This window comes from Roseburia sp. TF10-5 (genome assembly GCF_003462365.1).
Classification (GTDB): Bacteria; Bacillota; Clostridia; order Lachnospirales; family Lachnospiraceae; genus Roseburia; species Roseburia faecis.
The window spans coordinates 325,497-383,167 of the sequence record NZ_QTYW01000001.1 but is presented as its reverse complement, the minus strand read 5'-3'; the positions used below and the strand labels follow the sequence as shown (position 1 = coordinate 383,167).

Below are 57,671 nucleotides of genomic sequence, written 5' to 3'. Positions count from 1 at the left end.
GCTGCTTGAGGCAAAAATGCCGGAGGGCTGGGTGATTGTACAGTCACTGGCAACCGTAGATTCCACGACGTATGATCTGTATATGAACAATATGCGTGCAATGATGCAGGAACAGGTTTTTTCCAGTGATGTGGTTATTTTTAACCGTACAGATGATGATACCGATCGCGGACATCTGCGCCGTACCATTAAGAACATCAACCGGAAAGCGCAGATCGTCTATGAGCGCAAGGACGGAACGATTGATGAGCGTCCGGAGGAATTACCGTTTGATATCAATCAGGATGTGATTGAGCTGACCGATGCGGATTATGCGATCTGGTACATGGATGCCATGGAAAATTACAAGAAATACGATCGCAAGAAAGTAAAATTTCTGGCTCTGGTATATAATCCGGATAAACTCAAGAAAGGCGTGTTTGTTCCGGGACGGTTTGCGATGACCTGCTGCATTGAGGATGTGACATTTATCGGTTTCAAATGTAAATATGACCGGGAAGAGGAACTTCCGCACAAGTCATGGATTACAATTACGGCAGAGATTCGTGTCGAATTTGCACGGGAATATAAGGGAAAAGGACCGGTTCTTTACCCGGTTTCCATCGAAAAAGCCCAGAAACCGGAAGATGAGCTTGTATATTTTTCGTAAAAAGTCGTTGCGAAAAGTGAAGAAGTCATATACAATAAAGAGGTGTGTTATGCACCTCTTTTTGTATTCAGCAGAAAAAGAGAACAGGGATTAGATTAAATTTATTACATACAGGAGGCAGTTTATGTACCCGATTGTTCGAAAAGAAACATTGGCAGATAACATTATCCTGATGGACATCAAGGCACCGCGTGTGGCCAATGAGTGTCTGCCGGGACAGTTTATCATTGCAAAGACAGATGAAGTAGGAGAGCGTATTCCGCTTACGATCTGTGACTATGACAGAGAGAAGGAGACTGTCACCATCGTGGTACAGACGATTGGCGCAGGAACCGAGCGTATGATGGCCTTAAATGAGGGCGATGCTCTCGAAGATTTCGTTGGACCTTTGGGATGTCCGTCCGAACTCTGTGAGGAGGAGAACCTTGAGGAGACCAGAAAAAAGAAAATTGTATTTATCGCAGGAGGTCTGGGAACCGCACCGGTATACCCCCAGGTAAAATGGCTGCATGAGCACGGAATTGATGCAGACGTGATCATGGGTTCCCGTACCAAGGATCTGCTTTTTTATATGGATGAGATGAAGGCAGTAGCGGGAAATGTATATGTATGTACGGATGACGGTACTTATGGATTTCACGGAAATGGCTGCCAGCAGTTACAGGCATTGATCGATGAGGGAAAACATTATGATGTATGTGTCGCAATCGGACCGATGATCATGATGAAATTCGTTACCATCCTTACCAAGAAGCTTGAGATTCCTACCGTTGTATCCATGAACCCGATCATGGTAGACGGAACCGGTATGTGTGGAGCATGCCGTCTGATGGTTGGCGGAGAAGTAAAATTCGCATGTGTTGACGGACCGGAGTTCGACGGACATCTCGTTGACTTTGATCAGGCAATGAAGCGTCAGCAGCAGTATAAGACAGAAGAAGGCAGAGCAAAGCTCGCATATGAAGAGGGCGCTACCCATCACGGTGGATGCGGCCATTGCGGAGGTGACAAGTAATGGAAGGATTAGTCAGAGTACCGGTTCGTGAGCAGGAACCAAAGGTTCGTGCTACGAATTTTGAGGAAGTATGTTATGGATACAACGAGGAAGAGGCAGTTGCAGAGGCTTCCCGTTGCTTAAATTGTAAAAACGCACAGTGTATGAAGGGATGTCCGGTTTCTATCAATATTCCGGCATTTATCGCACAGGTCAAGGAGCGCAATTTTGAGGAGGCTTATCATATTATCTCCGAGTCTTCCGCACTTCCGGCTGTCTGTGGACGTGTCTGCCCACAGGAGAGCCAGTGTGAAGGTAAATGTATCCGCGGTTTCAAGGGTGATCCGGTTGCCATCGGTAAATTAGAGCGTTTCGTTGCAGACTGGGCACGCGAGCACGGTATCAAGCCAAAGAAAGCAGAGAAGTTAAACGGACACAAAGTAGCTGTGATCGGTTCCGGCCCTGCAGGTCTGACCTGTGCCGGAGATCTGGCAAAGCTTGGCTACGATGTGACCATTTTTGAAGCACTGCATCGTGCCGGTGGTGTGTTAAGCTACGGTATTCCGGAGTTTCGTCTTCCAAAGGACAAGGTTGTAGCAGCCGAGGTAGAAAACGTAAAAGCACTCGGTGTGGATATCGAGACCAACGTTGTCATCGGTAAATCCGTAAAGATCGATGAGCTGATGGAAAAGGAAGGCTTTGAGGCTGTATTTATCGGTTCCGGAGCAGGACTTCCACGTTTCATGGGAATCCCTGGCGAGCAGGCAAACGGAGTATTCTCTGCAAACGAATTCCTGACAAGAAACAACCTCATGAAAGCATTTGAGGAAGGATATGAAACCCCGATTTCCCATGGAAAGAAAGTTGTCGTTGTCGGTGGTGGTAATGTAGCCATGGATGCTGCAAGAACCGCACTCCGTCTCGGCGCAGAGGTACATATTGTATACCGTCGTGGTGAGGAAGAACTTCCAGCGCGTAAGGAAGAAGTACATCACGCAAAAGAAGAGGGAATCATTTTTGATCTGTTGCAGAATCCGACGGAAATTCTTGTCGATGAGAATGGCTGGGTAAAGGGTGTGCGCATCATCAAGATGGAACTCGGTGAGCCGGATGCGTCCGGAAGAAGAAGTCCGGTGGAGATTCCTGGTTCTGAGTATGAGATGGATTGTGATACCGTGATCATGTCACTCGGTACCTCTCCAAACCCACTCATTTCTTCCACCACCAAGGGGCTTGAGACAAACCGCCGCAAGTGTATCGTTGCAACCGAAGATACCGGTGCAACAAGCAAAGACGGTGTTTATGCAGGTGGAGATGCCGTAACAGGTGCCGCTACCGTTATCCTTGCAATGGGAGCAGGTAAGGCAGCTGCAAAGGGTATTGATGAGTACCTTTCCGGAAAGAACAATTAGACAATAACGGATAGAACTGATAAAAGTGGAGACGGCTGCCGCGTAATGTGGCAGCCGTTTTTGTATGAAGAAAAATGTCAGATACGAAGAAGCGTTTGACTTTTTCCTCTATGATGTATACAATAATCTGTAGTAAAAAAAGAGGAGAACCCTAGGATGAAGACATTAATAGATCTGATCACCGAGCAGGTGACAAATGCATTTACCGGTCAGGGATATGATGCAAAATACGGGAAAGTTACACTTTCCAATCGTCCGGACCTGTGTGAATACCAGTGTAACGGAGCAATGGCTGCGGCAAAGGAGTACAAGTGTGCACCATTCATGATTTCGGATAAGATTGCGCAGGCGCTGGCAGAAAACGAACTGTTTGAGAGCGTAGAGTCTGTAAAACCGGGATTTATCAATATGAAAGTAAGTCCTGCCTATCTGGCGAAATATGTCAGCGATATGAAAGCAGATGAGGGAAGATTTGGCTGTGACAAAGCGGCACATCCGAAGACCATTATTGTAGATTACGGCGGGGCCAATGTTGCCAAGCCATTGCATGTCGGACATCTGCGCTCTGCTGTCATTGGAGAGAGTATCAAGCGGATCGGCAAATTTATGGGACATCACATGATCGGTGATGTGCATCTGGGAGACTGGGGTCTGCAGATGGGACTGATCATTGTAGAATTAAAAGAGCGTAAGCCGGATCTGGTATACTATGATGAAAGCTATACCGGAGAATATCCGAAAGAGGCGCCGTTTACCATTTCCGAACTGGAGGATATCTATCCGACTGCCAGCAAAAAGAGTAAGGAAGACGAAGCGTTCCGTGAGGCTGCCATGGAGGCAACCAGCCAGCTGCAGGCCGGCAGACGGGGATACCGTGCACTTCTTGCACACATTCTGGATGTTTCCGTGACAGATTTAAAGAAGAACTATGATAATCTGAATGTCTCCTTTGAGCTCTGGAAGGGAGAGTCGGATGCACAGCCGTATATTCCGGATATGGTACAGATGATGAAGGACAAGGGCTTTGCCTACATGAGCGAAGGGGCCCTGGTTGTGGATGTCAAAGAGGATACGGATACAAAAGAGATTCCGCCATGTATCATTTTAAAGTCAGACGGAGCTTCCTTATACAGTACGACAGATCTTGCTACGATTGTGATGCGTATGCAGGATTACAACCCGGATGCCATTATTTACCTGACGGATCAGCGTCAGAGCATGCATTTCGTACAGGTATTCCGCTGTGCAAGAAAGACCGGACTCGTCGGACCGGATGTGGAACTGACCCATATCGGATTCGGTACCATGAACGGAAAAGACGGCAAACCGTTTAAGACAAGAGATGGCGGCGTTATGCGTCTGGAATATCTGCTTGATGAGATCAATGAGGAGATGCTCAAAAAGATTACAGAGAACCAGAAAGAAAAGGAAAACCTCGATATTTCCGAGGAAGAGGCAAAGCAGACTGCAAAAACGGTTGCTCTGGCAGCAGTCAAATACGGAGATCTGTCCAATCAGGCAAGCAAGGACTACTGTTTTGATATTGAGCGTTTTACTTCTTTTGAAGGGAATACAGGACCGTATATTTTATATACGATTGTGCGTATTAAATCCATTTTAAAGAAATACACTGCAAAAAATTCGCTGCCGGATGCACCGATTCTTGGGGCACATTCTGCAAGTGAGAAGAACCTGATGCTTGTATTGTCACGTTTCAATGCCATGATGGAAAATGCATATGAGGAGAAAGCACCGCACAAGATCTGTGCATATATTTATGAACTGGCCAATGCATTCAACGGATTTTATCATGAGACAAAGATTCTTTCCGAGGAAGATTTTAAGGTACAGGCTTCTTATATCGGTCTTTTGGTACTGACCAAAAATATTCTTGAGACCTGTATCAATGTGCTTGGTTTTTCCGCACCGGACCGTATGTAAATCGGATGTTCTAAAATCACATATAAAACATATAAATGAGTCATAGGGATTTGTCCTTATGGCTCATTTTTTATGGAAAGAAACATGGAGGAAGTGACAGAATGGAGATTACAGAATATCTTCCGGTAGATTTTCGAACGCAGATGGAAGCAGAAACGTTGTGCGGGGCAGAAGAAATCCGGCTTCGGGTCGGACAACCGCTGGAAATTTTATATGCGGATGAGAAAGAAAAAGAGATTGGGCTGCTCACGGAAGCACATATGCGGGAGGTACTGAATTATCTGAGTGGATATTCCGTGTATGCACTGGAAGAAGAACTGCGACAGGGGTATTTTACGCTGGAAGGCGGGCACAGGATCGGGGTTTCCGGGCGGGCAAGCTATGAGAAACACGGAACCTCAAGCTGTATGAAGCTGTTAAGCTGTATCAGCGGTTTAAATATCCGTCTGGCTCACGAAAAAAAGGGGTGTGCATCGGTACTGATTCCATGGCTGTATTGCGGAGAGAACGTATATCATACGTTTTTCTTTGCACCGCCGGGGGTCGGAAAAACAACATATTTAAGGGATTGTATCCGGCTGCTTTCGAAAGGAAATCACCTGCGTGCCGGGAAAAAGGTCGGGGTAGTCGATGAACGGTCGGAAATTGCCGCGTGTTACCGGGGAATTCCGCAAAACGATCTGGGCCCCCGCACGGATGTGCTGGACAATTGTCCGAAGGAACATGGAATCCATATGCTGCTTCGTTCCATGTCCCCGCAGATCATTGCAGTGGACGAACTGGGACTTCCGGAGGACTTTGCTGCGGTGGCAGACTGTGCCCGGTGCGGGGTATCGATCCTTGGAACCATACATGCCGGCAGTGTCTTAGAGGTTTTGCACCGCCTGCAGATGGGCGGACTGGATCTGATCCGCTCACAGATGCGGCTCATTGGTCTGCAGAGAAAACCGGACGGGCGCCGGATTCTCACTGTATATGAGGGAGGAGGAAATCCATTGTGGCAAGGATTTTCGGAACCGTCCTGATACTGGCAGGGTGTGCCGGATTTTTGTACAAATGGGCAGAGGGGGAAAAAGCAAGACAGCGGATGGCGGGGGAATGGATACGCCTGTTTGTGCGCTGGGGATATGCACTGGAACAGGAACACGTGCGGTTGTACGATTTTTTGTCTTTTTATGAAACGGCAGATGCGTCCATGCAGGCATTTCTGGATGAGGTCTGTGTATGTATGCGCAACCATCAGAATCCAAGCGGGCAGAAAATCTGGCAGGATTGTCTGCAGAAGCACAAAAGAGAACTGCAGATCGGGCAGGAGGGCTGGGAAATCCTTACGTCTGCCGCGGGAGCATTTTATGGCGAAGGCCGTGCAGAGAATCTGCGATGCAATGAAATCTGCAGAAAACGGATGGAAAAATTTCTGGCAGAGTCACGATTGGAATTTTTTAAAAAACAGCGGGTGTATCTGCCTGTTGGAATGCTGACCGGCGTGGTTATGATCATTCTTCTGGTGTAAAGGCGTAGGAAGGGAACCTTGAGTGTATGAGTGTAACAATTATTTTTAAAATTGCAGCGCTTGGAATTGTTGTGGCAGTACTCAGCCAGATTCTCAAGCATAGTGGAAGGGAGGAACAGGCATTTCTGCTGAGCCTGGCAGGTCTGATAATAGTGTTGTTCTGGATCGTGCCTTGTATCAGTGAACTGTTTACAACGATGGAAACCCTGTTTCGTATGTGATGTCTATGATAAAGATAGGAATGATCGGAATTGCTGCGGTTTTTCTGGCTCTTTTGCTGAAAAAAGAAAAGGGAGAGCTGGCGTTGCTTGTGGGAATTGCAGCATCGGTTTTGATTTTCGGATACACACTGTCAAGAATTTCGTTTATCCTGGATTTTTTACGGGAACTGATGGACACGCTTCCGGTAGATCCGGCACTTTTGAAAGCACTGTTAAAGATGCTTGGAATTACATATGTTGCCGATTTTTCTGCATCGGTCTGCCGGGAAGCGGGATATGGATCTGTCGCAGGACAGATTGAACTGTTTGCAAAATTATCGATCGTTGCTTTGTCCATTCCGGAATTGTGGGTTTTGTTGCGGCTGATCGAACAGATGACTGGGGGGTAGAAATGAAAAAAATTGCTAAAATTTTGTTCTGGTCTGTTTTGTTCGTATGGATGATTTTTTTACAGCCGCAAAATGTGATGGCGGCCGAGGCGGATGAGATCATAAAAGAACTTGATTTTACGGATATCAATGCACAGACGCAGGATCTGCCGGAAAAGATGGATTTTGAAAAAATGGTGAATAAACTGGTGACGGAAGGAACCAACGGACTGGATGCGGGAATGATCTGTGAATATATTGCAGATTTATTTTTTTATGAAATCACGGCTGCAAAGCCAATGTTTTTGCAGATGTTTGCCATAGGACTTTTATTTGCGCTGTACGGAAAAGTGATGATGACGCGACAGGGGTATGTTTCGCAGATGAGCTTTTTTATTGTTTATCTTGGGGTGGTTCTGTTGTTGCTGCAATCATTTGCCCTGATCTCAGAGGTGGTAGATCAGGGGATTGACCGTCTGGTGGCATTTATGACCGCATTTGTGCCTTTGTATGCGGCAACGCTGTTTTGCTCCGGCAATGCGGCATCTGCGGGTTCCTTTTATCAGCTGGCATTCGGACTGATGTATCTGCTGGAACTGGGAATGAAATTTATTTTTCTGCCGGGGGTTCATGTGTTTGTGCTGCTTCTTCTGATGGATAACCTGTTTGAGGAAACAAAACTTGGAAAGATGGCGCAGCTGTTCGAAGACGGAATACGACTGGTCTTAAAAGGTGGGCTGACTGCCGTTATGGGAATCGGTGTTGTACAGTCTCTGATTGTACCTGCAAGAGACAGGCTTTCCACAAACAGTATTTTTAACAGTATATCCGCGGTTCCCGGAGTAGGAAATACCTTCGGTTCCGCAGCAGAGATCCTGCTCGGAAGCGGAATCCTCATAAAAAACAGCATTGGCGCGGCTTCCCTTATCCTTCTTCTTGTAATCGGGATGACACCGCTGCTGAAATCTTTCTGTTTTTCTGTGATGTACCGCCTGACCGCTGCATTTTTGGCACCGGTCGCAGACAGCCGGATTGCGCAGTGTGTGCAGGCCGCTGCCAGGGGATGCGCGCTTTTTTGTACCATACAGCTGGATGCGCTGCTTTTATTTTTTATTACCATATCCATGATCAGTGTTTCCACCAGTTTCATCTATTGAGAAGGGAGGAGAACATGGAAGTTGTACTTACATTTGTGAAAAATTATTTCGTGCTGATGCTGATTTTTTATCTGTTGTCATATCTGACACCAAAGGAAACCTATCAGAAATATTTTCATTTTTTTGTCAGCGTGCTCGTGATCACCGTGCTGGCACAGCCGTTTTTGGTCTATGTGGGAGGAATGAAAAAAGAAGAGGCAAGGCAGCAGCTGCATGAGATTGTCGAGCAGATGGAAAGCATAGAATATCAGGAGAAGGGAGAGAATATTTTTGAACAGTATCTTGGGAAAGTGGATCAAAAAGAGAAATAAATCGGATTTCGTTGTACTGATTCTGCTTGGGGTGATGGTAATGATCGTTGCGATGCCGACGGGGGCAAAACAAAGCCAGAAAGAAACACAGACGCAGGAACAAAAGGAGCAGCAGCTGCAGACGGAAGATTCCTATAAAGAGCAGCTGCAGCAGCAGCTGAAGGAGCTGCTTGAACACATGGATGGGGTGGGAAAAACCCGTGTAATGCTGACATTTTCCGATGAGGGAACCGACCAGCTGGATAAAAATGTGACAAAAGATGGAAACAAAAAGGAAGAGACAACGGTGGTGTACGATACCGGTGATACCAGACAGCCCTATGTGATCTGCAGGCAGATGCCGAAAATTGAAGGGGTTGTGGTTGTGGCACAGGGTGGAGGAAATGCAAAGACCGTTACAGAAATTTCCAACGCGGTAATGTCATTATTTCCGGTGGAAGCGCATAAGGTAGTAGTAGTTAAAATGTCGGTACAGGAGGAATAGACGTGAAAAAAAGAGTGCATAAAAATCAGATTGTTATTACAACGCTGGCGGTGCTGATTGCGGTGGCCGGTTATGTTACTTATGACAAAAAGGGCGCTGATATCAAAGATGCCGAGACGGTAGCTAATATGAATCAGGGTGCCGTAAGTGACCAGGCGGATAAAGATTATGAAACCGGGGAGGATCTGGATATCACAAGCAGCAAGGAAGATCTGGCGGATGCATCGACGGAAGATGTGGAAAATCCGGGAGAGACGGTACTTACCTCTGTGACAAGCGGGGATTCCGACTATGCGGCAAAAGTGAAACTTAACCGGGAACAGGTGCGTTCCAAAAATAAAGAAACCCTGCAGGCAATCATTGACAATGATTCTTTGGATGAGTCCAAAAAGAAAGATGCGGTCAATGAAATGATTACACTGACGGATATTGCGGAGAAAGAGTCCAATGCAGAAATGATGCTGGAGGCAAAAGGGTTTACGGATGTGGTTGTCAGTATGAATGATGACGGCTGTGATGTGGTTCTTAATATGGGGGAGGCAACCGATGCCAAGCGGGCGCAGGTCGAAGATATTGTAAAGCGTAAGACCGGAGTATCCGCAGATAAGATCGTGATCACTCCCATCCAGTAGCACTTGCAAATACATAGTTTTTAGTATAAAATGAGGTACAGTGTGCAATTGGTTTGGAGGATATACTGTGAGTGACTTAAGAAAAGAAATAGAAAAACGGCGTACATTCGCTATCATTTCCCATCCGGATGCAGGTAAGACGACTCTGACGGAGAAGTTCCTGCTTTACGGAGGAGCCATCAATCTTGCCGGTTCCGTAAAAGGAAAGGCAACAGCAAGACATGCGGTGTCTGATTGGATGGAGATCGAGAAGCAGAGAGGTATTTCGGTCACCTCGTCGGTGCTGCAGTTTAACTATGACGGATACTGTATCAATATTCTGGATACCCCGGGACATCAGGATTTCTCGGAGGATACTTACCGTACACTTATGGCGGCGGATTCCGCAGTCATGGTGATTGATGCAAGCAAAGGAGTAGAGGCGCAGACACGTAAGCTGTTTAAGGTATGCGTAATGCGCCATATTCCGATTTTTACATTTATCAATAAGATGGACCGTGATGCAAATGATACGTTTGAGCTTCTTGATGATATTGAAAATGAACTGGGAATCGCAACGTATCCGGTCAACTGGCCGATCGGTTCCGGAAAAGAATTCAAAGGTGTATATGACCGTCATACCAGAAAAGTTATGACATTTGCCGATACATTAAAGGGAACAAAAGAAGGTTCCGAAAAGATTATTGATATCGATGATCCGGCACTGATCGACGAGATTGGTGAGGAGAAAAAATCAATTTTGGATGACGAAATCGAACTTCTTGACGGTGCCAGTGCGGAATTTGATATGGAACTTGTGACAAAGGGAGAACTTTCCCCGGTATTTTTCGGTTCTGCCCTGACCAATTTTGGTGTGGAAACTTTTCTGCAGCATTTCCTGAAGATGACTTATGCGCCAATGGCCCGGAAATCAGACATCGGAATGATTGATCCGTTTCAGGAAGATTTTTCTGCGTTTGTCTTTAAGATTCAGGCAAATATGAATAAAAATCACCGGGACCGTATTGCGTTTATGCGTATCTGTTCCGGTAAGTTTACGGCGGGCATGGAAGTATTCCATGTGCAGGGAAACAAACAGATCAAGCTTTCCCAGCCGCAGCAGATGATGGCAGACGAGCGTAAAATGGTAGAAGAAGCATATGCGGGAGATATTATTGGTATCTTTGATCCCGGCATTTTCTCTATCGGGGACACCCTCACGACGGCAAAGGACAAGTTTCAGTTTGAGGGAATCCCGACATTTGCGCCGGAACATTTTGCACGTGTACGTCTGATCGACTCCATGAAGCGCAAGCAGTTTGTAAAAGGAGTAACACAGATTGCACAGGAAGGTGCCATCCAGATTTTCCAGGAATACAAAGGCGGTATGGAGGAAATCATAGTAGGAGTAGTTGGTGTGCTGCAGTTTGATGTACTCCGGTTCCGTCTGGAAAACGAGTATAATGTGGAGATCCGTCTGGAGAATCTTCCATATGAACATATCCGCTGGATCGAGAACAAGGATGAAGTGGATGTGGACGCGCTGACTGGTACTTCAGATATGAAGAAAGTTATTGATATGAAGGGAAATCCGCTTCTTTTATTTGTCAATGCATGGAGTGTCGGCATGACACTTGACCGAAACGAAGGACTCGTATTATCCGAGTTCAGTAAGAATTAATCAAAGGAGGACAAGTCATGGGAGTTGTAACAATTACAAAAGAAAACTTTGAAGCAGAAGTAGTCGGTGCAAAGGTGCCGGTCGTGATTGATTTCTGGGCATCCTGGTGTGGCCCTTGTCAGATGCAGTCACCGGTTGTGGATGCAGTTGCAGAATCGATGGGAGATCAGGTGAAAGTATGCAAAGTAAATGTGGACGAGCAGCCACAGCTTGCATTAAATTACCAGATTGTGAGTATTCCTACGCTGGTATTCATGAAAGATGGAATGTTTCAAAAGAAGATGGTAGGGTTACAGACGCAGGATGCGATTGAGGATTACCTGAAAACACTTCTTGACGCGTAGCAGGATACAACGTATAATAAAAGGCAGTTGCAGGGCGACTGTCTTTTTTTATTTCCCCATTTAAAATTTTGCATTGACAATACAAACAAAATATACTACTATTAGAACATAGATACGAACATAAGTTCGATAAGAAGGAGAATATTATGGCAAAGGACGATAAATTAAAAGCACTGGACGCGGCAATCGCACAGATCGAGAGACAGTATGGCAAAGGATCTGTGATGAAGCTGGGGGACAATTCCGCAAATATGAACGTGGAAACGGTTCCTACAGGATCCCTCAGTCTGGATATTGCATTGGGACTCGGAGGACTTCCGAAAGGACGTATCATTGAGATTTACGGACCGGAGTCCAGTGGTAAGACTACCGTTGCACTGCACTGTGTGGCAGAGGTGCAGAAGCAGGGTGGGATTGCCGGATTCATTGACGCAGAGCATGCGCTTGATCCTGTCTATGCAAAGAATATCGGTGTTGATATTGACAATCTCTATATTTCCCAGCCGGACTGCGGAGAGCAGGCGCTCGAGATCACCGAGACCATGGTGCGTTCCGGAGCCGTCGATATTGTAATTGTCGATTCGGTAGCAGCTCTTGTGCCAAAGGCGGAAATTGACGGAGATATGGGAGATTCCCATGTGGGCCTGCAGGCACGTCTGATGAGTCAGGCGCTTCGTAAGCTGACCGGTGTGATCAGCAAGTCAAACTGTATTGTAATCTTTATCAACCAGCTCCGTGAAAAAGTTGGTGTTATGTTTGGAAATCCGGAGACGACAACCGGTGGCCGTGCACTTAAGTTTTATTCTTCTGTCCGTCTGGACGTGCGCCGTGTAGAACAGCTGAAGCAGGCAGGAGAAGTCATTGGTAACCATACCCGTGTCAAAGTCGTAAAAAATAAAGTAGCACCGCCATTCCGTGAAGCAGAGTTTGATATCATGTTTGGAAAGGGCATTTCCAAAGAGGGAGATATTCTGGATCTGGCAGCAAATGTCGGAATTATCAGCAAATCCGGTGCATGGTATGCTTATGAAGGAGACAAGATCGGACAGGGACGTGAAAATGCAAAAACGTATCTGCGTGAAAATCCGGAATTCTGTAAGATGATTGAGGAAATGGTGCGTGAACATTATTTTGCACAGGAGGATGAGACCCCGGAAGGCGAAAAAGAGACTCCGGTATCTGCAGATGCGGAAAGCAAGAATGAATAAGATATGGTTACAGTGACAGAGTGTACGACTCTGGGAAAGGGCAGGCTTCGTTTCCATCTGGATAATGGAACGGAGCTTGTTCTTTACCGGGGAGAGGCAAAACAGTTTCGGATGCGGGAAGGAAGCACACTTTCGGATGAAGAGGAGCATCAGCTGATTTATGAAGTGGTGGGAAAGCGTGCAAAGAGAAGAACCATGCATCTGCTGGAACAGATGGACCGTACAGAGCAGCAGCTGCGGGAGAAACTGAAACAGGGCGGATATCCGCAGGCGTGTATTGATCTTGCACTTGAATATGTGAAATCTTTTCATTATGTCGATGATTACCGCTATGCATGTACCTATATCAATTATCGTCAGGATCGTATGAGCCGCTATCAGCTGAAAGTAAAACTGTATGGAAAGGGAGTTCCTGGAGAAGTGATTGATCGTGCCCTTGAGGAATGTTATGAGGGGGACGAACAGGAGCAGATCATACGTCTGCTGGAAAAGAAAAAGTTTGACGCGCAAAATTCTGACCAAAAAGAATTTACACGTGTTTACCAGTATCTGATGCGCAGGGGCTTTCGGAGCAATGATGTGCTGCATGCTATGAAAAGTAAACAATGAAAGCACGTATTGCTTGACATATTTAAGCAAAAAGGATAAAATTATAATGTTGTAGAAGTATGACATGGAAGACTAATATTTCTTTTTGTTATATGTACAATGAAAACTTAATAAAGGAGGTGCTCCTGTGCCACAAGTAATTATTGCTGTTGTTATCACACTTATAATTACTGCGGTTGCTGTATGGTTTATCTCGACTGAATATCACAAGAAGGTAGCAAATACCAAGATTGGAAATGCAGAAGAGCAGGCCAGAGGCATCATCGACGAGGCCGTGAAAAATGCCGAAGACAAGAAGCGCGAAGCTATGCTTGAGATCAAAGAAGAAACCATTCGTTCCAAGAATGAGATCGACAAGGAGATCAAAGAGCGTAGAAATGAAATTCAGCGTAACGAGCGTCGTATTGTGCAGAAGGAAGAAAATCTGGACAAGAAACTCGAAGCGATTGAAAAGCGTGAGGCAAGTTTCCGTGCCAAAGAAGAAGATTTAAAGAAGCAGAAAGTTGAGATAGCAAAGCTCAACGAACAGCGCGTACAGGAACTGGAAAGAATTTCAGGATTAACCTCTGAACAGGCAAAAGAATACCTCTTAAAGACCGTGGAAGAAGATGTGAAGATTGACACTGCGAAGATGATCAAGGAAATGGAAGCGCAGGCGAAGGAAGAAGTCAACAAGAAGGCAAAGGACTATGTAGTTACTGCAATTCAGAAATGTGCTGCGGATCACGTTGCTGAAACCACAATCTCTGTTGTACAGCTTCCGAATGATGAGATGAAAGGCCGTATCATCGGTAGGGAAGGACGAAATATTCGTACACTTGAAACGATGACAGGAGTAGATCTGATCATTGATGATACGCCGGAAGCAGTTATCCTTTCCAGCTTTGATCCGATTCGAAGAGAAGTTGCAAGAATTGCACTTGAAAAGTTGATCGTGGATGGACGAATTCATCCGGCACGTATCGAGGAAATGGTTGAAAAAGCGCAAAAAGAAGTAGAGACAATGATTCGTGAAGAAGGCGAGGCTGCTGTACTAGAAGTCGGCATCCACGGCATTCATCCGGAGCTTGTCCGGCTTTTAGGCAAAATGAAGTATCGTACCAGTTATGGACAGAATGCATTGAAACATTCGATTGAGGTCGCACAGCTGACAGGTTTGCTTGCCGCAGAAATCGGTGAGGATGTCCGTATGGCAAAACGTGCGGGATTATTACATGATATTGGTAAGGCTGTAGATCATGATATGGAAGGTTCCCATATCCAGCTGGGTGTGGAACTGTGTAGAAAGTACAAGGAATCACCTCTTGTCATCAATGCAGTGGAAGCACATCACGGTGATGTGGAGCCGGAGAGTCTGATTGCATGTCTGGTACAGGCAGCCGACACCATCAGTGCTGCACGTCCGGGTGCGAGAAAAGAGACTTTGGAAACATACTCAAACCGCTTACAGCAGCTTGAGGATATTACAAATAGCTATAAGGGTGTAGAAAAATCTTTTGCAGTTCAGGCAGGTAGAGAGGTTCGTATCTTAGTTGTTCCTGAGCAGATCAGCGATGCGGATATGGTTCTTTTAGCCAGAGATATTTCAAAACAGATTGAGACTGAGTTGGAATATCCGGGTCAGATCAAGGTAAATGTGATCAGGGAATCGCGTGTTGTTGACTACGCTAAGTAATTGTGAAAATGAACTTAAAAAGGCTTAAGACCGCGGAAAGCGGGATTAAGCCTTTTTTTATATTATAATGTGTTGTAAAATAAATACATTGGGATTTTACGGGACGTATAGAATAAAAAGGAGGGACCAGTACAGCACGGCTGCACTGGCCAGATTATGAAAAAAATGATCGAAAGGTTTTGGTTCCTTTTGATGATTTCACTATACCGGAAAAGTGTGAAATGGATATGTTACAAATTTGAAGAAACTGTGAACGATGAAAAATATCCGGGGATGATGTCCGGACAGGAAAGAGAGGTTTGAAATATGGTAGAGCATGTAAAACGATTGAAGAGAGAACTGGTATACAAGGGAGCAATTCTGGATATCTACAAAGATACGATGGAACTTCCGGATGGAAACGAAGCAGAGTGGGATTTTGTATCCCATCGTATGGGCGCAGCCGCCATTCTTCCGGTTATGAAGGATGGAAGAATTGTGATGGTGCGTCAGTACCGCAATGCGCTGGAGAGAGAAACACTTGAAATTCCGGCCGGCTGTCGGGACAGTAAGACGGAAGATACGGCGTATTGTGCGGCACGGGAGATGGAAGAGGAAACGGGATACCGCAGCACGAATGTGAAACATTTATTATCCCTGCGTACGACGGTGGCATTTTGTGATGAGGCGGTTGATATTTTTGTAGCTACCGATCTGGAAGTGGGAACCCGGCATTTGGATGAAGCGGAATCCATTGATGTGGAAATTTACACACTGGAAGAGTTGTGCGATATGATCTATGAAGGAAAAATTCAGGATGGAAAAACCATTGCTGCAATTATGGCATATGCGGCAGCAAAAAAAGGCGGAATGGGAAAACATCTGGATTTATAAAAATGGAATAAAGAAAACGGACAGGGCATAGGCTGAAAAGAAAAGAGTTTTAGGAATTTTTATGAAAAAGGAACTGGCGATTGGAATCTGTTTTGGTCTTGCGGGAATTTTATGTACCTGTCTGTTTGGATATGAATATTTTACGACTTATGGATTTTTAAATGCGTATCATATGAAAGCATTTGCGGCATCGGATACCGGGTATTTGCCGCTTTTGGCAAATATTTTATGGGAAAGGGGAAAAGTGTTTGTGATTATTACAATCCTTTCCCTTACTGCTTTAAAAGCAATTCTGCCATTATTATTGCGCTGCCTGATTTATTTTACCGGCGGGGTATTTTTTGCTGCCTGTGTGATGAATATGGGGATTCTTGGAATTGTTTTTTTTCTGGTATCGTGGCTGCCGCATGGAATTTTGTATCTTGCAGCGCTTGCGCTTTTACTGCTGGTAGAACCGCACAGGTTTTATAACCGGAAAAATCCATGGCTGCTGCGGCTGGCATGGGGGATGGGAGTTGCGGTACTGGTACTTCTTGGATGTGTATTGGAGGCATCTGTTGGAATCCGGCTGTTACGTTTTGTTGTAGAAAAATTATAAAAAAATGGAGTGCAAAAGGAACACTTTTTACACTCCATTTTTGTTTTCAGACAAAAACTGTTTACTTTGCGTTCATCTCCGCAATGTCATAGATCAGCTGTTTGGAATCTTCCCATCCGAGACAAGGATCGGTAATGGATTTTCCGTAAATATGATCTCCGATAGACTGATTTCCCTCTTCGATGTAACTTTCAATCATCAGACCCTTTACCAGAGAACGGATATCGGAAGAAAGCTGGCGGTTATGCATCACTTCTTTTGCGATACGGATCTGTTCCTTAAACTTCTTTCCGGAGTTGGAATGGTTGGTATCAATGATGGCTGCCGGATGGATGACATCCATTTTTTCGTACATCTCATGAAGACGGATCAGATCTTCATAGTGATAATTCTGGGTGGTATTGCCGTGCTTGCTGACTGCACCGCGAAGAACCACGTGAGTCAGAGGATTTCCGGTTGTCTCCACCTCGTATCCGCGATAAACGAAATGATGCGGATGCTGTGCCGCGTATACAGAATTGAGCATAACAGAAAAATCACCACTGGTAGGATTTTTCATTCCGGAAGCGACATCAAAACCACTGACCGTCAGACGATGCTGCTGATCTTCTACCGAACGTGCTCCGATGGCAACGTAGGAGAGAAGATCCTCGACATATCCCCAGTTTTCCGGGTAAAGCATTTCATCGGCACAGGTAAGACCGCTTTCTTCGATTGCACGGATGTGCATTTTACGCATGGCGATCAGACCCTCGATCATATCCGGAGCTTTTTCCGGATCTGGCTGGGAAGCAATACCTTTGTAGCCTTCGCCGGTTGTACGTGGTTTGTTGGTGTAAATACGCGGAACTAAGATGACCTGATCCTTGACATCTTCCTGGATTTTGGTCAGACGGCTCACATAATCACATACAGAATCTTCGTTATCTGCAGAACACGGTCCAATGATTACGAGGACACGTGAATCTTTACCTGTAATTACATCAGAGATCATGAGGTCTCTGTGTTTTTTTAATTCACGAAGCTCCGGGGAAAGCGGATAATCGCGCTTAATGTCTGCCGGAGTCGGTAATTGGTTTAAAAATTCAAAACTCATTTTTTTCTCCTATCTCTTAAGTTCGGATATCACATACCGTGACTATCTTAATGGAAAACGGGAAAATTGTCAAATAACAGGAATCGGTTGTTTCTTTCGGGCTTTTAGAATATAATAACAGAGAATTACAACACAGCAGGAGGTGCAGAGATGGAAAATCTGCTTTGTATAAAAGGAAAGATTATAGGAAAAGGGAAACCGCTCGTGTGTGTGCCGGTCATGGAGTCTTCGAAAGAAGAAATTTTAAGAGAAACCAGAAGGCTGGAAGAAGCACACACGGAAATGATTGAGTGGCGTGTGGATGCGTTTGAAAACGTGGAAAGTCCGAATGCGATCCGCGAAATATTAAACGAAATGAAACATATCATAAAGGAAAGTATTCTGGTGTATACCTTCCGTTCTAAAAATCAGGGAGGGTGCAAAGCACTTTCCGCGGCGGATATTTATGATATTCATCAGGTGGCGGCAGAATCAGAGGTCGTGGATTTTATTGATGTGGAATATTTTGAAGCAAAAAATCCGCAGAAAGAAATAGCGATGTTGCGGGAGATGGGAGCATATGTGATTGCTTCCCATCATGATTTTGAACAGACGCCGGACCCGGAGGTGATCCGCATGCTGTTGGAACAGATCCGTGAGAGTGGCGCAGATGTCGTGAAACTGGCAGTTATGCCGCAGAATATGTGGGATGTATTGCATTTGCTGGAGGAGACCAACCGCTTTCATGAAAACCATCCGGATCATCCGCTGATTACCATGTCTATGGGTGCAAAAGGGGGGATTTCCCGCGTGGCCGGAGAGTTTTTCGGATCGTGTGTGACATTTGGCGCAGGCGGGCAGGCGAGCGCACCGGGGCAGCTTCCGGTAAAGCAGCTGGAAGAAATACTTCATATTTTACATCAAAGTGTGGATTGACTCTAAATTTGAAGTGTGATATAGTAAAAAGGCGCTTGTGAAATAAGAGTGCTATGCAGCCGTAGTATAATGGATAGAACGCAGGACTCCGACTCCTGAGATGCGGGTTCGATTCCCGCCGGGTGCAGTTTATGCTATGTGGCAAGGAAACAACTTACCCATGGAACAACAGGAAAAGCGGTGCGTCATGCACCGCTTTTTTACTGGACGAATAGTATGAGGTGTGGTATCATAAATGGAAAGATGCATTTTTATGGAGGGTTCATATGCAGAATGAAAAATTAAAAAAGTTTACAGACTTTTTTGTGAAATATAGACGATATTTTTGCGCAGCTGTTTTATTTGTGATTCTTGTTGTGATTCTGGTAAAGTGTACCGGTCCGCAGAAAGATCAGAAAGAGACACAAAACGGTACACAGGGAGTGACACAGACTACAGAATATCAGGAAATTGGTAAGCTGCAGAAAGATGCAGATCCGGAACTTGTGACACTGATGGAAAATTATTATGCGGCATATGCCGGTGGAGATACGGATTCGCTGGAGATGATTGCACAGCCGCTCAGTGACAATGAAAAGAGTTATATCACGACGTTTTCTGAGTATTATGAGGATTATCAGAACATCACCTGTTATTCCACAAAGGGGGCAACCGATGATTCTTATCTGGTATCTGTATGCTATGATCTGAAATTCAAAGGTGTGGATACTCCGGCACCGGGAATGGATTTCTTCTATGTGGAGAGAGACGGAAAGGGAAATCTGATCATCAATAACATATACTCTGCATACAATTTCAATTTCCTGGATCAGGATCTGGATGCAAATCTGTATTCCCTGATTCTGGCATATGAGAAGAGTGATGAAGTGGTTGCTCTGCAGAAAGAGGTGCAGACAAGCTATAATGAAGCTGTAAAGAGTGATGAAAAACTTGCCAATATGGTGGGTGGAACACTTCGAAATGCCATGGCAAAATGGAGAGAAACGATTGTAAGCAATACCGAAACTCAGACGACAGAGACGGAAAGCCAGACGCAGGAAACCCAGACCACAGAGACAAAGAAACAGGAAGAAACTCAAAAGACCGAGGAAACCCAGACAACGGAGTCTACGGAAAAGAAGGAAGATACCCCAAAGAGCGATTCCAAGAAATCTACCGGTACGGTCAAGACAAAAGATATCTGTAATGTCAGAAAGAGCCCGAGTACGGATGGTGAGCTCCTCGGAAAAGTGGATATTGGTGTGGAACTGAAGAAACTTGGAACGGAAGGTGACTGGACCAAGGTAAAATTTCAGGGAGAAACCGGATATGTAAAGAGCGAATTTGTAAAGGAAGTGTCTTCCAAGTCAGGTTCCGGCAAGGGAACCGTAAAAACGAAGGATATCTGCAATGTGCGTAAAACCGCCAGTACAGATGGAGAACTTCTTGGAAAAGTGGATGCGGGCGTAAAATTAAAGAAACTTGGCACCAAGGGAGAATGGACGAAGGTGAAGTTCCAGGGAAAAACCGGATACATCAAGAGCGATTTATTAAAAACGGTAAAATAATAAAGACATCATAAAGAAGCGGAGGCTGTGAGGTCTCCGCGATTTTTGTCAGACAGGGAAGAAACGTGGAAGTCAGAATTAATAAATTTTTAAGTGAAGCAGGGGTATGCTCCAGAAGAGAAGCAGATCGCCAGATTGAAGCAGGAAATGTAACCATCGGCGGAAAAACCGCGCGGATGGGGGATCAGGTATCGGATGGACAGGAGGTCTGTTTCTGTGGAAGACCGGTACAAAAAGAAAAAGAAATGATACTGATCGCGCTTAACAAGCCGGCGGGTATTGTCTGCACGGCGGAAAAAAGGGAAAAAAATAATGTGATTGATTTCCTGCATTATCCGAAACGGATCTATCCGGTCGGGCGTCTGGATAAAGAGTCGGAAGGACTGTTGCTGTTGACGAATAACGGTGGGATTGTCAACAAAATTATGCGGTCGGGAAATATGCATGAAAAAGAATATCTTGTTACCGTGAACCGTCCGGTGACGGATGCATTTCTGCATGGTATGGCAAACGGTGTTCCGCTTGTGGAACTTGGCACGACAACGCGCAAATGCAGGGTAGAACGGACAGGAAAAAAACAGTTCCGGATCATTCTGACACAGGGATTAAACCGACAGATCCGACGCATGTGTGAATATTTTGGGTACCGTGTACAGAAACTGGTACGTGTACGGATCATGAATATTGAACTGGGAGATCTCGAATCAGGAAAGTACCGGGATGTTACACCGGAGGAATTTAAAAAGTTAAAACAGTTGATCGCACATTCGAGCAATCAGCCCGTGCGACCAATGGAAAAATCACAAAAATCAAAACGAAAACCACGCAATTCTGCCATACATGGCACGTATACGGTGGTAAATCATCATATAGATAGAGAGAACAAAAATGGAAACAGAAAAGCAACGGATTGAAGAACTGGTAAAACAGTTGAATGCAGCATCAGCTGCGTATTATAACGGACAGGATGAAATCATGCCAAATTATGAGTGGGATGCTTTGTTTGATGAGCTTACCACGCTGGAAGAAAAAACCGGATATATTATAAAGGACAGCCCGACGCAGAATGCCGGATATGAAGAATCCGGAAGCGGACAAAAAGAACCGCATGAGTATCCGGCACTTTCTCTGGCGAAGACCAAACAGGTGGAAGAACTGCAGCAATGGGCGGGAGTTTATCCGATCTGGCTGTCATGGAAACTGGACGGACTTACGCTGGTTCTGACGTATGATAACGGAAATCTTGTAAAAATTCTTACCAGAGGAAATGGAAACCTGGGTACCAACATTACATTTTTAAAGGGTGCGATCGGAGGATTCCCGCAAAAAATTTCGTATCAGGGGCATCTGGTTGTGCGAGGAGAAGCTGCCATATCCTATACAGATTTTGCACAGATCAACGACATGATTGAGGATGACGATGAAAAATATGCAAATCCGCGAAATCTGGCATCCGGAACGCTGAATCTGGAAGATCCGGCAGAAGTGAAGGCACGCCATGTCAGGTTTCATGCATTTACACTGGTGCATCTGGATGAGCCGATGGTATCGTGGGGAGAGCGGATGCACTTTCTGGAAGAACTGGGATTTGATGTGGTAGACAGGGAAGCGACAACCGCCCAAAAACTTCCGGAAGCCATTGACCGATGGACGAAACTTGTAGAGAGCGGAAAAATGGATATTCCGGTAGATGGTCTGGTGATCTGTTATGATGATACGGATTATGCGGCATCGGGAAGCGTGACCGGGCATCATGCGACACGCGCCGGTTTTGCGTTCAAATGGCAGGATGAGGCCGTGGATACAAAACTAAAATATATCGAATGGTCGTGTGCGGTGTCTACGATTTCCCCGGTTGCCGTGTTTGAACCGGTGCAGATTGAGGGAACAACGGTATCGAGAGCATCTCTATGCAATATCAGCGAGATCGAGCGTCTGGGAATCGGAAAAGAGTGTACACTTTCCGTGATCAAAGCCAATAAGATCATTCCGAAATGTATTGCGGTAAAAGATGCTGTAGGTGCTCCGGAGATTCCATCCCAGTGTCCGGTGTGCCATGCACCGACAAAAGTTCATGTGAGTGAAAACAGTGGCACAAAGACCCTGCATTGTACCAATCCGGACTGTACAGCCAAAAATGTCAAGAAATTTACCCGTTTTGTCAGCAAGTGGGGGATGGATATCGACGGTCTTTCCATTCAGACGATGCTCCGTTTTATGAATGCGGGATTTATCCATGAATTTGCGGATATTTTCCGTTTGAAAGAGCATTTCGGGGAGATCAGCCAGATGGAGGGCTTTGGTGAAAAATCTGTGGCAAATATGGAACAGTCCATTGAAAAAAGCCGGCAGGTACATCCGGTGAACTTTATATTTGCCCTGTGCATACCGCTGATCGGTGTGGATGCCGGGAAAAAAATTGTTGCCGCCATTGGTTTTGAAGGCTTTTTGCAACGTCTGCATCAGGGGGACGGGTTTGAGGATATTGAGGGGATCGGAGCGGAACGTTCCCGATCAATTGTAACCTGGTATCAGAATGAAAAAAACCACAGTGGGTTTGAGGATCTGCTTCATGAACTTTCGATAGAACATGTAGAAGTGCAGGATACTTCTTCCGGAAGCTGTGCGGGACTGAGCTTTGTGATCACCGGAGATGTGCATCACTATAAAAACAGGGATGAATTTAAGGCCTATGTAGAAAGCCAGGGCGGAAAAGTGACAGGAAGCGTCTCAAAAAAGACGGCATATCTTGTCAACAATGACGTAGAATCCGCATCATCTAAGAATCGTAAGGCAAAAGAACTGGGAATTCCGATTATTTCCGAAGATACATTTATAGAACAATTTGGTGGGAGGTAGAAAAAGTTATGCCAATCAGAACACAAAGTGATCTGCCTGCAAAGGAGATCCTCGAACAGGAAAATATTTTCGTGATGGATGAGTCCCGTGCGATGCATCAGGATATTCGTCCGATCAATATCGTGATTCTGAACCTGATGCCACTGAAAGAAGAGACGGAATTGCAGATTTTCCGGTCATTGTCAAACACCCCGTTACAGGTAGACGTATCGCTGCTTGCACCGGCATCCCATGCATCCACGCATACTTCAAAGAGCCACCTGAACAAGTTTTATCAGACGTTTCAGGAAATTAAGAACCAGTATTTTGACGGGCTGATCATTACCGGTGCACCGGTGGAACAGATGAAATATGAAGAAGTCGATTACTGGGATGAAGTGTGTGAGATTATGGAGTGGTCCAAAAAGCATGTGACATCCACCCTGCATTTGTGCTGGGGGGCGCAGGCTGCACTTTATTATCATTACGGAATCCAAAAATATGATCTAAAGCAGAAAATGTTCGGGGTATTCCGGCACCATGTAATGAATCGCAAGATTCCGATGGTACGCGGATTTGATGATTATTTTTATGCTCCACATTCCCGGCATACCGAGATCCGGGAGGAAGATATTTTAAAGCATGAAGAACTGACCATTCTGGCAAAATCAAAAGAGGCGGGGGTTTTTCTGGTAATCAATCAGGATGGCAGCCAGATTTTTGTGATGGGACACCCGGAATATGACCGGATGACATTAGACAGTGAATATAAGCGTGACAGGGAGAAGGGACTTGCGATCACGCTTCCGTGTAATTATTATCCGGATGATGATCCAACGCAGCGGCCGATGCTGCAGTGGCGGTCACATGGAAATATCCTTTATGCAAACTGGCTGAATTATTACGTTTACCAGCAGACACCGTATGAATTCATCAATACCGATGAAATCATTGGAAAATAGGGCTGCGTCTGTTGGATAAACATGGGAAAAGTGTTATAATATAATATAACAGTAACAGTAAATATATAAGCTATGTTTAGCAATTGGGAGGTCTTACAAATGAAAAAATCACTGTCAGCCAGACTGTCCGTAATTTTTACAGGAATTATTATAGCGGCATGTCTGATCCTTGTCGGCACATGTGCGGGCATATTCAAATTTACGGAAACAACCATCAAAGATATCCGCTATGAGGATATTCTGGATGGATACAAAACAGAAGTAAAGTCGCAGGTACAGTCGGGAATTACCATCGTGAAGTATTATTACGACCAGTTCAAAAACGGGCAGATGGAGGAAGAAACCGCAAAGACAAACGCACTTGAGACATTGAGAAATTTCCGCTACGGAGATGAAGGAGATGGATATATCTGGGTAGACAGTACCGATTATACCCTTGTCATGCATCCGATCCTGCCAGATCAGGAAGGATCAAACCGGAAAGAATTAAAAGACAATAATGGTGTCATGATCATACAGGAAATCATGAAAGCAGCAGAAAAAGGCGGCGGGTTCAACGAATTTATTTTTACGAAATCTGATGGTAAAACACAGGCACCTAAAATTGCTTACAGTGAGGAATTTGAGCCGTGGAACTGGGTGCTGACGACAGGATGCTATACGGATGATATCAATGCAAATATTGAAGCAAGTGCAAATACGAAAAAAATCGAACAGACTTTCCGGCAGGATGTATGCATACTGATCGCTGAGGGTATTATCCTTATCATAGCAATGATATTCCTTACTTATTTTGTCGCAAGACGTCTCGTAAAGGTATTGGATGTCATCCGTGGAAAACTTGAAAATATTTCTTCCGGGAAACTCACCGGTGCGGTTGACAGTAACGTGATAAACCGGCAGGACGAACTTGGTGCAATGGTCAGAAATGCCAATGAATCCATGGAAAAATTTGGCGGCATCATAAAAGACAGTATGTCCATATCCCAGAGCGTAACGGATGCCGGGGACCGGTTGAAGGACATGACCGATTCCGCACACAAAGCGACCGGGCAGATTGCAGATGCCATTGAAGGCATTGCAGCGGAAGCAACCCATCAGGCAGAAGCAATCGGACAGATGCATAAAACCATTACGGATATCCAGAGTGGGGAGGATGAAATAGCTTCTGCAACAGAGAATATCAATCAATGTACAGAGACATTGCGCGAAAATTCCGGTAATATGAAACACCATATAGAGGCAATGTCAAAGGGAAGTGCACAGATGACCGATAATGTTTCCACCATTGCTTCCCGGATTGCAGAAACGAACCAGACGATCGAAAAAATGTCAGAAATTCTCTCCAGTATTGAAGAAATCGCATCCGAAACAAACCTGCTTGCCCTGAATGCATCCATTGAAGCAGCTCGGGCAGGGGAAGCCGGAAAAGGGTTTGCCGTTGTTGCAGAAAGCATCAAAGGATTGTCTGAGAATACATCCAATGAGCTGGAGCGCATCAAAACCATTATCACATCACTTGTCAACGGATTCGAAGAGTGCGCAAAATGTATTGATCTGGTTGTAAACAGCAATCAGACAAATATTGATGATACCAGCGAAGTGATTACTTCCTTTTCCCTGATTGAAGATGGCATTTCCGAGACGAATGAAAAAGTAGCCCGGATTTCATCCATCGTTTTACAGACCATGTCGGAGATCCATTCCGTATCGGAGCAGGTGGAAAAGGTAGAAGGAAGTGCGCAAAGTACCGCAGCCGCAAGCCAGCAGGTTACGGCAACGACACAGGAACTGGCAGCGCATATGAATGAGGTGGAAAATGATATATCAGGACTTACAGCAGGTTCCCATGAACTTGCCGCAAGGCTGAATACGTTTGAAGTATAGTTGTCAAAATACCGGCAGCCGTTATGGGTTGCAGTTTTTACAAGGGGAATATCCGTCTTTGATCAATTTCTTGCGGAGCCCCTTGTATTTTTTTCGGTTTTTACTGCGCATCTGCTTTACCGAATAACAGTCCGGTTTGTGGAATTTTTTGGTGTTAGTATTTAAAATATAGACCGCGGATGCGTGTTCCTTTGCAGAACTATTATGGGAATTCTGGTTATTTTTTCCACGCAGATGACTGTCACCGGTGGCATAATCTATGGCAACACCCGGCTGTACATTGTAGCAGTACACACAAAAAGAGATTCCCTTTCCCTGATCCTCTACAGAGTAGGCTTCCATCAGTACACCGGAGGCAACTAAATCACTGCCTTTAAAAACCGGTGTCACACGGTATAAAACATGGTTTTTGGTTTTGTCGATATACTGGGCCGTCTTTGTCTCATAAGGCAGCATGCCTTCGTTGTTCAGATAACGGGTACCGGTAATCAGATTCTTTTTGTTGGCATTTTCAGCTGTAAGACAGTAAGCGATCAGATGGCAGCGGTTGTACAGATAGTTTCCGTCTACCACGCCGCTGTATTTGACCGTATGCCAGCCAGAAGGCCGGATCTGTCCGATTTCCCCGCGCTTTTCAGTCGGCATGGTATCAATGCTTATATTGGCATAGGCGACACCGCAGCGTCCGAGTTTATCAAGTTTATGATACGACTCAAAACTTTTGGTGTTTTGCTTTTCCCGCGAAGTAAAATAGGGCTGGTTGCCGTGTACAACAACAGAAGCTTTTCCGTTGTATTTTGGTACTTCATTGAGTGAAAAACTGTTTTTGGTGTTCTTTTTGGCAGCTTGTGCAGTCGTAAGGAGTGCTGCAGAATTGGAACTTGTATCAGAAATGGATGGTACAGGTACAAAAGCTACGGAAAAAGCGAGTAAAACAGCAAGCAAAGAAGTCCTGCATCTGGTGAAGTGTAATCGTTTCAATGGGATTTCCTCCTGATTCCGTTATGATTTGTTTCTCTTATTATATCATAGTACAAAAGTTTTTGCTAAAAAAAACGAAAAGAGCCAAAAGTGCTAGGAATTATCCACCTTTTATGATACCATAATAAGTGTAATTTATTATGAACAGAAGGGGGATACTTATATGGCAAAAGAACTAGTTGCGATGTTGCTTGCCGGAGGCCAGGGGTCCAGATTATATGCACTGACACAGAAGCTTGCAAAGCCTGCAGTTCCGTTTGGGGGAAAGTACCGTATCATTGATTTTCCGCTGTCGAACTGCGTAAATTCAGGAATTGATACGGTGGGTATTCTGACCCAGTATCAGCCGTTTGTATTAAACGAGTATATTGGAAATGGCCAGCCGTGGGATCTGGACCGTCTTTACGGAGGTGTGCATGTGCTTCCGCCGTACCAGAAAGCATCGGGGTCTGACTGGTACAAAGGCACGGCAAATGCTATTTATCAGAATATTGCTTTTATTGAACGCTATGATCCGCAGTATGTAATTATTCTCTCGGGAGACCAGATCTGCAAACAGGATTACAGTGATTTTCTTGAATTCCATAAGAAGAAGGGAGCAGAATTTTCGGTCGCAGTCATGGAAGTACCGTGGGAGGATGCATCCCGTTTTGGTCTGATGGTAGCAGACGAGGATGATAAGATTACGGAATTCCAGGAGAAACCAAAGGAGCCGAAATCCAATCTTGCGTCCATGGGAATCTACATATTCAACTGGGATATTTTAAAAAAATATCTGATTGAGGACGAAGCAGATCCAAATTCAGAGAACGATTTCGGAAACAATATTATTCCAAATCTGTTGCGTGACGGAAGAAAGATGTATGCTTATCATTTCAACGGATACTGGAAAGATGTCGGAACCATTCCGTCTCTGTGGGAGGCAAATATGGAAGTGCTTGATCCGGAGCACAGTGGAATCAATCTGTTTGATGAAAACTGGAAGATTTACAGCCGAAACAGTGGTATGACCGGTCACAGAATCGGAGAGAATGCTGTGTTGGATAACTGTCTGATTACCGATGGATGTAATATCAAGGGAACGGTCAGACATTCGATTCTGTTTTCGGGTGTTACCGTGGAGGAAGGTGCTATCGTAGAGGATGCGGTTGTGATGGGACATTCCACCATTAAGGCAGGTGCAGTTGTCAGACACTGTATCATTGCAGAAAATGCAACCGTAGAAGAAGATGCCGTTGTGGGAGCTAAGCCAGAAGGAGAAGGTGTCGGAGAAGTTGCCACAATTGCAGCGGATGTGACGATCGGAAAAGGCGCCAAAATTGGTCCGAGCGCTATGATTTATGAAGATGTGAAGGAGGGTGAGGAGCAATGTTAAATTCAAAGACAGAGGCATTGGGAATTATTTTCCCGAACAGCTATGATGCAATGGTGCCGGAGCTGGCTTCGGAGCGCCTCATGGCATCCATTCCATTTGCCAGCAGATACCGCATGTGCGATTTTATTCTTTCCAGCATGGTACATAGCGGAATTGACAATATTTCCATTATCGTAAGAAAAAATTACCATTCCCTGCTGGATCATCTCGGCGCCGGCCGTGAGTGGGATCTGGTCCGTAAAAACGGAGGCCTGAATATTGTTCCTCCGTTCGCACAGAAACAGGTAAAGGTATTCGAGGGACGCATCGAGGCACTTGAGAGTCTGCGCGGATATCTGTTAAAGCAGCCACAGAAATATGTCATTATGACCGATGCAAATATTGCCATCAATTTTGATTTTAATGAACTTTTAGATGCGCATATCAAGAGTGGTGCGGATGTGACCATGATGTACCGCAAGCAGGAAATTCCGAAGGCATTTATCCGTCAGAGCAGGGACCGCATGGATCTGTACTATGCACTCGGCATGAACGGAGACCGCGTCAGCAAGATTTACATCAACCCGACCGAAGAGGGGGAGATGAATTTCAGCATGAATATTTATGTGGTAGAACGCGAGTTTTTGATCAATATGATAGATGATGCGTATGTACATGGGCATACTTACTTTGTACGTGACCTTTTGGACAAGCAGATTGACCGGCTGGATATCCGCGGGTTCTGTTACGATGGCTATGTGGTCAATATCCATGATACCCAGAGTTATTTTGAAGAAAATATGCGTCTGTTACAGGAAGAAAACTTAAATGCACTGTTTTCTCCAAATCAGATTTACACCAAGATCCGTGACGATAACCCGACCCGTTATATCAACGGTTCCAAAGCAAAGAATGTTATGGTTGCCGATGGCTGTGTGATCGAGGGAGAGGTCGAAAACAGCGTCCTGTTTCGAGGCGTTCACGTTGGAAAAGGCGCAAAAGTGAAAAACTGTGTGCTGATGCAGGATACCGTAGTGGAAGATAATGCAAGCGTGGAATACGTGATTACCGACAAGAATGTACGTGTCACAGAGGGCAAGTCATTGACCGGAAATGAGTCGTATCAGGTATATGTATCCAAGGGACAGGTTGTATAATTTTATGCTTTCCAAATAATACAGAGTCTGTTATAATAAGCAAAGATAAAATACTGAGGAGGCAATTGTATTATGGCTGATAGCAGAAAAACAGTTCAGATAAAATCAGATCCCATCGGGGATGTCCGTATCGCAGATGAAGTCGTTGCGATCATTGCAGGACTTGCAGCAACAGAAGTAGATGGCGTCAGTTCCATGGCGGGAAACATCACAAACGAAATTGTCAGCAAGCTCGGCATGAAGAACCTTTCTAAGGGAATCATGATTGAAATTATGGACAATGAAGTAAAGGTTGATGTTGCCATCAACATTGCATATGGTTACAGCATTCCGGAAGTCTCTGCCAAGGTACAGGATAAAGTAAAGGCTGCCATTGAGAATATGACAGGTCTGACAGTCGCTGTTGTCAATGTCCGTATTGCAAGTGTTGATATGGGAACTGACAATTAAATCTTTGTATTCGAAACAGAATATGGTATAATAAAGGATGTCTAAATGAAAGACATCCTTTATTTTTAAGCGAGGAGAGAAGATGACAAGAAGAGAGTTAAGAGAAAATGTATTTAAGATGCTTTTCCGTGTAGAATTTTTTGACGCGGGAGAACTGTCAGAACAGCTGGTATTATTTGGCGAGGAAGTTGACCATGTGACAGACAAGGATTTCCAGTATATCGCAGAGCGCTATCGGGATATCTATAACCATCTGTCAGAAATTGATGAGGCGATCAACGAAGTTGCAAAAGGCTGGAAGACAACCCGTATGGGAAAAGTGGATCTGGCATTGATTCGTCTGGCGGTATATGAGATCCGTTACGATGATGAGATTCCGTTTAAGGTTGCGGTCAATGAGGCTGTGGAACTGGCAAAACAATACGGAACCAATGAGTCACCGGCATTTGTCAATGGAATTCTTGCAAAGTTTGCAGAATGATGAAACATGTATATTCGGTAGGGCAGGTAAATAAATACATTAAAAATATGTTCGCTCAGGACTTTATGCTGCACCATATCAGCATCAAGGGAGAGGTATCTAACTGTAAGTATCACTCCAGCGGGCATATTTATTTTACAATGAAAGATGCAGACGGAACGATAAACGCGATCATGTTTGCAGGAAGCCGCAGGGAAGGATTAAAATTCCCGATGAAAGAGGGCGACCGCGTGGTTGTAACCGGATCCGTGGAAGTGTATGAAAGAGATGGCAGATACCAGATCTATGCACGGACGATTGAACGGGATGGAGAGGGAAATCTGTATCTGAAATTTGAAGCGTTAAAGCGGGAACTTGAAGAAATGGGAATGTTTGCAGAAGAATACAAACAGCCCATTCCAAAGTATGCGAAAACCGTGGGGATTGTTACGGCAGAGACTGGGGCAGCAATTCAGGATATCCGTAACATCGCCGGGCGCAGGAACCCGTATGTGCAGCTGATTCTCTGCCCGGCCCTGGTGCAGGGAGAGGGTGCGGCAGCATCAATTGTCCATGGAATTCATGCACTTGAACAGATCGGCGTGGATGTAATCATTGTCGGACGGGGCGGTGGATCCATAGAGGATCTGTGGGCATTTAACGAAGAAATGGTGGCACGGGCCATTTTTGACTGCCGGATTCCGGTGATCTCCGCTGTCGGTCATCAGACGGACTTTACGATTGCAGATTATGTCGCAGACCTGCGGGCACCGACTCCGTCTGCAGCAGCGGAGCTGGCGGTGTTTGATTACCGGCAGGCAATGCAGGAACTGCTTGGCATGCGGCAGCAGATGGACAAAGAACTCCAAAGGAAAGTAACCGTGGCAAGAAACCACCTGGAGCACCAGAGGATGCGTCTGCACTATCTCAGCCCTCAGCAGCGGATGAATGAAAACCGGCGAAGAGTGGCAGAGTATGAAGAGAAACTGACCGGACGCATGGAGGAACTGCTGCGTGAGCACAGACACCGTCTGGCACTTCTGGCAGGCACGCTGGAGAGCTATTCCCCGGTAAAGAAACTCAGTGGAGGGTATGCATTCGTGGAGGATGGGAACCATCAGGCACTGCGGAGCATCCACCAGATCAGGAAAAAAGATATCGTGCAGATCCATTTGCTGGATGGCACACTGACGGCAGCAGTGACAGAAATTCAGGCAGCCGAAGGAGTAAAAAATGAGTGATGAATTAGAAAAAAAAGAACCGGGACTGGAGGAACGGTTTGCAAAGATCGATTCCATACTTGATGCGATGGAAGACGAAAACGTAACGTTAGACCGTTCGTTTGCCCTATACAAAGAGGGACTGGAACAGATCAAAGCAGCCGGCCAGTCTTTGGATACGATAGAAAAGGCAATGCTTGTACTGAACCAGGATGGAAAATTGGAGGAATTCTGATGGAGATCAGACAGGAAATAAAACGCAGGGCGGCAGACATTGAAGCACGGATCGCACCGTTTCTGCCACAGGAAAAGGGGTTTCAGCAGACCGTGCTCGATGCCATGGAATACAGTGTTTTTGCAGGCGGAAAGCGTCTGCGGCCGATGCTGATGGAAGCATCTTACCAGATGTTTGACGGAACGAATCCGGCAATTGATGATTTTATGGCGGCGATTGAGATGATCCACACCTATTCACTGATCCATGATGATCTTCCGGCGATGGATAACGACGAATACCGGCGTGGGAAAAAGACAACCCACGCGGTATACGGGGAAGCAATGGCAATTCTTGCGGGGGATGCGCTTTTAAATTATGCGTTTGAGACCGTGGCAGCAGCGCTGACCAGAAACGAAGGAGACTGGAGAATTGTCAGGGCTTTTTCCGTGCTGGCACAAAAAGCGGGTATATACGGAATGATCGGCGGCCAGGTGGTGGATGTGGAGAGTGAGAAAACCGGACAGACCATCGACCGTAACCGGTTGGACTTTATCTACCGGTTAAAAACCGGAGCGCTGATTGAAGCATCGCTTATGATCGGAGCCATTTTGGCAGGCGCGGATGAAGTGTCGGTTGCGCGTATGCAGGAAGCCGGAGCAAAGCTGGGACTTGCCTTTCAGATTCAGGATGATATTCTCGATGTCACGGGATCTTTTGAAAAACTCGGTAAACCGATCGGCAGTGATGCGGAAAATGAGAAGGCAACCTATGTGACATTTGAGGGGCTGGAGCAGGCAAAAAAGGATGTAGAGAGGCTTTCCGGGGAAGCAATAAAGATACTGGATGAATTTGAAGGAGAGCATACGTTTCTGCATGACCTGTTTTTCTATTTGATCAACAGGGATCATTAATTTTTCGAGGGCAACATGGTTTTAGATCGGATAAAAAAAGTAAATGATATCAAACAACTAAACGAGGAAGAACTGGCAGAGCTACAGGAAGAAATCCGTGATTTTCTGGTGGAAAATATTGCAAAAACCGGAGGGCATCTGGCATCGAATCTGGGTGTGATTGAACTGACGATGGCGCTTCATCTGTCATTTGACCTGACGAGAGACCGGATTATCTGGGATGTCGGACATCAGTCCTACACGCACAAGATTTTAACCGGGCGTAAGTTGGGGTTTGCCACTTTACGGCAGTATGGCGGGATGAGCGGATTCCCAAAGACGCAGGAAGATCCGGCGGATGCATTCAATACCGGGCACAGCTCCACTTCCATTTCCGCAGGACTTGGCATGGCGCAGGCGAGGGAACTGACCGGTGACAATTATTATGTGGTCTCTGTGATCGGAGACGGGGCACTGACCGGCGGTATGGCATACGAAGCAATGAACAATGCTTCCCGCATGAAAACCAATTTTATTATTGTGTTAAATGATAACCAGATGTCGATCTCCGAAAATGTGGGAGGAATGAACCAGTATCTGAATTCCTTCCGCACCTCGGATGCCTATCTGGATTTAAAAGACGGTGTGACCAATTCCCTAAACCGGATTCCGGTTGTGGGGGAGCGGATGGTCAAACGGATCCGCAACGCCAAAAGCGGTATCAAACAGCTGTTTGTTCCGGGAATGTTTTTTGAAAATATGGGAATCACCTATTTAGGCCCGGTGGATGGCACCAACATAAAAGAAATCCGAAAAGTGCTTGCGGAGGCAAAGCGTGTGCGCGGTCCGGTGCTGGTTCATGTACGCACGATCAAGGGAGAGGGATATCTTCCTGCCGAGCGTCATCCGGCGCGCTTCCATGGAACGGGACCGTTTGACATTGACACCGGTGTTCCGCTGTATCATCAGGAAAAAGCGCATTACACGGATGTGTTTTCCACCGTCATGCGCAAAATGGGGGAGCGGGAGCCGAAGGTGGTTGCGATTACCGCAGCGATGGCAGACGGAACCGGTTTAAAGAGATTTAAAAATCTTTTCCCGGAACGTTTTTTTGATGTGGGAATTGCCGAGGAGCATGCAGTGACGTTTGCAGCCGGCATGGCAAAGGCGGGACTCAAACCGGTATTTGCGGTGTATTCTTCTTTTTTACAGCGTGCCTATGACCAGGTATTACATGATGTGTGTGCACAGAATCTCCCGGTTGTGTTTGCCGTAGACCGTGCAGGATTAGTCGGAAAGGATGGCGCCACGCATCAGGGAATTTTTGACCTGTCGTATCTGTCAAGTATTCCGAACCTGACGGTTATGGCTCCGAAAAACAAATGGGAGCTTTCCGATATGCTCAAGTATGCGATTGCTGCAGAGGAACCGGTGGCGATCCGTTATCCGCGCGGAGAAGCCTGCGATCTCTGGAAAGATCAGCGGGCACCGATTCAAAAAGGCTGTGCGGAAGTACTCGCCGAGGGTACAGAGGTTGCACTTTTTGCGATCGGTTCGATGGTGGAAACCGCCTGGCAGGTAAGAAAAAAACTGGCAGAAAAAGGAATCCCGACAACGGTGGTAAATGCAAGATTTGCCATGCCACTGGATAAAAACTGCCTGCGGAAACTGGCAGAATCCCATCCGCTTCTTGTGACGATGGAAGAGAACGTGGCAAGCGGGGGATTTGGAGAGCATGTGGCTGCATTTCTGGAGGAAGAAGCACTGCATACAAAGGTCCTCAGGATTGCAATTCCTGACTGCTTTGTGGAACATGGAAGTGTTGGCGAATTAAAAAAAGCACTGGGACTGGATGCAGATTCCGTGACGGAAAAAATATTAGCAGAATTACCGGAGGAATTATGAAAGAACGATTGGATGTACTTCTTGTAAAACGTGGTCTGGCACCATCGCGGGAAAAGGCAAAGACCATGATTATGGAAGGCAATGTATTTGTCAACAATAACCGGGAGGATAAGGCGGGAAGCACTTTTGCAGAGGATGCTCCGATTGAGATCCACGGAAATACATTGAAATATGTCAGCCGCGGCGGTCTGAAACTGGAAAAAGCAATGACACATTTTTCCATTTCCTTAGATGGCATGGTGTGCATGGACATCGGTGCTTCGACGGGCGGGTTTACGGACTGCATGCTGCAAAACGGGGCAAAGAAAGTGTATTCCGTCGATGTGGGATATGGCCAGTTTGCATGGAAACTGCGCCAGGACCCAAGGGTTGTCTGTATGGAAAAAACAAACATCCGCTATGTCACACCGGAAGATATCGATGATGTGCTCGATTTTGCTTCGGTGGATGTCTCATTTATTTCCCTGACCAAAGTGCTTCCGGCGGCATATGCACTGTTAAAGGACGGCGGACAGATGGTATGTCTGATCAAACCACAGTTTGAAGCCGGACGGGAAAAAGTGGGAAAGAAAGGCGTGGTACGTGATAAGGCCGTTCACGAGGAAGTGATCGAGAGGATCATTACCTTTGCACTGGAAAACGGATTTTCGGTACACCATTTGGAATACTCACCGATCAAGGGACCGGAGGGAAACATCGAGTATCTCGTGCATATTGAAAAATCGGACGAAGCAATAAAGGAGGAATCCGTGGATATTCACGCAGTTGTGGAAGCAGCACACGGAGAATTGGATAAGTAGATGCGTAAATTTATGCTGATCACGAACCGGTACAAAGATCGTGATCTGACACTCTCAAACGAAATTGTCTCGTACATACAACAAAAGGGCGGCAGTGCTGCAATCTGTGTCAGCAATGTGGAGGATGATAACCAGAAAGATTTTGCACTTTCCGAGATTCCGGCAGACACGGAATGTATCCTTGTTCTCGGCGGAGACGGCACGTTAATCCGCGCAGCAACCAAGGTGGAGGCGCTGCAGATTCCGCTGATCGGTGTCAACCTTGGGACACTGGGGTATCTGTGTGAGCTTGAGGAAGCTACCGTATTTCATGCCATCGACTGTCTGATGCAGGATGATTGCATCATGGAAGAGCGGATTGTTCTGACCGGCGAAAAAATTGGCGGAAACGGCGCACATATGGCATTGAATGATGTCGTGATCCACTGGTCCGGGGATCTGTCCATGCTGCTTTTAAATGTGTATGTCAATGGGGAATATCTGACAACTTACCACGCAGATGGCGTGATTGTTGCGACACCGACCGGTTCCACGGGGTATAATCTTTCCACCGGAGGTCCGATCGTGGACCCGAAAGCAAGGGTACTTCTTCTGACACCGATCAATGCACATGACTTAAACTCCAAAAGCATTGTGTTTGGAGCGGAGGATGTTGTGGAGATTAAGATGGGAAGCAGACGGTTTCAAAAGGACGAGACGGCATGTGTCAGCTTTGACGGGGACACACCGGAGCATCTGCACGTGGGAGACCGTGTGCGGATTGCACAGGCACAAAGTACCATCTGGATCTGCAAAATCAGTAACCAGAGTTTCCTGGAAATACTGAGGAAAAAGATGAGACCGTAGGACGCAAAGGAGGACATATGAAAACAACACGACAGGCAAAGATACTCGAATTGATTCAGAAAAACGATGTGGAAACACAGGAAGAATTGTCCGCATATCTCGAAAAAGAAGGGTTTCAGGTTACCCAGGCAACCGTATCCCGTGATATCCGTGAACTGAAGCTGACAAAGATTTCGACCGACAACGGCAGACAAAAATATGCGGTGATTACGGACGCGGATTCCAATATGATGGAAAAATATGCAAGGGTTCTCCGGGAAGGATTTTTGTCCGTGGATGCAGCGGAAAATATTGTTGTGATCAAAACCGTGTCCGGCATGGCGGGAGCCGTTGCGGCTGCAGTAGATGCCATGCGTATGCAGGAGATTGTCGGCTCACTTGCGGGAGACGACACGATTCTGTGTGTGATCCGTACGTCCGATGACGCGGTGCACATCATGAAAAAGCTTCGGAAAATTGTAGAACAGTAATAAAAATGCTTCGGAAAAGTAGAAGGAGAATGTATGTTACAAAATCTACATGTGAAGAACCTCGCTCTTATTACAGAAACAGAGGTAGAATTTAAAGAAGGACTTAATATTTTGACAGGAGAGACCGGTGCCGGTAAATCCATCATCATTGGTTCGGTCGCACTGGCACTCGGAGAGAAGGTTCCAAAGGAACTGCTCCGGGATAACGAAGAGACCGCACTTGTGGAGCTGGTCTTTTCGGTTGAAAACCCAAAGGTTCTGGATGCGATCCGGCAACTGGGCATAGAAACAGAGGATGAAACAGTAATATTAAGTCGTAAGATAACTTCCGGAAGGGCAATTGCGCGGATCAATGGAGAAGCAGTGTCTGCTTCCCGGTTAAAAGAGGTGGCGTCCCTGCTCATCGATATTCACGGACAGCATGAGCACCAGTCCCTTCTTTCCAAAAAGAAACATCTGGAAATCCTCGATGCCTATGCAAAAGACGCGCTGGGAGAAAAAAAGGAGCGCCTTGCCGCCTGTTATCAGGAATACCGGAAACTGAAAAAAGAGTGGGAGTCCTCGTCTTTGGATACCGAGGAGCGCGCCAGAGAGTTGTCGTTTCTTGCGTATGAAGTAAAGGAAATCGAAGAGGCACAGCTTTCCGTCGGGGAGGATACCCGGCTGGAAGAACAGTATCGCAGATTTGCAAACGCAAAAAAGATCATGGATGCCATATCGGCTGCCGGTGCAGCTACCGGGGGAGACGGCGGTACCGGAGAGAATGCATCGGAACTTATCAGCCGTGCCCTGCGGGAAGTCAGTTCGGTTTCGGCATATGAGGAGCGCATTGCGCAGATGGAACAGATGCTTACCGATATTGATAATCTGCTGAGCGATTTCAATCATGAGATTTCTTCCTACCTGTCGGGGGAGGAATTTGATGACGAAGTCTTTTATCAGACCGAAAAGAGGCTTGATGAGATCAATCACCTGAAATCCAAGTATGGAAATACGATGGAAGAGATTCTGCAGTCAGCGGAAGAAAAAACAAAGCGTATTGCCGTATTACAGGATTATGATAAATACTTAAATGATCTTTTAACTTCCATGAACCGGAAGAAAGAAGAATTGGACGGGCTGTGTGCAGAGGTTTCCGGAATCCGGAAGAAAGCGGCAAAGGGATTGACGAAAGCGATTGCACAGGCACTTGAAGATCTGAATTTTTTAGATGTGCAGTTTACGATGGAATTCCGGAAGACGGAGTACAGTGCCGGAGGCTGGGATGAGGCAGAATTTATGATCTCCACCAATCCGGGAGAACCGTTAAAGCCTTTGGGAAAGGTCGCTTCCGGCGGAGAACTTTCCCGTATTGCGCTCGCGGTCAAGACCGTCATGGCGGATACGGATGAGATTCCGACGTTGATCTTTGATGAGATTGACAGTGGAATCAGCGGGCGTACGGCACAGATGGTATCGCAGAAGATGAAACTGCTGGCAAAGACGCACCAGATCATCTGCATCACTCATCTGCCGCAGATTGCTGCCATGGCAGATGCCCATTTCCTGATTGAAAAATCGGTGGAGCATGCGTCCACGGTTTCCCGGATTCATCCGCTGCGGGAAGAGGAAAGTATCGAGGAACTGGCGCGGATGCTTGGCGGCGTGGAGATCACGGATACGGTTTTACAAAACGCACGCGAGATGAAACGTCTGGCAGAAAAATACGAATAGATAAAACCAAAGTCCGCATACTAAAGGTATCCGAGAAGATAGGAGAACCTTTGGCATGCGGTCTTTTTATATGCGTATATTCAAAAATATTATCTGTATTTATGTTCTGGCGCTGTGCTGCTTTGCCTATGCCACCATGATACATGCCATTCCCGATCATGTATACGTGCAGGAGGGGCAGAAACTGGAACTGGACAAAAAAATTCCGGTCACACTGGCAATGTCCACAAAACCGCAATCCGTTATGGCACAGATCGGGGAGCGGACGTTTCAGGCAATGAAGCAGGAACGGGCAGTGGAAACGTGCAGCCAGCTGAAGCAGGGGGAATATACACTGACCTGCTATCTGTTTGGCATCCTTCCTATGAAAGAGGTGCAGGTTTCCGTGGTGAACGGAAAATCTTTATACGTGAGCGGACAGGTGGTGGGCATTTACGGGGCTGCCCAGGGAGTACTGGTGCTGGGATCCGGCCCGGTGGAAACTGTGGACGGAAGCAGCCGGCAGCCGGCAGAACACATTGTATTTCCGGGGGATTATATTACTGCTGTAAATGGAAAAGCGGTCACGAAAAAAGAAGAACTGATGGAGCGGATCAATCAGTACGGGGAACAACCGGTGGTGCTGACCCTGTGGCGCGGAGCCGAGCAGATTCAGGTATCGGTGGAGCCGGTTGAGGCAGCAGAACACAAAGGCTATCGTCTGGGACTCTGGGTGAAGGATGACATGGCAGGGATCGGCACGCTGACCTATTTTGATCAGGACGGAAACTTCGGGGCACTGGGACACGGAATCGGAAACGGACAGACCAAAGACCTGCTCCGTCTGTCAGACGGCCGGCTGTACAAAGCACAGGTGCTCGGTATCAAAAAAGGTGTCCGGGGAACACCGGGAGAGCTGGAGGGAGTTGTCTATTATGGGAAAGACAACCAGATCGGAGAAGTGTCCAGCAATACACAAATCGGTATCTATGGCACGTTGACGAAAAACTTCCGGGAAGAAAAGAAAAACGAAAGTCTGTTGTGTCCGGTCGGTTACAAACAGGAGATTCAGACAAAGGATGCGGTAATTCTGTCGGATGCGTCAGGGGAACTGCAGTCGTATCGCATCGTAATTGATGATCTTGATTATACACCGGGAGATAAAAATAAGGGAATCCGTTTTCATGTGGAGGATGAGAACCTGCTGAAGCTGACCGGCGGAATCGTGCAGGGACTCTCCGGAAGTCCGATCCTGCAGGATGGAAAACTGATCGGTGCCGTGACCCATGTGCTTGTTAACGATCCAACGAAAGGATATGGCATTTTTGTGGAGGAAATGACGGCAAATAAAATAGGACAAAAGACCTAGATGTGAAATTTGCACAAAAAAAGAAACGGTAAAATGCAATAAAGTTATATTTTATACATGAAAAAGGATTGCAATAGAGAATAAAAAAGGTTATAATAATCATTAATTGCTCGAAATTATTCGAAAATAATAAATGTTTAACGTAGTGGGAGTATTACATGGATAAGTTGGTAGGGTTTGCCCGGAAGAAGCGACTGGGCGATCTGCTTGTGGATGCAGGAGTCATTTCGCAGGATCAGCTGGTAAAAGCGTTACAGGTCCAGAAAACAGAAAAACAGGGAGAGCGTCTCGGAGTGGTACTGATAGATCTGGGGTTTACAGACGAAAAACAGATCGTAGAGGCACTGAAGGCACAGCTGAAAATACAGAGTGTCGATCTGTCAACCCTGCGCATCCCGGAGGAAATCATCCGGCTTTTGGACGAGGCAGTGCTGCGGAAGTATAATCTGATTCCGTTTAAGTTCAATGAGAAAAATCCCAATCTTTTGTGCGTGGCAATGAGCGATCCGCTGGATATCCGGGCGATGGACGATGTTTCCATCATTACCGGGTGTCAGGTGGAGCGTTTTGCTGCGACCCCGAGTGATATTGCGGCAGCCATCGACCGCTACTATGGTAATGCAGAAGCCCTGCGTGTGGCAGAACAGTATACAAGGGAAAAGCAGGAACAGGCAAAAGCCAGGGCAGCCCTAGATCCCGGGAGTGGAAACGATGAGAACAATGTTCAGCAGGCACCGATTGTCAAACTGTTAGGACAGATCATCGAGCAGGCAGTCCATAAGAGAGCCAGCGATATCCATATCGAGCCGATGGAAAACCAGGTGCGGATCCGGTTCCGTGTGGATGGCGTGCTGCACGAAGCCATGCGGCACGACATCAGCCTGCATGCAGCACTGATTGCAAGAATCAAAATTGTCAGCGGACTTGACATTTCCGAAAAGCGCCGCCCACAGGACGGTCGTGCGACCAGCATTGTGGACCGGCAGGAATACGACATCCGTGTGTCCGTGCTTCCGACCGTCTATGGGGAAAAGGTCGTTATGCGTCTCGCACAGAAAAAAGCACTGACATTGGACAAGCGGGATTTGGGATTCCCGGAGGAAGAATTAAAAAAATTTGACCACATCCTAAGCCATCCGAACGGGCTTATTCTCGTCACGGGACCGACCGGAAGCGGTAAGTCTACGACATTATATACCGCATTAAATGAATTAAACGTAGAAGGCGTCAATATCATCACGGTAGAAGATCCGGTTGAGGCAAACTTAAACGGGGTTAATCAGGTACAGGTAAACGAAAAGGCGGGACTAACCTTTTCCTCGGCACTGCGTTCCATCCTGCGTCAGGATCCGGACATCATTATGATCGGGGAGATCCGTGACCAGGAGACCGCAGAGATTGCGGTAAAGGCGTCCATTACCGGACATCTGGTGGTCAGCACCTTACATACAAACAGTTCGGCAAATACCATCACCCGTCTGGCAGATATGGGAGTGGAAAACTACCTGATTGCGGATTCCGTGGTCGGGGTAATCGCCCAGCGTCTGGTGCGCCGGGTCTGTCCGGCATGCGGAATTGTCCGGGAGGCAACCGCAGGGGAGAAAAAGATACTCGGCATAAAGGATCCCGCCAGACGGATCAATGTCCGCACACCGGGGCACAAAGAGTGTGTCCGCTGCGGTGGAACCGGATACTATGGAAGAATCGGTATTTATGAGATTATGCCGGTCACGGCAGACCTGCGGCAGGCGATCAACCGTGGGGAGAATGCGGACGTGCTCGAGGAGATCGCATTAACACATGGCATGAAAACACTCCGCATGAGTGCCATTGATTACGCACTGCGTGGAATCACTACCGTCGAGGAAGTGCAGCGTGTGGCATACGATGACGAAGAGGATTAAATAAAAAGGGAAGGGAAGGCAGCAAAACAGATGGAATTGTCAATGTATACGCTTCTTTCGATAGCAAAAGCACATCATGCGTCCGACTTACATATTACCGTGGGGGTACGGCCGAAGTGCAGGATCAGCGGAACACTTTATGAAATGGACGGATTTGAGAGACTGACACCGGCGATGACCAAAGAACTGGTGGAATCCATGTTTAACGAAAAACAGAAAAAAACCATGGAAGCCACAGGGGAAGTGGACTTCGCCTACACGGATACGCGTGTGGGACGGTTCCGTGTCAACGCTTTCCACCAGAGAGGTTCCTATGCGGCTGTACTGCGTATCGTGGCAAGCGATATCCCGACACCGGAGGACCTCGGGGTGCCGGAAGCTGTCCTTGGGCTGACAAAGAAAAAGCGTGGGCTTGTCCTTGTCACGGGACCGACCGGAAGCGGTAAATCCACCACACTGGCATCTTTGATCGATGTCATCAATAAAGAACGGAACGAACATATCATTACACTCGAAGATCCGATCGAGTATTTACATAAGCATAACCGGTCCATCGTAAACCAAAGGGAGATCGGGCTGGATACCGATTCCTATGGAAATGCGCTCCGTGCGGCACTCCGTGAGGATCCGGACATCATCCTTGTGGGGGAGATGCGAGACTTTGATACGATTTCCACTGCCATCACGGCAGCAGAAACCGGACATCTGGTATTCTCCACCCTGCATACCATCGGTGCGGCACCTACCATTGAGCGTATTGTCGATGTGTTCCCACCGCACCAGCAGAACCAGATCCGCTCGCAGCTGGCATCGGTTCTTGAGGCGGTAATTTCCCAGCAGCTTCTGCCGACGATCGACGGGAAATCCCGTGTGGCGGCATTTGAAGTCATGCTCGGTACCCCGGCGATCAAAAACCTGATCCGGGAGGATAAGGCACACCAGATTCCATCCATCATGCAGACGAGCAAGAAGATTGGCATGCAGACGATGGATGATTCCTTATTCAGCCTGTACCTGAAACACAAAATCGATGCGGCAAATGCCGTAGAGTATGCACAGGATACAGGAAACATGCAGCAGAAGCTGTTTTAAAAAGGAGTTAAGACATGGCAAGTTATAAATACGAAGTGGTCGGGGCCGATGGAAAACCAAAAACCGGCACCATCGAGGCCGTGAACATGGAAGTCGCTTCGGCAGAACTCAAATCCGGCGGCAACACCATCGTTTCCATCACAAGAGCCAACGCATTTAACAAAGATCTCGAAATCCATATCGGAAAAGCCGTCAGCGTCCGCGAAATGAGTGTATTCTGCCGCCAGTTTGAGAGCGTATTAAATGCCGGTGTGACCGTCGTCGAGGCACTCGACATGCTATCCGAGCAGACCGAGAACAAACAGTTTGCCAACGCAATCGCAGAAGTGCGGGATTCCGTACAGCGCGGGGAGACCCTTGCCGTTGCGATGGCGGAGCACCCGAAGATTTTTCCAAACCTCATGGTGCAGATGGTTGCCGCCGGGGAGTCCTCCGGTGGTCTGGATAAAGCATTCAGCCGTGTGGGAAGCCAGTTTGAAAAAGAAGCCCACCTGAAGGGACTGATTATCAAGTCAGCGATTTATCCGGTCATCCTGATTCTTGTTATTATCGTTGTCGTAGCCATCATGATGATTAAAATTGTGCCGACTTTTACCGAACAGTTTGACGAAGTCGGCGGAAAACTGCCGGGCATCACGCTTGCAGTCATGGCAGTCAGTGATTTCTTTGTGCACAGCTGGTATTTTATTATCGCCATCATCGCCGGCATTGCAATATTTATCCATGCGTGGAAAAAGACAGAGGGCGGGGCACATATGTTAGGAAAATTTATTCTAAAGGTACCGCTGGTCGGTCCGCTCAGCATCAAGACGGCATCCTCGCGCATGACGCGAACACTGTCCACACTGATGGGTTCCGGTGTCCAGCTGGTGGATGCACTCGGGCTTGTGACCGAGATGATGGGGAATGCCGTGGTTAAGCAGGCATTAAAAGATGCGACCGAAGAGGTCAGCCGTGGAATCCCACTCTCGAAGCCACTGGCAGATTCCGGGGTCTTTCCACCGATGGTCTACCACATGATAGAGATCGGCGAGGAAACCGGTAATATGGAAGACATGCTCGACAAAGTCGCGGCATATTATGATGAAGAGGTGGAGTCGGCGACCGAGGCACTGCTTGCCGCGATGGAACCGCTCATCATCATCGTGATGGCAGTTATTGTGGTGCCGATCGTCCTTGCGATCATGATGCCGATGTACAGCCTGTACGACAGCATCGGAGCCTGACCGCAGGCAGAAGAAGGGTTGTTACATGTCTGCCATGAGACATGTGATGATAGATACATAAAAAATATATTCAAAAAGGAGAACAAAGGGTATGAAGAAGATTATGGAACTGCTTCAGAACATGAAGGCAAAGAATGAAAAGAAGGATAACAAAGGTTTCTCTCTCGTAGAGTTGATTATCGTTATCGCAATTATGGCAATTTTGGTAGGTATTGTTGGTACACAGGTAATTCCGTATATTAATAAGTCAAAAGCAGAAAAAGATCGTCAGTTGGTAAATAGTTATTCTACGGCTGCAGTTTCTGCATATTCAATGGTTGCAGGAGAATTATCTAATGCTGCAGATAATACATTAGATATTTACACTGGAACCCCAACTGCTGATTCAACTGAAGCAAAGATTGTAGCTCAGGTAAAAGAATTAACTTATAGCACATGGAATGACGTTAAGGATAAATTTAAATCAAAAGATGCCAAAAACGCAACAGACGTTGAAGTCGTTATTAATCCTACTACACATAAAGTTACAGCTACTTTAAAAGGTGCAGATGGTGCAGCTAACTTAACTGTTGAATCTGATTTGTAAAATAAAAATAGGAGAAACAAATGCTAACCCAACTTACGATTTTTCTTTATATTGTTATATTTTTATACGGAATCGTCATCGGCAGTTTCTTAAACGTGCTGATCTTCCGCATCCCGAAAAAAGAGAATATCGTGCAGTCTTCGCACTGTATGAACTGCGGGCGTAAGCTGGGCTGGCGGGACATGGTTCCTGTATTTTCCTACATAATTCTTCGGGGCAGATGCCGGCAATGTGGTGCTAGGATTTCCATACAGTACCCATTAATCGAGGCTTTAAATGGTGTGCTGTATGTGGTCGTTTTCATGGCGGGCGGTTTCACGTTCAGCAGTGTGCTGTATTGCCTCATGACATCTGCCCTGATTGTCATTGCGGTCATCGATGAGAGAACCTATCAGATACCGGTTTCCCAGAACCTGTTTCTGGGACTGCTCGGTATCATCATGACCGTGTATGATTTCCGGCATATCCTGTCCCATATCATCGGGGCAGTCGTTGTCAGCCTGTTTTTGTATGGCCTGTATTATTTCTCCTCCGGCAAAGCAATCGGTGGGGGAGACATCAAACTCATGGCATATGCAGGCCTGCTTTTAGGCGCAAAAAACATTATTTTTGCATTTATTCTTGCATGCATTCTTGGCTCCGTCATCCATACCATCCGTATGAAAGTAAGCAAGCGAAACAACCTGCTTGCACTCGGTCCGTACCTTTCGGCAGGCATATTCATCGCCGCACTCTGGGGCAGCCGTTTCTGGACCTGGTATCTCGGCATGATGGGCATTTATTAAAACATGGCATGAACTGCTACGTATGGCATAATTAAAAAAGTAAAGTTTTTCTTATTCCTGTGGCGAATTTTGAACATCCTTCCTATTCGCCATCTAAATTTTACATCACAACATAACGATGGAAAATGTATGAAAGCCAATTAGCACACGCGATTTTTCTCAAGGGTTAGAGGCCGTTAGAATTTTGTCAGTACCCAGCGATTCCCGTACACGGATGTACGGGAAAGGACGACATGAGCCCGGATGGCGAATGTCGTCCGGTCGCGTCCGGCACGCAAAATCTTTCGCCAAAATTCTTACAGCCTCTTCCTGAAGAGAATATGAGCGGGGGATAATTGTCTTTCATACATTTTCCAGCACAACTGCTAGAAAATATAAAGGAGAAAATGAAAATGGTCAAAAGAGTAGTAAGTATTGAGGCCGGTGTATGGTGGACAAAAGTCGCACTGGCCGATTACCGCAAGAAAAATCCGCCGGTACATAAAGCCTTTGCGTTCCGTACTCCGGAACATGCGGTGGAAGATGGCTATATCCGCGACAAAGAAGCGTTTGCATCGGCATTAAAGACGGAACTAAGCAGACACGATATCCATGAGAAGGAAGTGGTATTTACCCTTTCCTCCTCTAAGGTCGTTACCCGCGAGGTTATGATCCCGTTTGTCAAGGACAATAAGATCATGGGAATCATTGAGGCACAGATCCGTGATTACTTCCCGATGGATGTGAGCAATTACACCATCAGCTACAGCAAGATGGACGTGGAGGAAGAAGACGGAAAGAAGATGCTTAAGCTGCTTCTCGTTGCAATTCCGGATAATCTTTTAAACAACTATGTGACCTTTGCCGAGCTGGCAGGGCTTAAGGTGGAGACGTTTGACTATATCGGAAACGGAACGGTACAGCTTTTGTGTGACAGTTTTCTGGAAAATGCTGTGGTCGTGCAGTTGGAAGAACAGGCAACGGTTATCAGTATTCTGGAAAATAAAAAACTGGTCTTTCAGCGTGTGACACCGTATGGCTATGGAGCAACGATCACAGCGGTGATCGACCATCCGGTGCTTGGCATTGACGATGAGGAGAAAGCACTTGATTTCCTTTTAGACCACAATGTGATATACAACCGTCCGACGGTTCCGGAGATGGGAAACCAGGAGGAGATGAAGCGCCAGCAGGCTCTGGCAGAAGAGGCATATGAGGATCTGGCAGAGTCCCTGCGGTATCATCTGCGCATTGCAAACACGGCGGTTGAGTATTATCAGAACCAGGTCAAACAGGAATTTGTCGGGAATGTCTATCTGGTTGGCGATGGTTCCCGTTTTGCAGGCATGCACAAACTGTTTGCACAGGAGCTTCCGCTTCCGCTGCAGGAAATTGATTTCACGAAGGTCATTGATTTACGGAGCGGAAAAAATAAGGCGGCTGAGGGGATGGTAACACCGGATGCGGCATCTTCCGGGACGAGACCGAAGGCGGCAACGGCTGTCGGTTTTCTTTCGGTCATCGGTGCGGCGGTTCATCCGATTGATGCCAGGCCAAAGGACATGCTTGTGGCAGATTCCAAAAAGAACGACCTGCACACGGCATATGTGATTCTGGCGGGGGCAGTACTGGTAAGTGTCCTGCTGATTCTCGGTTCTGGTGTGCGTCAGCTGCTGGCTTATCGTGAGCACCGCAGCCTGACCAAACGGATCAATGATCTTTCCTATGTGCAGGAGACGTATGACGATTACGCGCGGGTACAGGCGGAGGAACAGGTGTATGAGAAACTGGATCTTGCCACCATCACGAAAAATGAGCAGTTGTATCCGCTGATCATGCAGCTGGAAAATGAACTTCCGACAACCATCCATGTAAAAAGCATTCAGACGGATGGTTCACTGATAACACTGAATATGGAGGCAGACCGGAAAGTTACGGTCGGACAGATGCTTTTGAATTTTGCGGATGTGACGCTGCTTGAAAATCTTTCGATTCCGTCCATGTCGGAGGAGTCTGATGAAGACAGCGGCACGGCGACGTGGACGTATACGTTAAATGCTTATTATACCGGTGCATTTCTCGGGGAGGACGGACATCTCATAAAAGAAGCGGTTCCGTCTGCGGATACCGATGCGGATACCGATACAGACGGCGTGGAAGGAGAGGAGCAGACCAATGAATAGAATTAAAATTTCAGATTCCGACAAGCGGCTGCTGCTCATTTTCTGTGCGATTGTCATAGTGGCATGTTCGTATTTCTTTATTTTCAGTAAGGGAATGAGCAAGGCAGCGAAGATTGAAGAACAGAATACGGCCGATCAGGCAAAAGTGCAGCAGATGGAACAGATGGAGGCAGGACTTCCGAAGGTAAAAGAAAATATCCAGCGGATGGTAAAAAAGCAGAAGACGATTATCAGTACGTATCCTTCTGCAATGACAACCGAGAAGGCTATTGAGTCGTTACAGGCGTATGAGGATAACAGCAGCGATTTCCATATTACGGACATTACGTTTACCATGAACCAGCCGGTTGCTGTGGATGTGCAGACCGATGGCACGGACACGGCCGCAGGAACGGATGCTTCTTCCACTACCGCATCGGATGCAGAGGCATCTTCTGCATCCGAAAGCCAGAGTGAAGAGAGCACACAGGGGGCAGACGCAGCAGAACAGGAAACGGCAGGACCGGAGCCAAAAGAGGTCCGGGGATATTATGCTTCTATCGGTATCCGCTATGAGGCAGGCTATGCCGGGTTAAAGGAAATGATTGCTTATGTCAACAATTTTAAGGATCGTACAACGATTTCACAGTTTACGGCAAATTATGATGATTCCACCGGAAAATTAAACGGGGAGATGACACTGAATATGTATTATCTGGAGAACACCGGAAAAGAGTATGTTCCACCGGTATTCCCGAATATGTCAAAAGGTGTGATGAGTATTTTTGGCAGAAGCACATCGCTTGAAACTGCACCGTAAAACGGATGGGAAGGAGGTCCGCAGATGAAGAGACAACCGAATAACAATGGTGGATTTTCCCTGCTGGAAGTCATCCTTGCCATGGCAATTCTTGCCATTATTTCCATTCCGCTGCTGTCTTATTTTACGCAGTCCATGAAGTACAATGCGATGATGGCGGACAAACAGCACGCAACCAATCTGGCGCAGGAAGTGCTGGAGGATTTAAAAAACCAAAAAGAACTGGCACAGATCAAGGATGTGGGGACAGGCTTTCGTGTTCCCTATCTGGAAGGAAAGGGCTATACCCTGCTCCTTGAGACTCCGGCGGCTGCCCCGGCACCGGCATTTCAGGCTAAGAATGTGTACTACGCATCGGCAGGCATTTCCGGCAGGGCGTATGATGTCGAGGTTTCCGTCAGTACGGCTGCAGCTGAAAATGACACCAATATCCCACAGATCGAAGGGATCGATGACACAAAAGATGTTGTGGCACTGGAACATAACCAGCTGCAGGAAGCAATGACGTATTTTTCGGAAAAAAATATGACATATGCCGCTGCACATCCGGGGACGCTTCCGCTTGGGGATAGCGAACTGCAGGCGAAGATGAAGCGGAAATTTTCGGTCACGGCAGACAGCACGCATGTCCGGGTGGCATGCAGCTATACATGTGGGGAAACAGGCGATGAGGTATTGGGCATAGATCCTTCGGAAGTATACGAATGTAATGAGTTTGCAGAGGAAGACATCCGTGATGTGAAGCATATTTACCTTATGTACCATGTGGCACAGGACAGCGATACGATGGAGGTTGCATACGCTGCCGGTGTGAATCCCAAGCTGGTGTTTGTATGCCAGAATATTGCGGATGTCAACAGCATTAGACCGGATTATAAGATGACGGTGTTGCCGCAGGGATGCCCGATGCCGTCTGTGGCATCAAACCTTGGCAACAAGTCGTATCCGGATGATCCGGCTGCGGTGACCAACAAGGGAGCAATTTATCAGGACAGCTTTAAGCTGCCGGCTGGGTCAGTTGCCCCTCTGGTGGCAAGCAGCGGGGGAGTGCGAAAGGTCGATCTGACGGTCCGTGTATATAAGAAAGGCAAGGGCGGAAACAATCCGGATAAGGAAAAGTACCGTTATATTACGGTCAGCACGTCGAAAGGAGAGTAGCGATGAAAGGAAACCGGTTCAAACAGGATAACCGTGGTGCCTCCCTGCTTGCCGTACTGGTTCTGATGGTTGTGGTAAGCCTGATTGCCGTGGTGATCACGAAGATTACGATTGTCAATATTGAGATGAAGGAAGTGGAACGCGGCACGAAGAAAAATTTCTACAGTGCGGATGAACTGATGGATAATCTGCGTGCCGGTGCAAGGGAACTTGCAGAGCAGTCACTGGAGAAAGCGTATGCGGATGTCCTTGAAAATTACCTGACGTATTCTGCTTCCGGAGGGGACGTGCAGAAAGTATTTGCCACCAGATATATGGACGGGCTGCAGAAGCAGTTTGCAGAAAACCACACAGATCCGGCAGTTGGTGCGTCGGATACCATGGACGCTTCCGGCAATGTGGCATACCGGGTTTCCGGCTATGATACGGATACGGTAAAAAGCTGCATCAAAGAAGCCGCAGACCAGGGATGCTATATCCCTGCCGCAGATCCAAAATATGAGGTGGATTACGGTGCAGGGACGTTTACGTTAAAGGGTGTGCAGATCCGGTATAAGGATGCACAGGATTATGAGACAACGATCAAAACCGACCTGGTGTTTTCCACTCCGAAGATGAATTTCTCCGGCAGGGGGCAGGTGCAGGAGTTTATGCGTTATGCGCTGATAGCCGACAGACAGATCAACATCGGGGCACAGAATGTGACAGTGGATGGCAGTGTGTATGCCGGGGCAGACGGAATTTATGCGTCCACGGGCGGAAACGGTACGATCAAGGGGAAGACGGTTCTTACACGCGGGGATATCGTGACGGAGAGCGGATCAGACCTGACGGTCGGGGACGGTGGTTCCTCGATCTGGGCGGAAAATATAAGGACATCGTCTGCCGGGACAAACGGTGCTTCTTCTATCCATATGAACGGAAATATGTATGTGGCGGATGATCTGGAACTGGCTGGCAGGGGGAGCTCCGTGACTTTGCAGGGCAATTATTACGGCTATAATTTCCAGAAAAATTATGGCGCACAGGATCCGGATTCTGCGAAAAAGGCGGAGTTTAGCAGTGCCATGATGGTCAATGGAAAAAGCAGCCATCTGGATATCAAAGGGCTGAATTACCTGCTTTTGGCAGGGCGGACGTTTATTTCACGAAAGCTTGATGCCAGTAACGAGGATATTCTGATGGGCGAGTCCATCTCCGCGCGGACGAACCAGCTGGCATATTATGTTCCACAGGAATATGTGTTGGGAGATGGCAGAAGTCTGGATCAAAAGAAGTATGCGGCATATACCGGAATCAGTGAAAGTACGCTGAAAGGATATTTAAACAGCAGCCGGCAGGTGGTTCCCTATTATTTTCCGGGTGGGGTCTATTATTACCTGAATTTTAATTCGGAGAAGTCTGCGAATGACTTTTTTTCCGATTATTATGTGAACAATCAGGGGAAAACGGCACAGTATGCCAATATCTATCTGGATGAGGATGCATTGATTGTGGATTCCAATACGATTATGACGTTTTCCGGGGACATTTTAAAACGGGCGGCTTCTGCAGATATGCTGGAGGTTGGAACGTATACGATTGCGCCGGACAACTGGAAAGACAGCAGTGGGTTATACTGGAAGTACTGTTCGAAGCTTGCCGTGCGCTATAAGTCGCTGGAACTGGGACTGACGGATCAGGGGCAGGGAGTGACCGAAGACAATGTCCGTCTGACATCTACGGATGCCAGTGGGCATGAAGTGATTGACAAAACGGTAAATCCGCTGTTTGACTATCTGATTGACCGGAGTGCATTTACCACAGAGGTGGAGAAACACAAGGCATCCCCGACGGCTTCGGAAACGGTGTATTCCCCGGCCGCAGATGTATACCTGATTGAAAATACCGGAACTTATGCACTTCCAGCTACGGTTACAAAGGGAATTGTCATTGCAACCGGGGATGTCAGGGTGTCCGGACAGTTTGAGGGAATGATTATTTCCGGTGGGGTGATCTCTTTTGATTCCAATGCTTCGGTACGGGGAAACAAGCTTTTGGTTTCCCAGCTGTTTACCGAGGACCAGAAACGGGATACTCCGCTGTTTTCCCAGTTTTTCAAAGGCTGTTCTTCCCTTGCGGCATCAAATATTTCCGGAAACCTTGATCTGGATTCTTATTTGAACTATGATAATTGGAAGAAGAACGGGTAAGGGGTGTGCCAATGAAGAAACGAAAACTTTTGGGGCAGAATGGAATTACGCTCGTTGAAATCATTATCGTTATTGCGATTATTGGCATTCTTGCAAGCACGTCTGTCATGATGATCGGGCATCTGCACTATGCCAATACGCAGAAGGTGGTAAGGACGCTGGATTCTTCGCTGGATGCGCTTCAGGTCAGGACGATGAGCAAAGCCGGCAGTTCTTATCTGTATATTTACAAGCTGGACAATGGATATTATACGCGTGTCCTGTCCGATAATCTGGGCAGTTTTGACGATACAAAGCTGACATCTGACGGGACGAAGCTGTGTAATAATACAATTAAAATCCGTAAGGACAGCAGCACCGGGGAGGAACTGACAGAACCGGGTGCCGGTGGGACATTTATTAAGATTGCTTATAAGAAAACGGCATTTTATGACGATTGTACAAATGTGAATGCCATTTATATTGATGGTGTCCCGGCATACACAATCCGGCTGGTGAAAGATACCGGCAGGCATTTTACGGAGCAGTAACTTTTTAAAGGGGGTGGCAGTGTGCCGAACGATCATAGGGGAATTACGCTTGTGGAACTGATTATCGCGATTGCAATTTCAACGGTTATTTTAGGCGCTGCAACGCTTTTCCTTGGAATGGCGCACAAAAATTATAACCACGCGTCTGCGCAGATTGATCTGCAGTCGGAGTCACAGATTCTGATGGAGCAGATCGGCATGTGGGTGATGGAAGGAAACCGGGTGGAGGAACTTGACCCATCCGTGTCCGGTGTCCGTGGGATCGCCATTTATACGATTCCGAACACCCCGTCGGTAACCAATCCGGCAGGTGCCGCAGCCCCGGAGGCTGCAGGCAAGCGGGTGATCTGGATCTCTGCAGGTGGAAAGAAATTATATACGAAGAAAATGGCTGTGGCAGATCCAAAAACCGATACAACGGTGATTTCTGCAGCTACGGATGAGGTGCAGGAAAATCTGATCGGCGAATATGTTACGGCATTTACCGGCACAGTAAATGCTTCCACGGAAAAGGCATCCGTTGCGGTTTCTTTTGACATGCAATATCTGGAACAGAAGTATACGATACAAAATGAATTCAAGCTGAGAAATGTACTCAGGTAAGGAAGGGGCGTTCGTATTGAAGATGGTAAGATGGCATCGGCAGAAAAAAAATAACGGAAACAGGAATAAAAGAATTGCATCCGCAGTCTGTATGCTGGGGGTGCTTGTTGTCTGTCTTGGGGTTGTCGGGTACCGGAATAAATTAAAGGCGGATGAGAAACTTCCGGTGATGACAAGAGGGGTCGTTGACCAGATAGAGCAGATTCCGGAGTCGAAGCGCAACATTTACGATGCGAATGCCGCAGCGGCAAAGCTTGGAACCAAGGAAAACCCGTTTCTGATTCTTGAAATTGTGCCTTATGAAGAATACGCAGAGTTTGGATACCAGATCAGTGGATGTGAACCGGTAAATGTGGAAGAGATGCGTTATGGGGATGGGGATCTTACAACGGTTACATCCATAACCGGTGCAAAATACGAACAGAAAAAGGCTTATTTTTTCCCGGATGAGCCGGAAGGGGACATTTCAAAATATTCTGGAAATATGCGTGTCTGTGATGATGGCATGAAAGATGCAGAATATACCGGATACTATGAGCGCGTCAAAGATGGGGAAGGAACGTTTGTCCAAAAAATTGTAAAAGGGGAAGACGGAAATGAAAGCTTATCGTTTGTCAGACAGGATCATGGAAATATTATCTGGCATACAGTAAATGATTTCGAAAAATCGGATGATAAAGATCAGACATTTGATGAAAGGACGGATCGTGAACTTACCAATGAGGGCGACCGGATTTATACAAAAAGAAAAAGTACCGGTGATAAATCAAAGGATAATATCAATGTAACAGAGAATTACTATCTATATAAAAACAATGATTATTTTTTAAAGGACAGTATCGGCTGTAAAACACAGGAGGAAGCAGACAATTATTCGGTGATTATTAAAACGATTACACCGGAAGAGCTGAATGCACAGCCGAAATGGGCAGATTATGCGGATCTGTATGTGGTTTCCCCAAAGGTACATTCCGGGGGTGATAATATCAGAAAGATCTGGAAAAAACACAACAGGTACGGAAAGCATTCGTCTGTTTCTTCGTATACGAATGGATTTAATGGATCGAAAGATATCAGCTGGGATGTTGCCGTGAAAATGTACCAGAAGATTAATCAGGAGGAGAACTATGCTCCGATCTTTATGGATTCCGGAGTGTATATACCTTCACAGGGATCTTTAAGTGGGGGAAAATCGGTTACGTTTCATATTCTGGACTGGAATATGAACCCTACCATTTATACATATAATGATACCGGCTATAACAATAATATGTATAAACTGGCAGTGATGCTGTTTTCCATGGATTCAGAACTGTTTGAACGCCTGTATCTGGATGGCGGAGAGGATGCGCTGATTCAGACGGAGAAAATTGACGGGGTTGAGACGGGGGTGTTTACTGCACAGACAGGGGATGCACGGGCATACTGGTCGAAGTTTACGTTCCTTCCGTCCGATGTGGATGGACGTGTGATTGGTGAAAACTGGTACCATTACTGGACGAAGCCGGACAAATGGGAAACATATAAAACCGCAGGAGAAATTACATCCGATGAAAATCAGGGATATTTAAATGGCAGACTGTTTGTGTTTAAGGGGGATAAAACTTCCACACAGGATTTTGGCACGGGAACAGTTCCGGCATCGGATCCGAATTCTAAGTTTACGGATTTTAAGGAGTTTACGGGAAATGATCCCAAGGCGACACCGGCAGATGCAGTCCGTTATATTCTCGGATATAAAACATCAAAGGATCATGTGGATGGAGAACTGCGGATATTGGATATTGAGCCATGCTATGACCGAAAGAACGGATATTCGCTGAAAAAAAGTTATATCCAGCTTATGATTCCGAATTTTATCGGGGATATTAAGATTACCCATATGACTACGGCAGAGTTTATTGGTTCCACGGAGGATCTAAACAGCAAGTACAACATGATTTATCTTGGGCTGGATCAGGGCGCTTACAATCTGGTAGAAAAGGATGTAACCTATAAAGATGCAGATGGCAACGTGAAATGGATCAAAGAGAATCAGACGGTGTGGAATGATACTTCCATGAATGGAAAAATATATTTCCATACCGGAGATAAAATGACCAGTGCAGAGTATAGCAGGTCAGACGGCATAAGCCGTTCGGTCAAGTTCCTGTGGGCTGGAAGCGGAAATAATGTTATAGAGGATACGACACTCCGTTTCCCGGGAAATGACATTACAAAGATTAAGAAAGCGGAACTGGAGAACTTTTTACATGCCGGTTATCCGGTTGTTGCGGTTGATGATCTCTATTGCCTGTCCGATAAAATAGATGCCGGTTCAAACCTTGCAGATCTGGTCAGGGAGAGTAAGAAGGAAAAGAAAACCATTTACCAGACGTCAGATACCAGTGGGCTGATTGCAAAGGTAAAAGAGGTCTGTCCGAAAATTACGTTTACAAAACTGCCAAATGAATATCAGGGAACGACTTCGTCTGGGGGGAAAAATGATACGTCTGTTTCCGTAGATGACAGTCAGGCAAATTATCTAGATGTGGACGGTTTTGGCAGATCAAAACTTGATTTTGGTTTTCAGGTGACGGATGTGCCATCCGCACAGTATCAGTGTAAAGTTTATATTGACCAGAATCAGGATGGTAAATTTGAAGAGGGGCTGGCAGATGTGGATGGCTCCGGGGATACGGATGGTTCGGATGATACAGGGGAAGTTTATTATGAGGGAGATGTTTTTACGGCAGGAGACGGGGAACAGAACATTACACCGGTAAAACTTTCCAAACTGTACTTTGGGCTGATTCAGTGGAAGATTGTTGTATACCGCAAGGATAATCCGGACATTCATTTTACACGTACCGGCTGCTCGGTTGCAAAAAACCAGACCGGACAGAAACGGGAGATTAAGGTGCTTCAGATTATGCCGGATACGGATACTAATAATAAGGGGTATCTGAATCTGGAAGAAAATACGCTGTTTACGAAATATTATAATGCATTGAATGATTATAAAATTTCCGTGGTAACGACTACGGTTTCTGATTTTCAGAAGAATTATTTCGGGGAGAAGTTTGTGTATGATTATTCCAGGGATATTTCAGCCCAAAAAGGAAACGAAAATCCAGTTAAAATGTCGAAAAAACAAAAGGAACTGTATCATACATACAATATGTTTATTCTGGGATTTGGCGATACGTTCCATAAGGTGAATATGTCGAATAAAAAAGGTGCGATTGATTTCCTGAAATATTTTATCGCCTCTGGAAAAAGTGTTTTGTTTACGCATGATTTTACTTCTATGCATAATGTGAACAGTGGGGATTTCGGATATTCTGCCAATACATATCTGCGTGATGTCATGGGAATGAACCGGTATAAAGCTGTGAGTGGGAAACTGACCGAGAGCGAACGAAAGGAACTGCTGGCTTATCAGGCGAAACATAAGTATGATACAATGACCCAGACAACCGTTGGCAGTGACGGTACACTTTCTACAACGGCACTTGGTAATACCCAGGGATTTACTTACTATGCCATGAAACGTCTGGGATGGGAAAAGAAAAATACGGATCAGATCATCCCATACCGGTATATGATCAGAAGTTATAAAAAAGATGAATATATCTGTGGCGTGAATAACAATAACGTGAAATTGACAGGATTTAACAATAATAATGACCTGACAACGCGTGCAACGAAGACAAATACGGGACAGATTACGGAATATCCGTTTAAAATTGACGAAACACTCAAAATTGCATCAACGCATGGGCAGTGGTATCAGCTGGACATGGAAGATCCGGAAGTTACGGTCTGGTACTGCCTTTCGGATAATGAGAACGGAGATCCGTGTGCATGGGCAGGTACGGATTCAAACGGAGATGGAACCGGTGCCACCTATGGGGCTTCCCCGAATGATGCAGCCAATAATTATTATATTTACAGTAAGGGAAATGTTTTTTATTCCGGAGTAGGTCATTCTACGGTAGATGGAGATATGGAGGCAAAGCTTTTCATTAATACGATGATTGCCGCATACCGTACCACATATGAGCCGCCAATGGTCGAGATCCTGAATGAAGAGGCGGAGCTTTTAAAAGAGGAGTCCGGAAATGGAAGTGATCCAAATCTTGTGTATAAGATGAACTGGATGAAAGAATATGGAAATAACCTTGACGGCACTAAGGAAAAAATCCGCTTCAGCCCGGTCGAACTGAATACCGTCAGAACGAAGCTGACCTGTTCGATCCAATACAAGGATGGAACTTATGTAGATAAAATTTATAAAAAAGACGGAACGGTGATTGAGGGAAAAGCAACAAAGGAGAATCCTAAAAAATATGTGTTTGAAAACCTGAAAAATATGAGTGAGTATTACTTTATTTATGATACGACAGGGGAAAACAAAAAGAAGGAAGGGGATATTGTTTTTGAAATTTATAACAATAAGTCCAAAAATCCGGATGGAACACCAAGGGTGGGAAAAACTACTGTGAAAATGGAATCACAGAATTTGTTTTTGCTTGATTAGTATGGGGATTTAAGAAAAGACACACAATGTGAGAGAGTATCGCATTGTGTGTCTTTTTTATGATGGTCACAGGTAAAATACGTTTTGCAATTACATATTATGCAGTATACGTAAAGTTTTCCTTGCCAGGAAGGTGGGGATATGCTATGGTAAACATATCTTTTTTCAGTGGCAGTTTCTGCCGGAAATCCCATTTGTTTTGTTGCATAAGTGAAAGATGTGAACTTTAATGTGCCTTTGACGGTCAGGGTTTGACAGTCAGGTTTTGACAGTCAGGTTTTGACGGTCTGAGTTTGACGGTCAGGGTTTAACAGTCTGCAATTTTTGTGCGTTGAAATAAAAGCAAAAACCACATATAATATAAGGAGAACATTTGGAAAAAGAACAAACGAAAAATCAACAGGAGA

The 57,671-nt window shown here is 46.2% G+C and carries 52 protein-coding genes (1 of these 52 only partly in view); 50 read left to right on the top strand and 2 right to left on the bottom strand.

Going from position 1 to position 57,671, the window contains the following annotated elements; all coding sequences use genetic code 11:
• The 19 genes from DXD06_RS01945 to DXD06_RS01855 form a co-directional block, all read left to right on the top strand.
• Positions 1–649, top strand: the 3' portion of a protein-coding gene (locus DXD06_RS01945; protein ID WP_117830435.1) for a TIGR03943 family putative permease subunit. 296 nt of this gene lie to the left of the window's left edge; 649 of the gene's 945 nt are visible here — the last part of the coding sequence; its start codon lies off the left edge, out of view; its stop codon occupies positions 647–649.
• Between the two features lie 124 nt (positions 650–773).
• Complete coding sequence (locus DXD06_RS01940; RefSeq protein WP_022046172.1) at positions 774–1,664, top strand: sulfide/dihydroorotate dehydrogenase-like FAD/NAD-binding protein; 891 nt, start codon at positions 774–776, stop codon at positions 1,662–1,664.
• A complete protein-coding gene (gene gltA, locus DXD06_RS01935; RefSeq protein ID WP_022046171.1) occupies positions 1,664–3,055 on the top strand; it encodes an NADPH-dependent glutamate synthase in 1,392 nt (463 codons plus the stop codon). The genes DXD06_RS01940 and gltA overlap by 1 nt, the downstream gene beginning before the upstream one ends.
• 156 nt (positions 3,056–3,211) lie before the next feature.
• Entirely contained in the window at positions 3,212–4,996 is a 1,785-nt protein-coding gene (gene argS / locus DXD06_RS01930; RefSeq protein WP_117830434.1) for an arginine--tRNA ligase, read from the top strand.
• Positions 4,997–5,097: 101 nt separating this feature from the next.
• The gene (locus tag DXD06_RS01925) at positions 5,098–6,021 is read left to right on the top strand and encodes an ATPase, T2SS/T4P/T4SS family (protein WP_243000823.1); all 924 of its coding nucleotides are present in this window, start codon (positions 5,098–5,100) and stop codon (positions 6,019–6,021) included.
• Positions 5,994–6,509, top strand: a complete 516-nt coding sequence (locus DXD06_RS01920) for a stage III sporulation protein AB (RefSeq protein ID WP_158569462.1) — start codon at positions 5,994–5,996, stop codon at positions 6,507–6,509. Before DXD06_RS01925 ends, DXD06_RS01920 begins: the two co-directional genes overlap by 28 nt.
• Before the next feature lie 26 nt (positions 6,510–6,535).
• Positions 6,536–6,730 (top strand): stage III sporulation protein AC, encoded by a 195-nt coding sequence (gene spoIIIAC / locus DXD06_RS01915; protein ID WP_022046167.1) that lies wholly within the window; start codon positions 6,536–6,538, stop codon positions 6,728–6,730.
• A 5-nt stretch (positions 6,731–6,735) separates the two neighbouring features.
• Positions 6,736–7,119, top strand: coding sequence for a stage III sporulation AC/AD family protein (locus DXD06_RS01910; protein WP_158569461.1), 384 nt, complete (start codon positions 6,736–6,738; stop codon positions 7,117–7,119).
• Between the two features lie 2 nt (positions 7,120–7,121).
• Complete coding sequence (locus DXD06_RS01905; protein ID WP_117830432.1) at positions 7,122–8,255, top strand: stage III sporulation protein AE; 1,134 nt, start codon at positions 7,122–7,124, stop codon at positions 8,253–8,255.
• A gap of 14 nt (positions 8,256–8,269) precedes the next feature.
• Positions 8,270–8,566 (top strand): stage III sporulation protein AF, encoded by a 297-nt coding sequence (locus DXD06_RS01900; protein ID WP_117830431.1) that lies wholly within the window; start codon positions 8,270–8,272, stop codon positions 8,564–8,566.
• Positions 8,526–9,050, top strand: coding sequence for a hypothetical protein (locus DXD06_RS01895; protein WP_022046163.1), 525 nt, complete (start codon positions 8,526–8,528; stop codon positions 9,048–9,050). The genes DXD06_RS01900 and DXD06_RS01895 overlap by 41 nt, the downstream gene beginning before the upstream one ends.
• A 2-nt stretch (positions 9,051–9,052) precedes the next feature.
• The gene (locus tag DXD06_RS01890) at positions 9,053–9,682 is read left to right on the top strand and encodes a SpoIIIAH-like family protein (RefSeq protein WP_117830430.1); all 630 of its coding nucleotides are present in this window, start codon (positions 9,053–9,055) and stop codon (positions 9,680–9,682) included.
• Positions 9,683–9,749: 67 nt separating this feature from the next.
• Positions 9,750–11,342, top strand: a complete 1,593-nt coding sequence (locus DXD06_RS01885; RefSeq protein WP_055261456.1) for a peptide chain release factor 3 — start codon at positions 9,750–9,752, stop codon at positions 11,340–11,342.
• Positions 11,343–11,359: 17 nt separating this feature from the next.
• Entirely contained in the window at positions 11,360–11,686 is a 327-nt protein-coding gene (gene trxA, locus DXD06_RS01880; protein WP_055068887.1) for a thioredoxin, read from the top strand.
• Positions 11,687–11,832: 146 nt separating this feature from the next.
• On the top strand, positions 11,833–12,894 hold the full coding sequence (gene recA, locus DXD06_RS01875; RefSeq protein ID WP_117830429.1) for a recombinase RecA: 1,062 nt from the start codon (positions 11,833–11,835) through the stop codon (positions 12,892–12,894).
• Between the two features lie 3 nt (positions 12,895–12,897).
• On the top strand, positions 12,898–13,503 hold the full coding sequence (locus DXD06_RS01870; RefSeq protein ID WP_022046158.1) for a regulatory protein RecX: 606 nt from the start codon (positions 12,898–12,900) through the stop codon (positions 13,501–13,503).
• A gap of 154 nt (positions 13,504–13,657) precedes the next feature.
• Complete coding sequence (gene rny / locus DXD06_RS01865; RefSeq protein ID WP_416390012.1) at positions 13,658–15,178, top strand: ribonuclease Y; 1,521 nt, start codon at positions 13,658–13,660, stop codon at positions 15,176–15,178.
• A gap of 306 nt (positions 15,179–15,484) precedes the next feature.
• Positions 15,485–16,051 carry an NUDIX domain-containing protein gene (locus tag DXD06_RS01860; protein WP_117830428.1) on the top strand — a complete coding sequence of 189 codons (567 nt, stop codon included), beginning with the start codon at positions 15,485–15,487 and terminating at the stop codon, positions 16,049–16,051.
• A 61-nt stretch (positions 16,052–16,112) separates the two neighbouring features.
• Entirely contained in the window at positions 16,113–16,649 is a 537-nt protein-coding gene (locus tag DXD06_RS01855; protein WP_117830427.1) for a hypothetical protein, read from the top strand.
• Between the two features lie 61 nt (positions 16,650–16,710).
• Here DXD06_RS01855 and DXD06_RS01850 read toward each other — a convergent pair whose 3' ends face one another.
• Positions 16,711–17,745 (bottom strand): 3-deoxy-7-phosphoheptulonate synthase, encoded by a 1,035-nt coding sequence (locus DXD06_RS01850; protein ID WP_022046154.1) that lies wholly within the window; start codon positions 17,743–17,745, stop codon positions 16,711–16,713.
• Between the two features lie 150 nt (positions 17,746–17,895).
• On the opposite strand from DXD06_RS01850, the gene aroD reads away from it, so the two are divergent.
• The 6 genes from aroD (at position 17,896) to DXD06_RS01815 (ending at position 25,894) form a co-directional block, all read left to right on the top strand.
• Positions 17,896–18,660 carry a type I 3-dehydroquinate dehydratase gene (gene aroD / locus DXD06_RS01845; protein ID WP_117830426.1) on the top strand — a complete coding sequence of 255 codons (765 nt, stop codon included), beginning with the start codon at positions 17,896–17,898 and terminating at the stop codon, positions 18,658–18,660.
• Positions 18,661–18,926: 266 nt separating this feature from the next.
• A complete protein-coding gene (locus DXD06_RS01835) occupies positions 18,927–20,207 on the top strand; it encodes an SH3 domain-containing protein (protein WP_117830425.1) in 1,281 nt (426 codons plus the stop codon).
• Between the two features lie 65 nt (positions 20,208–20,272).
• Entirely contained in the window at positions 20,273–21,121 is an 849-nt protein-coding gene (gene rluF, locus DXD06_RS01830) for a 23S rRNA pseudouridine(2604) synthase RluF (protein WP_117830424.1), read from the top strand.
• Entirely contained in the window at positions 21,096–23,066 is a 1,971-nt protein-coding gene (gene ligA, locus DXD06_RS01825; protein ID WP_117830423.1) for an NAD-dependent DNA ligase LigA, read from the top strand. Before rluF ends, ligA begins: the two co-directional genes overlap by 26 nt.
• Before the next feature lie 8 nt (positions 23,067–23,074).
• The gene (gene metA / locus DXD06_RS01820) at positions 23,075–24,007 is read left to right on the top strand and encodes a homoserine O-acetyltransferase MetA (protein WP_022046149.1); all 933 of its coding nucleotides are present in this window, start codon (positions 23,075–23,077) and stop codon (positions 24,005–24,007) included.
• Between the two features lie 99 nt (positions 24,008–24,106).
• Positions 24,107–25,894 carry a methyl-accepting chemotaxis protein gene (locus DXD06_RS01815; protein WP_158569460.1) on the top strand — a complete coding sequence of 596 codons (1,788 nt, stop codon included), beginning with the start codon at positions 24,107–24,109 and terminating at the stop codon, positions 25,892–25,894.
• 21 nt (positions 25,895–25,915) lie between these two features.
• Here DXD06_RS01815 and DXD06_RS01810 read toward each other — a convergent pair whose 3' ends face one another.
• Entirely contained in the window at positions 25,916–26,875 is a 960-nt protein-coding gene (locus tag DXD06_RS01810) for a DNA/RNA non-specific endonuclease (RefSeq protein WP_243000822.1), read from the bottom strand.
• Positions 26,876–27,038: 163 nt separating this feature from the next.
• Here DXD06_RS01810 and DXD06_RS01805 point away from each other — a divergent pair, with 163 nt between their 5' ends.
• The 25 genes from DXD06_RS01805 to DXD06_RS01685 all read left to right on the top strand — a co-directional run bounded on the left by DXD06_RS01805 (position 27,039) and on the right by DXD06_RS01685 (position 57,264).
• Complete coding sequence (locus tag DXD06_RS01805; RefSeq protein ID WP_117830420.1) at positions 27,039–28,250, top strand: glucose-1-phosphate adenylyltransferase; 1,212 nt, start codon at positions 27,039–27,041, stop codon at positions 28,248–28,250.
• On the top strand, positions 28,244–29,386 hold the full coding sequence (glgD, locus tag DXD06_RS01800; RefSeq protein WP_117830419.1) for a glucose-1-phosphate adenylyltransferase subunit GlgD: 1,143 nt from the start codon (positions 28,244–28,246) through the stop codon (positions 29,384–29,386). The genes DXD06_RS01805 and glgD overlap by 7 nt, the downstream gene beginning before the upstream one ends.
• A gap of 72 nt (positions 29,387–29,458) precedes the next feature.
• Positions 29,459–29,836, top strand: coding sequence for an Asp23/Gls24 family envelope stress response protein (locus DXD06_RS01795; protein WP_117830418.1), 378 nt, complete (start codon positions 29,459–29,461; stop codon positions 29,834–29,836).
• An 82-nt stretch (positions 29,837–29,918) separates the two neighbouring features.
• Complete coding sequence (gene nusB, locus DXD06_RS01790) at positions 29,919–30,317, top strand: transcription antitermination factor NusB (RefSeq protein WP_117830417.1); 399 nt, start codon at positions 29,919–29,921, stop codon at positions 30,315–30,317.
• Positions 30,314–31,537 carry an exodeoxyribonuclease VII large subunit gene (xseA, locus tag DXD06_RS01785; protein ID WP_117830416.1) on the top strand — a complete coding sequence of 408 codons (1,224 nt, stop codon included), beginning with the start codon at positions 30,314–30,316 and terminating at the stop codon, positions 31,535–31,537. Before nusB ends, xseA begins: the two co-directional genes overlap by 4 nt.
• Positions 31,530–31,751, top strand: coding sequence for an exodeoxyribonuclease VII small subunit (xseB, locus tag DXD06_RS01780; protein WP_117830415.1), 222 nt, complete (start codon positions 31,530–31,532; stop codon positions 31,749–31,751). The genes xseA and xseB overlap by 8 nt, the downstream gene beginning before the upstream one ends.
• Positions 31,751–32,644: a polyprenyl synthetase family protein gene (locus DXD06_RS01775; protein WP_055067739.1), complete on the top strand. Its 894-nt coding sequence runs from the start codon at positions 31,751–31,753 to the stop codon at positions 32,642–32,644. The genes xseB and DXD06_RS01775 overlap by 1 nt, the downstream gene beginning before the upstream one ends.
• 15 nt (positions 32,645–32,659) lie before the next feature.
• Positions 32,660–34,528, top strand: coding sequence for a 1-deoxy-D-xylulose-5-phosphate synthase (dxs, locus tag DXD06_RS01770; RefSeq protein WP_117830414.1), 1,869 nt, complete (start codon positions 32,660–32,662; stop codon positions 34,526–34,528).
• Positions 34,525–35,328: a TlyA family RNA methyltransferase gene (locus DXD06_RS01765; protein WP_022046136.1), complete on the top strand. Its 804-nt coding sequence runs from the start codon at positions 34,525–34,527 to the stop codon at positions 35,326–35,328. The genes dxs and DXD06_RS01765 overlap by 4 nt, the downstream gene beginning before the upstream one ends.
• Complete coding sequence (locus DXD06_RS01760) at positions 35,329–36,174, top strand: NAD(+)/NADH kinase (RefSeq protein WP_055067741.1); 846 nt, start codon at positions 35,329–35,331, stop codon at positions 36,172–36,174. It begins immediately after the preceding gene.
• Between the two features lie 17 nt (positions 36,175–36,191).
• Positions 36,192–36,644 carry an arginine repressor gene (argR, locus tag DXD06_RS01755; protein ID WP_117830413.1) on the top strand — a complete coding sequence of 151 codons (453 nt, stop codon included), beginning with the start codon at positions 36,192–36,194 and terminating at the stop codon, positions 36,642–36,644.
• Positions 36,645–36,677: 33 nt separating this feature from the next.
• Complete coding sequence (gene recN / locus DXD06_RS01750; protein WP_022046133.1) at positions 36,678–38,357, top strand: DNA repair protein RecN; 1,680 nt, start codon at positions 36,678–36,680, stop codon at positions 38,355–38,357.
• Between the two features lie 55 nt (positions 38,358–38,412).
• On the top strand, positions 38,413–39,705 hold the full coding sequence (spoIVB, locus tag DXD06_RS01745; protein ID WP_055067742.1) for a SpoIVB peptidase: 1,293 nt from the start codon (positions 38,413–38,415) through the stop codon (positions 39,703–39,705).
• 158 nt (positions 39,706–39,863) lie between these two features.
• Positions 39,864–41,609, top strand: coding sequence for a GspE/PulE family protein (locus tag DXD06_RS01740; protein ID WP_117830412.1), 1,746 nt, complete (start codon positions 39,864–39,866; stop codon positions 41,607–41,609).
• 30 nt (positions 41,610–41,639) lie between these two features.
• Positions 41,640–42,701: a type IV pilus twitching motility protein PilT gene (locus tag DXD06_RS01735; RefSeq protein ID WP_199535187.1), complete on the top strand. Its 1,062-nt coding sequence runs from the start codon at positions 41,640–41,642 to the stop codon at positions 42,699–42,701.
• Between the two features lie 14 nt (positions 42,702–42,715).
• A complete protein-coding gene (locus DXD06_RS01730; protein WP_117830411.1) occupies positions 42,716–43,927 on the top strand; it encodes a type II secretion system F family protein in 1,212 nt (403 codons plus the stop codon).
• A gap of 91 nt (positions 43,928–44,018) precedes the next feature.
• Entirely contained in the window at positions 44,019–44,513 is a 495-nt protein-coding gene (locus DXD06_RS01725) for a type II secretion system protein (RefSeq protein ID WP_243000820.1), read from the top strand.
• A gap of 20 nt (positions 44,514–44,533) precedes the next feature.
• Positions 44,534–45,298, top strand: a complete 765-nt coding sequence (locus DXD06_RS01720) for a prepilin peptidase (protein WP_117830410.1) — start codon at positions 44,534–44,536, stop codon at positions 45,296–45,298.
• 392 nt (positions 45,299–45,690) lie between these two features.
• Complete coding sequence (gene pilM / locus DXD06_RS01715; RefSeq protein ID WP_158569459.1) at positions 45,691–47,460, top strand: pilus assembly protein PilM; 1,770 nt, start codon at positions 45,691–45,693, stop codon at positions 47,458–47,460.
• Complete coding sequence (locus DXD06_RS01710) at positions 47,453–48,259, top strand: hypothetical protein (protein ID WP_117830408.1); 807 nt, start codon at positions 47,453–47,455, stop codon at positions 48,257–48,259. Before pilM ends, DXD06_RS01710 begins: the two co-directional genes overlap by 8 nt.
• 24 nt (positions 48,260–48,283) lie before the next feature.
• Entirely contained in the window at positions 48,284–49,417 is a 1,134-nt protein-coding gene (locus DXD06_RS01705; RefSeq protein WP_117830407.1) for a type IV pilus modification PilV family protein, read from the top strand.
• A gap of 2 nt (positions 49,418–49,419) precedes the next feature.
• A complete protein-coding gene (locus DXD06_RS01700; protein ID WP_117830406.1) occupies positions 49,420–51,609 on the top strand; it encodes a hypothetical protein in 2,190 nt (729 codons plus the stop codon).
• Between the two features lie 11 nt (positions 51,610–51,620).
• Complete coding sequence (locus DXD06_RS01695; protein ID WP_022046085.1) at positions 51,621–52,139, top strand: prepilin-type N-terminal cleavage/methylation domain-containing protein; 519 nt, start codon at positions 51,621–51,623, stop codon at positions 52,137–52,139.
• Positions 52,140–52,160: 21 nt separating this feature from the next.
• Positions 52,161–52,742: a PulJ/GspJ family protein gene (locus DXD06_RS01690; RefSeq protein WP_117830405.1), complete on the top strand. Its 582-nt coding sequence runs from the start codon at positions 52,161–52,163 to the stop codon at positions 52,740–52,742.
• Positions 52,743–52,764: 22 nt separating this feature from the next.
• A complete protein-coding gene (locus DXD06_RS01685; protein ID WP_243000825.1) occupies positions 52,765–57,264 on the top strand; it encodes a DUF5057 domain-containing protein in 4,500 nt (1,499 codons plus the stop codon).
• The last annotated feature ends 407 nt before the right edge of the window (positions 57,265–57,671 follow it).

Coding starts and splice junctions, on each gene's coding strand:
- DXD06_RS01705 (WP_117830407.1), top strand. CDS start 48,284: ATGAAGAGACAACCGAATAACAATGGTGGATTTTCCCTGCTGGAAGTC.
- DXD06_RS01795 (WP_117830418.1), top strand. CDS start 29,459: ATGGCTGATAGCAGAAAAACAGTTCAGATAAAATCAGATCCCATCGGG.
- ligA (WP_117830423.1), top strand. CDS start 21,096: ATGGAAACAGAAAAGCAACGGATTGAAGAACTGGTAAAACAGTTGAAT.
- DXD06_RS01905 (WP_117830432.1), top strand. CDS start 7,122: ATGAAAAAAATTGCTAAAATTTTGTTCTGGTCTGTTTTGTTCGTATGG.
- dxs (WP_117830414.1), top strand. CDS start 32,660: ATGGTTTTAGATCGGATAAAAAAAGTAAATGATATCAAACAACTAAAC.
- DXD06_RS01870 (WP_022046158.1), top strand. CDS start 12,898: ATGGTTACAGTGACAGAGTGTACGACTCTGGGAAAGGGCAGGCTTCGT.
- DXD06_RS01900 (WP_117830431.1), top strand. CDS start 8,270: ATGGAAGTTGTACTTACATTTGTGAAAAATTATTTCGTGCTGATGCTG.
- nusB (WP_117830417.1), top strand. CDS start 29,919: ATGACAAGAAGAGAGTTAAGAGAAAATGTATTTAAGATGCTTTTCCGT.
- DXD06_RS01855 (WP_117830427.1), top strand. CDS start 16,113: ATGAAAAAGGAACTGGCGATTGGAATCTGTTTTGGTCTTGCGGGAATT.
- spoIIIAC (WP_022046167.1), top strand. CDS start 6,536: ATGAGTGTAACAATTATTTTTAAAATTGCAGCGCTTGGAATTGTTGTG.
- DXD06_RS01765 (WP_022046136.1), top strand. CDS start 34,525: ATGAAAGAACGATTGGATGTACTTCTTGTAAAACGTGGTCTGGCACCA.
- spoIVB (WP_055067742.1), top strand. CDS start 38,413: ATGCGGTCTTTTTATATGCGTATATTCAAAAATATTATCTGTATTTAT.
- DXD06_RS01925 (WP_243000823.1), top strand. CDS start 5,098: ATGGAGATTACAGAATATCTTCCGGTAGATTTTCGAACGCAGATGGAA.
- xseA (WP_117830416.1), top strand. CDS start 30,314: ATGATGAAACATGTATATTCGGTAGGGCAGGTAAATAAATACATTAAA.
- recN (WP_022046133.1), top strand. CDS start 36,678: ATGTTACAAAATCTACATGTGAAGAACCTCGCTCTTATTACAGAAACA.
- DXD06_RS01910 (WP_158569461.1), top strand. CDS start 6,736: ATGATAAAGATAGGAATGATCGGAATTGCTGCGGTTTTTCTGGCTCTT.
- DXD06_RS01805 (WP_117830420.1), top strand. CDS start 27,039: ATGGCAAAAGAACTAGTTGCGATGTTGCTTGCCGGAGGCCAGGGGTCC.
- DXD06_RS01815 (WP_158569460.1), top strand. CDS start 24,107: ATGAAAAAATCACTGTCAGCCAGACTGTCCGTAATTTTTACAGGAATT.
- DXD06_RS01775 (WP_055067739.1), top strand. CDS start 31,751: ATGGAGATCAGACAGGAAATAAAACGCAGGGCGGCAGACATTGAAGCA.
- DXD06_RS01685 (WP_243000825.1), top strand. CDS start 52,765: ATGGTAAGATGGCATCGGCAGAAAAAAAATAACGGAAACAGGAATAAA.
- DXD06_RS01740 (WP_117830412.1), top strand. CDS start 39,864: ATGGATAAGTTGGTAGGGTTTGCCCGGAAGAAGCGACTGGGCGATCTG.
- DXD06_RS01860 (WP_117830428.1), top strand. CDS start 15,485: ATGGTAGAGCATGTAAAACGATTGAAGAGAGAACTGGTATACAAGGGA.
- aroD (WP_117830426.1), top strand. CDS start 17,896: ATGGAAAATCTGCTTTGTATAAAAGGAAAGATTATAGGAAAAGGGAAA.
- DXD06_RS01730 (WP_117830411.1), top strand. CDS start 42,716: ATGGCAAGTTATAAATACGAAGTGGTCGGGGCCGATGGAAAACCAAAA.
- DXD06_RS01710 (WP_117830408.1), top strand. CDS start 47,453: ATGAATAGAATTAAAATTTCAGATTCCGACAAGCGGCTGCTGCTCATT.
- xseB (WP_117830415.1), top strand. CDS start 31,530: ATGAGTGATGAATTAGAAAAAAAAGAACCGGGACTGGAGGAACGGTTT.
- metA (WP_022046149.1), top strand. CDS start 23,075: ATGCCAATCAGAACACAAAGTGATCTGCCTGCAAAGGAGATCCTCGAA.
- DXD06_RS01695 (WP_022046085.1), top strand. CDS start 51,621: ATGAAGAAACGAAAACTTTTGGGGCAGAATGGAATTACGCTCGTTGAA.
- DXD06_RS01850 (WP_022046154.1), bottom strand. CDS start 17,745: ATGAGTTTTGAATTTTTAAACCAATTACCGACTCCGGCAGACATTAAG.
- DXD06_RS01725 (WP_243000820.1), top strand. CDS start 44,019: ATGAAGAAGATTATGGAACTGCTTCAGAACATGAAGGCAAAGAATGAA.
- DXD06_RS01940 (WP_022046172.1), top strand. CDS start 774: ATGTACCCGATTGTTCGAAAAGAAACATTGGCAGATAACATTATCCTG.
- gltA (WP_022046171.1), top strand. CDS start 1,664: ATGGAAGGATTAGTCAGAGTACCGGTTCGTGAGCAGGAACCAAAGGTT.
- DXD06_RS01835 (WP_117830425.1), top strand. CDS start 18,927: ATGCAGAATGAAAAATTAAAAAAGTTTACAGACTTTTTTGTGAAATAT.
- DXD06_RS01720 (WP_117830410.1), top strand. CDS start 44,534: ATGCTAACCCAACTTACGATTTTTCTTTATATTGTTATATTTTTATAC.
- DXD06_RS01735 (WP_199535187.1), top strand. CDS start 41,640: ATGGAATTGTCAATGTATACGCTTCTTTCGATAGCAAAAGCACATCAT.
- DXD06_RS01760 (WP_055067741.1), top strand. CDS start 35,329: ATGCGTAAATTTATGCTGATCACGAACCGGTACAAAGATCGTGATCTG.
- argS (WP_117830434.1), top strand. CDS start 3,212: ATGAAGACATTAATAGATCTGATCACCGAGCAGGTGACAAATGCATTT.
- glgD (WP_117830419.1), top strand. CDS start 28,244: ATGTTAAATTCAAAGACAGAGGCATTGGGAATTATTTTCCCGAACAGC.
- trxA (WP_055068887.1), top strand. CDS start 11,360: ATGGGAGTTGTAACAATTACAAAAGAAAACTTTGAAGCAGAAGTAGTC.
- argR (WP_117830413.1), top strand. CDS start 36,192: ATGAAAACAACACGACAGGCAAAGATACTCGAATTGATTCAGAAAAAC.
- recA (WP_117830429.1), top strand. CDS start 11,833: ATGGCAAAGGACGATAAATTAAAAGCACTGGACGCGGCAATCGCACAG.
- pilM (WP_158569459.1), top strand. CDS start 45,691: ATGGTCAAAAGAGTAGTAAGTATTGAGGCCGGTGTATGGTGGACAAAA.
- DXD06_RS01700 (WP_117830406.1), top strand. CDS start 49,420: ATGAAAGGAAACCGGTTCAAACAGGATAACCGTGGTGCCTCCCTGCTT.